This window comes from Methylocapsa acidiphila B2 (genome assembly GCF_000427445.1).
Lineage (GTDB): Bacteria > Pseudomonadota > Alphaproteobacteria > Rhizobiales > Beijerinckiaceae > Methylocapsa > Methylocapsa acidiphila.
In genome coordinates, this window is record NZ_KE386496.1 from 856,823 (window position 1) to 912,365 (window position 55,543).

General features: G+C 61.5%; 55 protein-coding genes and 1 tRNA gene (1 of these 56 only partly in view). 34 read left to right on the top strand and 22 right to left on the bottom strand.

Annotated elements, in window-relative coordinates; translation table 11 throughout:
* Positions 1 to 238 precede the first annotated feature (238 nt).
* Positions 239 to 1,066: a universal stress protein gene (locus METAC_RS0105560; RefSeq protein ID WP_026606255.1), complete on the top strand. Its 828-nt coding sequence runs from the start codon at positions 239 to 241 to the stop codon at positions 1,064 to 1,066.
* Positions 1,067 to 1,099: 33 nt separating this feature from the next.
* Entirely contained in the window at positions 1,100 to 2,098 is a 999-nt protein-coding gene (locus tag METAC_RS0105565) for a zinc-dependent alcohol dehydrogenase family protein (RefSeq protein ID WP_026606256.1), read from the top strand.
* Here the strand turns inward: METAC_RS0105565 and METAC_RS0105570 are convergent.
* Complete coding sequence (locus METAC_RS0105570) at positions 2,093 to 3,643, bottom strand: bifunctional aminoglycoside phosphotransferase/ATP-binding protein (protein ID WP_026606257.1); 1,551 nt, start codon at positions 3,641 to 3,643, stop codon at positions 2,093 to 2,095. The genes METAC_RS0105565 and METAC_RS0105570 overlap by 6 nt on opposite strands.
* A gap of 184 nt (positions 3,644 to 3,827) precedes the next feature.
* Here METAC_RS0105570 and METAC_RS0105575 point away from each other — a divergent pair, with 184 nt between their 5' ends.
* Positions 3,828 to 4,190 (top strand): response regulator, encoded by a 363-nt coding sequence (locus METAC_RS0105575; RefSeq protein WP_051335406.1) that lies wholly within the window; start codon positions 3,828 to 3,830, stop codon positions 4,188 to 4,190.
* Between the two features lie 23 nt (positions 4,191 to 4,213).
* Here the strand turns inward: METAC_RS0105575 and METAC_RS22510 are convergent, their stop codons facing one another.
* A complete protein-coding gene (locus METAC_RS22510; protein WP_084143466.1) occupies positions 4,214 to 6,115 on the bottom strand; it encodes a PHA/PHB synthase family protein in 1,902 nt (633 codons plus the stop codon).
* A 405-nt stretch (positions 6,116 to 6,520) separates the two neighbouring features.
* On the opposite strand from METAC_RS22510, the gene ribH reads away from it, so the two are divergent.
* The 5 genes from ribH (at position 6,521) to METAC_RS0105610 (ending at position 11,331) form a co-directional block, all read left to right on the top strand.
* Positions 6,521 to 7,012, top strand: coding sequence for a 6,7-dimethyl-8-ribityllumazine synthase (gene ribH / locus METAC_RS0105590; RefSeq protein WP_036256044.1), 492 nt, complete (start codon positions 6,521 to 6,523; stop codon positions 7,010 to 7,012).
* Positions 7,012 to 7,476, top strand: a complete 465-nt coding sequence (gene nusB / locus METAC_RS0105595) for a transcription antitermination factor NusB (protein ID WP_026606260.1) — start codon at positions 7,012 to 7,014, stop codon at positions 7,474 to 7,476. Before ribH ends, nusB begins: the two co-directional genes overlap by 1 nt.
* 31 nt (positions 7,477 to 7,507) lie before the next feature.
* The gene (locus METAC_RS0105600) at positions 7,508 to 7,939 is read left to right on the top strand and encodes a GFA family protein (protein ID WP_026606261.1); all 432 of its coding nucleotides are present in this window, start codon (positions 7,508 to 7,510) and stop codon (positions 7,937 to 7,939) included.
* Positions 7,940 to 8,030: 91 nt separating this feature from the next.
* Positions 8,031 to 9,026 (top strand): thiamine-phosphate kinase, encoded by a 996-nt coding sequence (gene thiL, locus METAC_RS0105605; protein WP_026606262.1) that lies wholly within the window; start codon positions 8,031 to 8,033, stop codon positions 9,024 to 9,026.
* A gap of 166 nt (positions 9,027 to 9,192) precedes the next feature.
* Complete coding sequence (locus METAC_RS0105610; protein ID WP_026606263.1) at positions 9,193 to 11,331, top strand: sodium-translocating pyrophosphatase; 2,139 nt, start codon at positions 9,193 to 9,195, stop codon at positions 11,329 to 11,331.
* Between the two features lie 126 nt (positions 11,332 to 11,457).
* Here the strand turns inward: METAC_RS0105610 and METAC_RS0105615 are convergent, their stop codons facing one another.
* Positions 11,458 to 11,901 (bottom strand): outer membrane protein assembly factor BamE domain-containing protein, encoded by a 444-nt coding sequence (locus METAC_RS0105615; RefSeq protein WP_036256046.1) that lies wholly within the window; start codon positions 11,899 to 11,901, stop codon positions 11,458 to 11,460.
* 452 nt (positions 11,902 to 12,353) lie between these two features.
* On the opposite strand from METAC_RS0105615, the gene METAC_RS0105625 reads away from it, so the two are divergent.
* The 9 genes from METAC_RS0105625 to METAC_RS0105675 all read left to right on the top strand — a co-directional run bounded on the left by METAC_RS0105625 (position 12,354) and on the right by METAC_RS0105675 (position 18,949).
* Positions 12,354 to 12,842, top strand: a complete 489-nt coding sequence (locus tag METAC_RS0105625) for a ubiquinol-cytochrome C chaperone family protein (protein WP_245257424.1) — start codon at positions 12,354 to 12,356, stop codon at positions 12,840 to 12,842.
* A gap of 337 nt (positions 12,843 to 13,179) precedes the next feature.
* Positions 13,180 to 13,638 (top strand): YceD family protein, encoded by a 459-nt coding sequence (locus METAC_RS25120; protein WP_198017172.1) that lies wholly within the window; start codon positions 13,180 to 13,182, stop codon positions 13,636 to 13,638.
* A gap of 673 nt (positions 13,639 to 14,311) precedes the next feature.
* Entirely contained in the window at positions 14,312 to 15,406 is a 1,095-nt protein-coding gene (gene plsX, locus METAC_RS0105645) for a phosphate acyltransferase PlsX (protein ID WP_026606268.1), read from the top strand.
* 29 nt (positions 15,407 to 15,435) lie between these two features.
* Positions 15,436 to 16,428, top strand: a complete 993-nt coding sequence (locus METAC_RS0105650) for a beta-ketoacyl-ACP synthase III (protein WP_026606269.1) — start codon at positions 15,436 to 15,438, stop codon at positions 16,426 to 16,428.
* 380 nt (positions 16,429 to 16,808) lie between these two features.
* The gene (locus METAC_RS0105655; RefSeq protein WP_026606270.1) at positions 16,809 to 17,123 is read left to right on the top strand and encodes an integration host factor subunit alpha; all 315 of its coding nucleotides are present in this window, start codon (positions 16,809 to 16,811) and stop codon (positions 17,121 to 17,123) included.
* 112 nt (positions 17,124 to 17,235) lie between these two features.
* Positions 17,236 to 17,829, top strand: a complete 594-nt coding sequence (locus METAC_RS0105660) for a MerR family transcriptional regulator (RefSeq protein ID WP_026606271.1) — start codon at positions 17,236 to 17,238, stop codon at positions 17,827 to 17,829.
* Between the two features lie 86 nt (positions 17,830 to 17,915).
* A tRNA-Pro gene (locus tag METAC_RS0105665) sits at positions 17,916 to 17,993 on the top strand.
* A gap of 165 nt (positions 17,994 to 18,158) precedes the next feature.
* The gene (locus METAC_RS0105670) at positions 18,159 to 18,458 is read left to right on the top strand and encodes a DUF6525 family protein (protein ID WP_026606272.1); all 300 of its coding nucleotides are present in this window, start codon (positions 18,159 to 18,161) and stop codon (positions 18,456 to 18,458) included.
* A 254-nt stretch (positions 18,459 to 18,712) separates the two neighbouring features.
* A complete protein-coding gene (locus METAC_RS0105675; RefSeq protein WP_026606273.1) occupies positions 18,713 to 18,949 on the top strand; it encodes a hypothetical protein in 237 nt (78 codons plus the stop codon).
* A 356-nt stretch (positions 18,950 to 19,305) separates the two neighbouring features.
* On the opposite strand, the gene METAC_RS0105685 is transcribed toward METAC_RS0105675, so the two are convergent.
* From METAC_RS0105685 to erpA, 3 genes are all read right to left on the bottom strand, one after another.
* Positions 19,306 to 19,536, bottom strand: coding sequence for a hypothetical protein (locus METAC_RS0105685; RefSeq protein ID WP_026606274.1), 231 nt, complete (start codon positions 19,534 to 19,536; stop codon positions 19,306 to 19,308).
* Between the two features lie 141 nt (positions 19,537 to 19,677).
* The gene (locus METAC_RS0105690; protein ID WP_026606275.1) at positions 19,678 to 21,627 is read right to left on the bottom strand and encodes a hypothetical protein; all 1,950 of its coding nucleotides are present in this window, start codon (positions 21,625 to 21,627) and stop codon (positions 19,678 to 19,680) included.
* A 268-nt stretch (positions 21,628 to 21,895) separates the two neighbouring features.
* A complete protein-coding gene (gene erpA / locus METAC_RS0105695) occupies positions 21,896 to 22,240 on the bottom strand; it encodes an iron-sulfur cluster insertion protein ErpA (RefSeq protein WP_026606276.1) in 345 nt (114 codons plus the stop codon).
* Between the two features lie 142 nt (positions 22,241 to 22,382).
* Between erpA and METAC_RS0105700 the strand changes: the two genes are divergently transcribed.
* The 5 genes from METAC_RS0105700 to scpB all read left to right on the top strand — a co-directional run bounded on the left by METAC_RS0105700 (position 22,383) and on the right by scpB (position 28,955).
* Positions 22,383 to 23,600: a deoxyguanosinetriphosphate triphosphohydrolase gene (locus METAC_RS0105700; RefSeq protein ID WP_026606277.1), complete on the top strand. Its 1,218-nt coding sequence runs from the start codon at positions 22,383 to 22,385 to the stop codon at positions 23,598 to 23,600.
* Positions 23,601 to 23,714: 114 nt separating this feature from the next.
* Positions 23,715 to 25,487, top strand: coding sequence for an arginine--tRNA ligase (argS, locus tag METAC_RS0105705; RefSeq protein WP_026606278.1), 1,773 nt, complete (start codon positions 23,715 to 23,717; stop codon positions 25,485 to 25,487).
* 233 nt (positions 25,488 to 25,720) lie between these two features.
* Positions 25,721 to 27,196: an SPOR domain-containing protein gene (locus tag METAC_RS0105715; protein ID WP_084143468.1), complete on the top strand. Its 1,476-nt coding sequence runs from the start codon at positions 25,721 to 25,723 to the stop codon at positions 27,194 to 27,196.
* 148 nt (positions 27,197 to 27,344) lie between these two features.
* Complete coding sequence (locus tag METAC_RS0105720; protein ID WP_026606280.1) at positions 27,345 to 28,148, top strand: segregation and condensation protein A; 804 nt, start codon at positions 27,345 to 27,347, stop codon at positions 28,146 to 28,148.
* Between the two features lie 12 nt (positions 28,149 to 28,160).
* The gene (gene scpB / locus METAC_RS22520; protein WP_051335408.1) at positions 28,161 to 28,955 is read left to right on the top strand and encodes an SMC-Scp complex subunit ScpB; all 795 of its coding nucleotides are present in this window, start codon (positions 28,161 to 28,163) and stop codon (positions 28,953 to 28,955) included.
* A gap of 11 nt (positions 28,956 to 28,966) precedes the next feature.
* Here the strand turns inward: scpB and METAC_RS0105730 are convergent, their stop codons facing one another.
* From METAC_RS0105730 to METAC_RS0105760, 7 genes are all read right to left on the bottom strand, one after another.
* Entirely contained in the window at positions 28,967 to 29,998 is a 1,032-nt protein-coding gene (locus METAC_RS0105730) for a cysteine synthase A (RefSeq protein WP_026606281.1), read from the bottom strand.
* 210 nt (positions 29,999 to 30,208) lie between these two features.
* Positions 30,209 to 30,910, bottom strand: coding sequence for an aquaporin Z (gene aqpZ / locus METAC_RS0105735; protein ID WP_026606282.1), 702 nt, complete (start codon positions 30,908 to 30,910; stop codon positions 30,209 to 30,211).
* 270 nt (positions 30,911 to 31,180) lie between these two features.
* Entirely contained in the window at positions 31,181 to 32,404 is a 1,224-nt protein-coding gene (locus METAC_RS0105740; protein ID WP_026606283.1) for a molybdopterin molybdotransferase MoeA, read from the bottom strand.
* On the bottom strand, positions 32,401 to 32,892 hold the full coding sequence (moaC, locus tag METAC_RS0105745; protein WP_026606284.1) for a cyclic pyranopterin monophosphate synthase MoaC: 492 nt from the start codon (positions 32,890 to 32,892) through the stop codon (positions 32,401 to 32,403). Before moaC ends, METAC_RS0105740 begins: the two co-directional genes overlap by 4 nt.
* 44 nt (positions 32,893 to 32,936) lie before the next feature.
* A complete protein-coding gene (trpC, locus tag METAC_RS0105750) occupies positions 32,937 to 33,779 on the bottom strand; it encodes an indole-3-glycerol phosphate synthase TrpC (protein WP_026606285.1) in 843 nt (280 codons plus the stop codon).
* A complete protein-coding gene (trpD, locus tag METAC_RS22525; RefSeq protein WP_051335409.1) occupies positions 33,776 to 34,846 on the bottom strand; it encodes an anthranilate phosphoribosyltransferase in 1,071 nt (356 codons plus the stop codon). The genes trpC and trpD overlap by 4 nt, the downstream gene beginning before the upstream one ends.
* Positions 34,847 to 34,855: 9 nt before the next feature.
* Positions 34,856 to 35,461, bottom strand: a complete 606-nt coding sequence (locus METAC_RS0105760; protein WP_026606286.1) for an anthranilate synthase component II — start codon at positions 35,459 to 35,461, stop codon at positions 34,856 to 34,858.
* A 312-nt stretch (positions 35,462 to 35,773) separates the two neighbouring features.
* Here METAC_RS0105760 and METAC_RS26735 point away from each other — a divergent pair, with 312 nt between their 5' ends.
* Positions 35,774 to 36,373, top strand: coding sequence for a hypothetical protein (locus tag METAC_RS26735; RefSeq protein ID WP_198017173.1), 600 nt, complete (start codon positions 35,774 to 35,776; stop codon positions 36,371 to 36,373).
* 109 nt (positions 36,374 to 36,482) lie between these two features.
* On the opposite strand, the gene METAC_RS22530 is transcribed toward METAC_RS26735, so the two are convergent.
* The 3 genes from METAC_RS22530 to METAC_RS27295 form a co-directional block, all read right to left on the bottom strand.
* A complete protein-coding gene (locus tag METAC_RS22530; RefSeq protein ID WP_051335410.1) occupies positions 36,483 to 37,385 on the bottom strand; it encodes a hypothetical protein in 903 nt (300 codons plus the stop codon).
* Positions 37,386 to 37,481: 96 nt separating this feature from the next.
* Positions 37,482 to 38,999, bottom strand: coding sequence for an anthranilate synthase component I (trpE, locus tag METAC_RS0105775; protein ID WP_026606287.1), 1,518 nt, complete (start codon positions 38,997 to 38,999; stop codon positions 37,482 to 37,484).
* A gap of 14 nt (positions 39,000 to 39,013) precedes the next feature.
* Entirely contained in the window at positions 39,014 to 40,942 is a 1,929-nt protein-coding gene (locus METAC_RS27295) for a peptidylprolyl isomerase (RefSeq protein ID WP_026606288.1), read from the bottom strand.
* A gap of 153 nt (positions 40,943 to 41,095) precedes the next feature.
* On the opposite strand from METAC_RS27295, the gene tpiA reads away from it, so the two are divergent.
* Positions 41,096 to 41,869 (top strand): triose-phosphate isomerase, encoded by a 774-nt coding sequence (gene tpiA, locus METAC_RS0105785; protein WP_026606289.1) that lies wholly within the window; start codon positions 41,096 to 41,098, stop codon positions 41,867 to 41,869.
* 24 nt (positions 41,870 to 41,893) lie between these two features.
* Here the strand turns inward: tpiA and METAC_RS26335 are convergent, their stop codons facing one another.
* The 3 genes from METAC_RS26335 to METAC_RS0105805 are packed head-to-tail and all read right to left on the bottom strand — an operon-like array spanning position 41,894 to position 44,038.
* The gene (locus tag METAC_RS26335; RefSeq protein ID WP_156898123.1) at positions 41,894 to 42,355 is read right to left on the bottom strand and encodes a hypothetical protein; all 462 of its coding nucleotides are present in this window, start codon (positions 42,353 to 42,355) and stop codon (positions 41,894 to 41,896) included.
* Positions 42,345 to 43,235 (bottom strand): ParA family protein, encoded by an 891-nt coding sequence (locus METAC_RS0105800; protein ID WP_026606291.1) that lies wholly within the window; start codon positions 43,233 to 43,235, stop codon positions 42,345 to 42,347. The genes METAC_RS26335 and METAC_RS0105800 overlap by 11 nt, the downstream gene beginning before the upstream one ends.
* Positions 43,235 to 44,038 (bottom strand): hypothetical protein, encoded by an 804-nt coding sequence (locus tag METAC_RS0105805; protein WP_026606292.1) that lies wholly within the window; start codon positions 44,036 to 44,038, stop codon positions 43,235 to 43,237. Before METAC_RS0105805 ends, METAC_RS0105800 begins: the two co-directional genes overlap by 1 nt.
* Positions 44,039 to 44,226: 188 nt before the next feature.
* Here METAC_RS0105805 and secG point away from each other — a divergent pair, with 188 nt between their 5' ends.
* The 3 genes from secG (at position 44,227) to METAC_RS0105820 (ending at position 47,008) form a co-directional block, all read left to right on the top strand.
* Positions 44,227 to 44,604 (top strand): preprotein translocase subunit SecG, encoded by a 378-nt coding sequence (gene secG / locus METAC_RS0105810; protein WP_026606293.1) that lies wholly within the window; start codon positions 44,227 to 44,229, stop codon positions 44,602 to 44,604.
* 110 nt (positions 44,605 to 44,714) lie between these two features.
* The gene (locus METAC_RS0105815; RefSeq protein ID WP_026606294.1) at positions 44,715 to 46,343 is read left to right on the top strand and encodes a CTP synthase; all 1,629 of its coding nucleotides are present in this window, start codon (positions 44,715 to 44,717) and stop codon (positions 46,341 to 46,343) included.
* Positions 46,344 to 46,516: 173 nt separating this feature from the next.
* On the top strand, positions 46,517 to 47,008 hold the full coding sequence (locus tag METAC_RS0105820; RefSeq protein ID WP_026606295.1) for a YciE/YciF ferroxidase family protein: 492 nt from the start codon (positions 46,517 to 46,519) through the stop codon (positions 47,006 to 47,008).
* 97 nt (positions 47,009 to 47,105) lie between these two features.
* Here METAC_RS0105820 and METAC_RS0105825 read toward each other — a convergent pair whose 3' ends face one another.
* Entirely contained in the window at positions 47,106 to 47,297 is a 192-nt protein-coding gene (locus tag METAC_RS0105825; RefSeq protein ID WP_036255320.1) for a hypothetical protein, read from the bottom strand.
* 159 nt (positions 47,298 to 47,456) lie between these two features.
* Here METAC_RS0105825 and METAC_RS0105830 point away from each other — a divergent pair, with 159 nt between their 5' ends.
* Positions 47,457 to 48,500: an aldo/keto reductase gene (locus METAC_RS0105830; RefSeq protein ID WP_026606297.1), complete on the top strand. Its 1,044-nt coding sequence runs from the start codon at positions 47,457 to 47,459 to the stop codon at positions 48,498 to 48,500.
* Positions 48,501 to 48,507: 7 nt separating this feature from the next.
* On the opposite strand, the gene queF is transcribed toward METAC_RS0105830, so the two are convergent.
* Both queF and METAC_RS0105840 read right to left on the bottom strand, forming a co-directional pair.
* Positions 48,508 to 48,969, bottom strand: coding sequence for a preQ(1) synthase (gene queF / locus METAC_RS0105835; protein WP_026606298.1), 462 nt, complete (start codon positions 48,967 to 48,969; stop codon positions 48,508 to 48,510).
* 93 nt (positions 48,970 to 49,062) lie between these two features.
* Positions 49,063 to 49,800 (bottom strand): lytic transglycosylase domain-containing protein, encoded by a 738-nt coding sequence (locus METAC_RS0105840; protein ID WP_036255322.1) that lies wholly within the window; start codon positions 49,798 to 49,800, stop codon positions 49,063 to 49,065.
* 190 nt (positions 49,801 to 49,990) lie between these two features.
* Here METAC_RS0105840 and eno point away from each other — a divergent pair, with 190 nt between their 5' ends.
* From eno to METAC_RS0105870, 6 genes are all read left to right on the top strand, one after another.
* Positions 49,991 to 51,274, top strand: a complete 1,284-nt coding sequence (gene eno, locus METAC_RS0105845) for a phosphopyruvate hydratase (protein WP_026606300.1) — start codon at positions 49,991 to 49,993, stop codon at positions 51,272 to 51,274.
* Between the two features lie 104 nt (positions 51,275 to 51,378).
* Positions 51,379 to 52,611, top strand: a complete 1,233-nt coding sequence (locus tag METAC_RS22535) for an MFS transporter (protein ID WP_036255325.1) — start codon at positions 51,379 to 51,381, stop codon at positions 52,609 to 52,611.
* A complete protein-coding gene (locus tag METAC_RS0105855) occupies positions 52,608 to 53,843 on the top strand; it encodes an anion transporter (RefSeq protein WP_026606301.1) in 1,236 nt (411 codons plus the stop codon). Before METAC_RS22535 ends, METAC_RS0105855 begins: the two co-directional genes overlap by 4 nt.
* Positions 53,844 to 53,889: 46 nt before the next feature.
* Entirely contained in the window at positions 53,890 to 54,240 is a 351-nt protein-coding gene (locus tag METAC_RS0105860) for an FtsB family cell division protein (protein ID WP_342446939.1), read from the top strand.
* A 139-nt stretch (positions 54,241 to 54,379) separates the two neighbouring features.
* Positions 54,380 to 55,414 (top strand): pyruvate dehydrogenase (acetyl-transferring) E1 component subunit alpha, encoded by a 1,035-nt coding sequence (gene pdhA / locus METAC_RS0105865; RefSeq protein WP_026606303.1) that lies wholly within the window; start codon positions 54,380 to 54,382, stop codon positions 55,412 to 55,414.
* 27 nt (positions 55,415 to 55,441) lie between these two features.
* On the top strand, positions 55,442 to 55,543 hold the 5' portion of the coding sequence (locus METAC_RS0105870) for a pyruvate dehydrogenase complex E1 component subunit beta (RefSeq protein ID WP_026606304.1). Its footprint extends 1,296 nt past the window's final position; 102 of the gene's 1,398 nt are visible here — the first part of the coding sequence; it begins with the start codon at positions 55,442 to 55,444; its stop codon lies beyond the right edge, outside the window.

Here is a 55,543-nt window from a genome sequence, read left to right on the forward strand (position 1 = left end):
TGCGCCGACGTTTGGAAGGCAGATTGCCGAAGCATCCCGAGCCAGCTTGTAGGGGCGCGAGATCAGGCGTTTGATCCGGGTCAACGCGTCAATCCTGCGAGTCCAATAGGAATAGACGGGCGCCGCCGGGGACGCGGCGAAGGCGCTTCCTTGATCGGCCGTTGATCGCGTTCATGATTCTGGATCATTTTCGTCCGAGATTAGCGCGATCGGAACAATATCCCTTTTGGAGTCGTCCATGTCCTACGCCAGCCTGATGGTTCATCTCGATCTCGACTATCGCAATGATGCGAGGCTCAAGATCGCAGCGGAACTCGCCGAGCGATTCAAGGCGCGCGTGATCGGCGTCGCGGCGCAGGCCGAGGTGACGCCGATCTATTACGCCGACGGCTATAGTTCGGCCTTCATCGCCGAACGCGATCTCGCCGACATCAAACAGCGGATGCAGCAAGCCGAGGAGCGGTTTCGCACGGCGCTTGCGGGACGCGTCGCGGACATCGAATGGCGCACGGCGATCGAGCGCCCGGGGCCCTTCATCGCGGAGCAGTCCCGCGCAGCCGATCTCATTATCGTCGGCAAGACCGCGAGCGACGAAGCCCTCGATCTGAACAGCCAATTCGACTCGAGCGATTTGATCGGCCGCGCCGGCCGTCCGCTCCTCTTTGTGCCGCATGAGATCGATTCGTTGTCCGCCGAACGAGTCCTCATCGCCTGGAAAGATGTGAGCGAGGCGCGACGCGCGGTCTTCGATTCTTTGCCGATCCTACAGCTGGCGCAACAGGTCATTGTCGCGGCGATCGACGAGGACGCCGATTCGCTCGCTGCGAATCGAAGCGTCGAAGATGTGGCGTCTTGGCTGAGCCATCACGGCGTGAAGGCCGTCAGCAGAGTAGAGCCCTTGCATGGACGCCCGGCCGAGCAGCTCGACGCGCTCGCGGCGAAGGAGGGCGCGGATCTGCTCGTCGCCGGCGCCTATGGACATAGCAAGCTGCGCGAATGGATTCTGGGCGGCGTGACGCAGGATCTCCTCAAGCAGACGTCCCGGTGCCATTTACTTTCGCATTGATCTCAATCGCGAAGCGGTTCGGAGCAAGCGGCGATGTTCGCCATGGTCCTGCATGAGATCGGATCTCCCCTCGCTTACGAGGAATTGCCGGATCCGACGCCAGGTCCGGGCGAGCTTCGCGTTCGGGTCGAGGCTTGCGGGGTTTGCCGCACCGATCTTCATGTCGTCGACGGCGAGCTACCGAACCCGATGTTGCCGATCGTCCCCGGCCATGAAATCGTCGGTCGAATCGACGCGTTGGGCGCCGGCGTTGAAGCTCTTTCGATTGGCCTGAGGGTCGGCATTCCCTGGCTCGGCCATGCCTGCGGGACTTGCGCCTATTGTGAGGACGGCCGCGAAAATCTTTGCGATCGGCCTCTGTTCACCGGCTATACGCGAAACGGCGGCTATGCGACCCATGCGGTCGCCGACGCGCGCTTCGCCTTTCCGCTGGACGATGAGGGTCCTGCAGCGCCGATCGCGCCCTTGCTTTGCGCCGGCCTGATCGGCTGGCGCTCCCTTGGCTTCGCCGGAGACGCAAAGATCCTCGGGCTCTATGGTTTCGGAGCGGCGGCCCATATCGTCGCGCAGGCGGCGAGAAAGCAGGGCCGCACGGTCTTCGCCTTCACGCGGCCCGGCGACGCTGAAGCGCAAGCTTTCGCGCTGCGGCTCGGCGCGGCCTGGGCTGGCGGCTCGGATGAGAAGCCGCCCGAACCGCTCGACGCGGCGATCATCTACGCGCCGATCGGGCCGCTCGTCCCCGCCGCGCTCGCCAATATCCGCAAAGGCGGAGTCGTCGTCTGCGCCGGCATTCACATGAGCGACATTCCGAGCTTTCCCTATAGCTTGCTTTGGGAGGAGCGACGCATCGTTTCGGTCGCCAATCTAACCCGTCAGGACGGCCTCGATTTTCTTGGCTTCGCCGCCCATGCGGGCTTGGAGACCTCGATCACGACCTATCCGCTCGAGCGTGCGAATGAGGCCTTGGCGGATCTGCGCGCAGGCCGCCTTCAAGGCGCGGCCGTGCTCATTCCTCCTGATGTCCGATCATAGAGACGCCGTGGCTCCGCCGTGAATTTCGGCGACAGCCTCGGTTGCGATTGCTTCGAGCGGACGCGTGGCGTCGAGCCGCCGCCAATCTATGTCTCCGGCAAGCATCTTCGCTTGCGCGGCGACGACCTCGGGCGTGGCGTCCGAGGCGTCGCGTCGCCGCGCCGCGACCCGATCGGCGAGCAGGCCAGTCGACGCTTCGAGCCAAATGCCGGAGAATCGCGCGCCCGCCTTGCGCGCGAGCTCGGCAGCGGCATCGCGCTCCGCCGCGTTGAGATGCGCGGCGTCGAGCACCACGCTCTGGCCGGCGGCGAGGGCGAGAGCCGCGAGATCGTGCAAGCGCGCATAGGTCTGAATTGAATGCTCTTTGCGATAAGCCGACTCCGGCAGGCGGTCATATTCGCCAAAGCCGAAGAGACGCTTGCGCTCGACGTCGCTGCGTAGATGCAGCGCGCCGGGCGCGCGCCCAATCAACGCGGCGATCGCACGCGCCAAGGTGCTCTTACCAGTTCCCGACCGCCCGCCGATCGCGACCAGATCGAGCGGGAACGGTCGGAGGAACGCGCCGGCCGCGACGAAATTCTTGTGCGCGAGCGCCAAGACGGACTCGGTCTTTGCGGGCTCGAGCTTCGTCACCTTGGCGCGAATCGCCGCCCGCAGAGAAAGAAACAGCGGCAACGCGGCAAGGCCTTCGATCTCTCGTTCAACGTCGTCGCAGGCCGAGACATAGCGATTCAAAAGCAGGTTGGCGTGATGGAGAAGGCCGCGGGTCCATAGATCCATCAGCAGAAAAGCGAGGTCGTACAAAATGTCGCAGGTCGCGATCGCGTCGTCGAATTCAATGGCGTCGAATAAGACTGGGATAGACTCGATCATGACGATGTTGCGCAAATGCAGATCGCCGTGGCATCGCCGCGCCTTGCCTTGCGCCTCGCGGGCCAAGAGAAGCGGCGTCGCGCGCGCGAAGGCGCCCGTCATTGCCGCACGCAGCGCCAACGCCTCGGACGGCGGGAAAATTTCGGGCGAAGCGTCCAGCGAGTCGAGCGTCTCTTCTATCTGTCGCTCGAGCGACAGTGTCGATCCGACTTCGACAGCGCGAGGCGCGCGGCGATGGGCGGCGACGATTTCGTCGGCGAGCTTCGCGACGATGTCCTGATCGAGCTCGCCACGCTCGGCCAAGCGATCGAGCGTGCGACTCTCGTCGAAGCGCCGCAGATGCACCGCCCATTCAACGATCGCGCCGGCGCCTTTGAGATTGAGGCCGTCCTTATCCCGCGAGATCGGAACGACGCCGAGATAAAGATCCCGCGCATTGGCTTTGTTAACGGCGAGCTCGTTCTCGCATGCGCGCCGTCGCAGCTCGAGAGTCGAAAAATCCATGAAGGGAAAATGTACCGCGCGTTTCACCTTATAGGCGTCGCGTCCTGCGAGAAATACCGCGGCGCCATGCGTGTCGATGCGCGTCACCGGCTCTGCGATCTTATGCACAGCGGGGTCGCTGAGAAAGGCGAAGACATCGGATTGGTCTTGCACGGCCTGCGCATCCATAACAGGTCCCCTCTTTTCCTCGGCGAACGGAATGCAGCCGCTACGAGAATGACGGCGGGCTGACATATATCAGCGCGCGCCTTCTCCGCTCCCGGCATGGTCTTCTTCCTATGGCGTCAATCCCGCGCCATCACGCGAAAGTAGATCGCCGATGCAGGTCCGCCTGTCGTCTCACGCCCGACCTATGGCGAAAATAGTTCTTGTCGACGACGATCTGCCCGTTCTGGGCTCGTTGCAGTTCATGCTTGAGGCGGAAGGATTTGACGTCGACGTGTTCGAAAGCGGAGCGACGCTTCTTTTGCAGCCCGTTCTTCCAGACAAGGGCTGCTTCGTCATAGACTATCATTTGCCCGAGATGGATGGCTTGGAGCTTCTAGCGCGGTTGCGCGACCGCCGCTGCGTTCTCCCAGCCATTCTTATTACAGGCGATCCGGACCAAACGATCGAGCACAAAGCGGCCGGCGCCGGCGTTTTGCTGGTCTTGCGCAAGCCGCATCTCGGCGATGGCCTGATCGAGGGAATACGCAAGGCGCTTCGCGATCATTAGCGCTGCGCCGGCGCGGGCCTCAATCAAGTCTGAAACACATAGGTCCCCGGCGCGTCGGGGAGCGCGCTTTGGCTGTCGAGGTGGGGCGGATCTTGCTCGCGGGTCGATCGTGCGGAGAGCCAGTGAGCCCATTCCGGCCACCAGGATCCTTCATGCTGCTCGGCCTGCTGAAACCAGCTGTCCGGGTCTAGATAGCGATCGTGCTCGTTCTTGTGGTGCAGCCGGTAATGCCGTCTCTTATGGCCCGGCTCCGATACGACGCCGACATTATGGCCGCCGGAGGTCAGCAGGAACGTCACGTCCGTGTCCGTCAGCAGATGAATTTTAAAGGCCGAGCGCCAAGGCGCGACATGATCTGTCTCGGTTCCGACCGCGAAAATCGGCGCGCGAATGTCGGTCAGCGCGACTGGGCGGCCATCGGTCTCGAAACGGCCCTCCGCGAGATCATTGTCGAGGAAGAGGCGGCGCAAATATTCCGAATGCATGCGATAGGGCAGGCGCGTGGCGTCGGCGTTCCACGCCATCAGATCCGTCAAAGGCTGGCGTTCCCCCATCAAATAGTCATGGACGATCTTCGACCAGATCAGATCCTTGGAGCGCAGCAGCTGGAAGGCGCCGGCCATTTGCCCGCCAGGCAGAAAACCCTCGCTGCGCATCAGATCTTCGAGAAAGCTGACCTGGCTTTCATTGATGAAGAGCGTCAACTCGCCGGCTTCGGTAAAGTCGAGCTGTGCGGCGAAAAGAGACAGGCTTTTCAACGTCTCGTCGCCTTCGCGCGCCATGGTCGCCGCTGCGATGGAGAGAAGCGTGCCGCCCAGACAATAGCCAACGCCTTGAATCTTTCGGCCGGGAAGAATGGCCTTGACCTGCTCGATCGCCGACATGACGCCCAAGCGCCGATAATCCTCCATCGACAGATCGCGATCGGAGGCGTCCGGATTGCGCCAGGAGATCATGAAGACTGTGAAGCCCTGGGCGACGAGATAGCGCACCAGGGAGTTTTCGGGAGAAAGATCGAGAATGTAATATTTCATGATCCACGCCGGGACGAAGAGGATCGGCTCCGCGTGGACCTTTTCGGTTTGCGGCGCGTATTGGATCAGCTCGATCAGCCGGTTGCGATAGACGACCTTGCCCGACGTCACAGCCACGTTGCGACCTGGAACGAAGGCCTCGGCGCCGGCGGGCTCGGCATGGGCCTCGCGCCTCGCCCAATCCTCCAAGAAATTGGCGAATCCATTGATGAGATTCGCGCCGCCGGATTCAGCCGTGCGGCGCAAGACGACCGGATTGGTGAGGATGAAATTGGACGGCGACAGCATGTCGAGAAGCTGACGAATGGTGAAGGCGACGACCTCTTCATGCTGCTTCTTGACGCCCGCAATTCCTGTCGTCGCATTGTGCCACCATTGCTGCTGCAGCAGGAATCCTTGCGACAGCAGATTATAGGGCCAAACGTTCCAATCCTCGGCCGCAAACCGCCGATCCTGGGGCAAGGGATCGATGCCGAGAGAGGAGCAGCGAGTCGGGAATGAAGTCGAGGCGACGAGTCCGAACCTTACCGATTTACGTATCGCCTTGCCGACGAGTTGCATCTGCTTGCCGGGTGAAAGCGCGAGATGCACGCCCCAATCGGAAAAGGCTTTGCCGAGAGCCATGGGCGAAAGCCCATTCGTGACCCTGGCCATCAAGCCGTGAACCGCATGATCGATGAGGCTCGCGGCCGCGTCCAGCGGATCGACGTCGTCCGTCCCCGCGTCTCGGCTTGCTGATGTCAGCGGCGTTTGCGCCAAAGAGGAGGCGTCCTTGGCCACGGAGGGCGTGCGGAGGACGACGAGCGCCGGCTCCGCCGCGCCTGATCGAGCCTCTGTCTGGCGATCATGATCGGGCGACGCAAGGGCTTTCGGAGCAAGGTCCTGCGACATAGGGAACTCCTGGTTTTATCGGCGCGCGGCAGCGCGCGCATTATGCGCGTTCAGCCGGAGCGACGGACTTTAGCGCAGCTGCAAAGCCGCGCTTTTGCGATTGCGCAAGCTTCGCCCAATGGCGGATCGATTTCGCGTCGAGCCACAGCGTCCTGCGCGACGACCGGCCACGCCCCCTCGCGCAGCGTTCGAGGCGGGATCATTCATTGATTTGAATAGATTATGCTGAAGTTACGGCAGTTGCACCAGTGTCGTCCGGGCGAAGGGGCGGAGGACGGCCATAACCCGCGTGACGCTTCCGCTTCGCGCTTTCAGCTTGCGACCCTTCGCTGAGCTTGTTACTCGAAGCGCATTCCCGCTTGGGAATGCTCCCCTACATCTTCTCCGTTGGAGCGAAAATCGAAAATGGCTTTGTCGCGGCGACCTTCCGCCTCCGCCGTGCCGCGCGCCGACGGCGCGCGTTTTCTCATTGTCGAGGCGCGCTTCTATGATGCAATCGGAACCATGCTCCTAGATGGCGCGCAGCAGGCCTTGGCCGCCGCCGGTGCCGCGCATGAGCTCGTCAGCGTTCCTGGCGCGCTCGAAATTCCGATCGCCATAACGATTGCGCTCGATGAGGCGGAAGAACGAAATCAGCCATACGCTGGCGTGATTGCGCTCGGTTGCGTCATACGCGGCGAGACCTATCATTTCGAGATCGTAGCGAATGAAAGTTCCCGCGCCCTCATGCAGCTCGGCGTCGCGCGCAAGCTGGCGCTCGGCAATGGAATTCTCACCGTCGAGAACGAAGCGCAAGCGCTGGAGCGCGCAAACCCGCAAAGCGGCGACAAAGGCGGCGACGCCGCTCGCGCCGCGCTCGCGCTTTATGGTCTGAAGCTTGAGATCGGAGCGCTCTGATGGCGGGCGCAGACGGACGCTCCGCCGCGCGATTGGCGGCAGTTCAGGCCCTCTATCAGATGGAGGTCGCGGAAAAGGGCTTGAATGAAATTTTCGCTGAATTCGAATCCTTCTGGATCGGCAAAGAGATCGAGGGCGAGCATTACAAGACCGCCGAGATCGCCTTTTTCCGCGACATCCTAACCGGGATCCTCGCCGACCAGGGCCCGATCGACAGGCTCATCGACAAGACATTGGCCGAAGGCTGGCCCCTGGCGCGGGTCGACGCGGTGATGCGGGCCATTCTGCGCGCCGGCGCCTATGAGCTGAAAAAGCGCTCTGACGTGCCGGCCCGCGTGGCGATCAAGGAATATGTCGACGTCGCCGGCGCCTTCTTCGGCCGCGAGGAGGCGGGAATGATCAACGCTGTGCTGGACACCCTCGCGCGCCGGCTGCGGGCGGTGGAGTTCGAGGCGCGCCCATAAACGAAGCGCGTCGCTGGCATCGGAGGGCCTGATGGATCTCGACGTCAAGGAATGCGATGGCAAGTGCCATTGTGGAGCGGTCCGCTTTCACGTTCAGCTGACGGATGGTTTTCATACGGCGCGCCGCTGCAATTGCTCTTATTGCAGAATGCGCGGCGCCATAGCCGTATCAGCCAAGCTCGACGGCTTCAGCTTGCTCGCCGGATGCGATGCGCTTTCCACTTACCAATTCAATACAATGTCGGCGAGACATTATTTCTGTTCCAATTGTGGCATCTACACGCATCATCAGCGCCGATCCAACCCCCAAGAATACGGCGTGAACGTCGCATGCTTGAGCGGGATCAGCCCATTTGACTTTAACGAGGTGCCCGTGCTCGATGGAGTCCATCATCCCTCGGACAATGAGAACGCCGGCGCGGCGCGGATCGCCGGCGTTCTGAGATACGTTCCCTACGATTAGGACCTTTGGGCGCGGCGTTGGGGTCCACCAATCTGCGGAAAAGGCGCATGGCGGTCCGTCGACGTGAAATAAACCCGCTCGGCAAGGCGTCATGTCACGTCCTTCGGAAGATGAGCTCATCGCCGAATTTTTCGCGCCGCTCGCCGGGCTGGGCGCGTTCGGACTGCGCGACGACGCCGCGAGCCTCGCGCCGCCGCCTGGCTGCGATCTCGTCCTGACCAAGGACATGCTCGTCGCCGGCGAGCATTTCTTTCCCGACGATCCGCCGGAAAGCATCGCCCGCAAGGCCTTGCGCGTGAATCTCTCGGATCTCGCCGCCAAGGCCGCCGAGCCACAGGGCTTTCTTCTCGGCCTCGCCTTGCCGGTAGATTGGACAGAAGATTGGCTCGCGGCCTTCGCGCGGGGGCTCGGTGGGGACGCTGAGGCTTATGGCTGCCCGCTGCTCGGCGGCGACACCGTCAAGACGCCGGGGCCGCTCACGCTTTCTGTGACGGCCTTCGGGGCCGCGCCGCGCGGGCGCATGATCCCGCGCGGCGGCGCGGCGGCCGGCGATCTCATCTATGCGACCGGGACAATCGGCGACGCCGCGCTCGGCCTTCAGCTTCGTCTCGATGCGGCGGAAGACAGGCATTGGACCCGCGCGGCTAGCCGGCACGCAAAGGCCTATCTCGCCGATCGCTACCTTTTGCCGCAGCCTCGTCTCGCGCTGCGCGAGCCGCTTCGCGCCCATGCCCATGCCGCCATGGATATTTCTGACGGGCTCGCCGGCGATCTCGCCAAAATGCTGCGGCTTGCGGGATTAACCGCCGAGATCGAGGCCTCGGCGCTTCCCTTGTCCGACGCTGCGCGGGAGGTTCTCATGCGCGCGCCTGACGTTCTTCCGATCATTCTCGGCGGTGGCGACGATTACGAAATCCTCTGCGCAATTCCCCCAGAGCGAAGGGCGGCTTTCGAGGCGGCGGCGGCGGCGGCTGGATGCGCGGTCTGTGCGATCGGGGAGGCCGCGCCGGGGCTGGCGCCGCCTGCGTTCAAGGACCAAGAGGGGAAAACGATAGCCCTCGCCAAGGCGTCCTATCAGCATTTCTAGGCGTTGATTGCAGACGCGCCGCCGCAATTGCCTAGAGAGGCTCTTTCTGCAAAGCTCGCCCCCGCTTGAATAAAAACACAGCAATAAAATATCGCCGACGCTTCGATAGCGCTCGCGGACGCGGAAGCCGGTGAATCCAAAAACAACAATTCAGGGCAGGAAACCAATGCTTTCGATTTGGCTGATCATTCTGGCGGGGCTCTTATCAATCGTCTATGGCGTCGTGACGTCGGCAAAGCTGATCGCCGCCAGTCCCGGCTCGCCTAGAATGCAGGAGATCGCCGGCGCGATTGCGGAAGGCGCGCAAGCCTATTTAAAGCGCCAGTATTTGACGATCGCCGCCGTCGGAATCGTGATCTTTCTGGCCTTCGGCTACTTTTTGTCCTGGACGATCGCGGTCGGTTTCTTGATCGGGGCCGTGCTCTCGGGCGCCGCCGGCTTCATCGGAATGAATGTGTCGGTGCGCGCCAATGTGCGAACAGCGCAAGCGGCGTCGGAATCGCTTGCCGCCGGCCTCGATATTTCCTTCAAGGCGGGCGCGGTCACAGGCTTGCTCGTGGCGGGCCTCGCGCTGCTCGGCGTCTCGGTCTATTTTTATGTGCTCACCGATCCGCTCAAGCACGCGGCGAACAGCCGCGAGACGATCGACGCGCTCGTCGCTCTCGGCTTCGGCGCTTCCTTGATCTCGATCTTCGCCCGCCTCGGCGGCGGCATCTTCACGAAGGGCGCCGATGTTGGCGCCGATCTCGTCGGCAAGGTCGAGGTGGGCATCCCGGAGGACGATCCGCGCAATCCGGCGACGATCGCCGATAATGTCGGCGACAATGTTGGCGACTGCGCCGGCATGGCGGCCGATCTCTTCGAGACCTATGCGGTGACGGTCGTCGCCACCATGGTGCTGGCGTCGATCTTCTTCACCGGCCAAGAGGTTCTCGTGCCGGCCATGCTCTATCCGCTGGCGATCTGCGCGACCTGTATCGTCACCTCGATAGCAGGCACCTATTTCGTCAAGCTCGGGCCGAACAACTCGATCATGGGCGCGCTCTACAAGGGACTTGTCGCAGCCGGACTCCTGTCAATCCTGGGCCTCGCCGTCGCGACCCAGTTCACCGTCGGCTGGGGCGAGATCGGCTTGGCCAATGGCGTCGCAATCAAGGGATCGCACCTCTTTTTCAGCGGGCTCATCGGGCTGCTCGTCACCGGCCTCATCGTGGTGATCACCGAATATTACACTGGCTCCGGCAAGCGTCCGGTCGTCTCTATCGCCCAGGCCTCGGTGACGGGGCACGGCACCAATGTCATCCAGGGCCTCGCAGTGTCGCTCGAATCGACAGCGCTGCCGGCCCTCGTCATCATCGGCGGCATCATCGCGACGAGTCAGCTCGCGGGGCTTTTCGGCACGGCGATCGCGGTGACGACCATGCTCGGCCTCGCCGGGATGATCGTCGCGCTCGACGCCTTCGGTCCGGTAACCGATAACGCCGGCGGCATCGCGGAAATGGCGGGATTGCCCAAGGAGGTCCGGCGCGTGACCGATGCGCTCGACGCGGTCGGCAATACGACGAAAGCGGTCACAAAGGGCTATGCGATCGGTTCAGCCGGCCTTGGCGCGCTCGTGCTCTTCAACGCCTATAGCCATGATCTCGAGCATTTCATCGCCAACGCCGATCAGTTTCCTTACTTCAAAGGGATCGGAATCGTCTCGTTCGACATCTCCAACCCCTATGTCGTGGCGGGCCTGATTTTCGGCGGCATGATTCCCTATCTGTTCGGCGGCATCGCCATGACGGCCGTCGGGCGCGCGGCGGGCGCCGTCGTCGAGGAGGTCCGGCGCCAGTTCGCTGAAAAGCCCGGCATCATGCAGGGGACGGAGCGGCCCGACTATGGCCGCGCGGTCGATATGCTGACCAAAGCGGCGATCAAGGAAATGATCGTGCCCTCCCTGCTGCCGGTTCTTGCCCCGCTGATCGTCTATTTCGGCGTGCTCTTCATCTCCGGCTCTAAGGCTTCGGCCTTCGCCGCGCTCGGCGCGTCGCTGCTCGGCGTCATCGTCAACGGGCTTTTTGTGGCGATCGCGATGACCTCTGGCGGCGGCGCTTGGGACAACGCCAAGAAGAGCTTCGAGGACGGCTTTATCGACAAGGACGGGGTCCAGCATTTCAAGGGCGGCGACGCGCATAAGGCGTCGGTGACCGGCGACACGGTCGGCGATCCTTACAAGGATACGGCCGGTCCTGCGGTGAACCCCGCGATTAAGATCACCAATATTGTCGCGCTGTTGCTGCTCGCCGTCCTCGCGCATTGAGCCGAGCGCCTGCTCGCGCGAAGGATAGTTCGATGGAACGACGTCGCGATGTTTTGGAGCAATATCCAAATGTCGCGACGCTTCAAAAAACGCCGCCATTGATCCGATAATTTTCGGCGGGCGGCGTCAGCTGAACTTGAGCAAGTTGAGGAACATGCCTTTCAGGAAGGTCGACTCGGCTCCGGCCGTCGGCGTCGTGCGCGAGACGAAATCGAACAATTTGCCGTCCTGCATGCCGTAATTCGCGATTCGATCGACCTTTTTCGCCTTGGTGAAATAGACCGCGAAGACGCGCTGATCGACCACCGTCGGTTTCATGAACTGGAATCCGCGATCGGTTTTCTGCGTGATATAATACCAAGCGTCGCCGCCGACCGTCGATGTGGTCGTCGGCGTGCCCAGCAAGACCAGGATCTGCTCGGCCGAGGCGCCGGGTTTAACCTGATCCACGGCTTTTGAATCGAGCTGATACCCGTGGACGACTTCTCCATTGTATCCGAGGCAACCGCCGAGTCCCGACGCGAGAGCCGCTACGAGGGCGAGTTTGGCGCCCGCTGATCCCAGTCGCAAAGCGCGAGTCCTAAAACAGGCGGCCGACGCATCATCGAACCACATTCTTCGAGCCTCCGGCCTGGCGCGCAATCGCCTGCTGATTGCGGCGCGCGCTTGTCTTCTCATCGGTGCGCCGCAATGCTAGCGGGGCAATCCTAACGTTTCGTATTCGACTAAAAAGCGAAACCTCAAGACCGGGCGCGCCGCCGTTTTCGTTCCCGCGCGAGGACAAGACCTTGCGCGAGGGCGAGAAGCTTCGACCAAATCTGCGCTTACGGGTGATATTGCGGTTGCGCCAACGCCAGCCGATGCCTAACTCCATGCCATATCAAATGCAAGCACGGCGGCCAAACCAGACTCCGGGACAAGATTTTGGACCGAGTCGCACCAAATCTGGCGTCCGATCTTTAGGATCAAGAAACTCAAGCAGCATGCTTTTTCCGTTCGTCCGCCGCGCCGCTAACCGAAAAATGATTGATCGCCTCCATGGCGAGATCGTTGCCGCCGCCCGTAACCCGATTTTGTTTACGGATTATGCGATCGAAGACAATTTCGAGGGGCGCTTCGAGGCGGTCACGCTCCACGCGGCGCTCGTCCTTCGGCGCCTCAATGCGATGCCGCGCCCGGGACCGGAATTGGCGCAGGACCTGATTGACGCCGTCTTTCGTCATTTCGATATCGCCTTGCGCGAGACGGGGATCGGCGACATCGCGGTGCCGAAACGAATGAAAACCTTGGCCGAAGCCTTTCTCGGCCGCGGCGCCGCCTATGACCGCGCTCTCACCAGCGGCGAAGAAGTCCTCGCCGCGACGCTCGCCCGTAATGTCTATGCGGATCGCACAAACGCGATCCGTCTTTCACGCTATGTCAAAGCGACGGATCGCGCGCTTGAAACGGCTCAGCTCGAGGTCTTTTCCATCGGGCCTGTCCCGTTTCCGGAACCGTCGGCGATCGCTTGAGCCAATCTCGTCGCCTACCTTTGGCCAATTCAGCCCCCAGCCCACCGATTCTGTGCGCGCGACATAAAATCAAGCGGGACATTTGAGTGTTCGTTATCTATTTGCAACGGCGAGGGGCGGCGGGATCGCGCGATCAAGCGCTTTCGCCGCCAGCGCGATTGAGGCGACTGCGATGAAGTCGAAAGGCGATCTTGGTTCAAGATCTCAACGGACTGACGCCGGCAAAGCGCCGCCGCTTCCGCGCGGAGAAAATTTTTCGCGGCTGCTGTCTGTCGACGACGTGCCGGACGAGGGGCTTAAGATTTCCTTCCGCGCAGACGAAGGCGAATGCGGGGCAATGGCGCGGCGCGCTGGACTGATCGGGATCTCTGATCTCGAAGCAGACCTGACGGTGAAGAAGCTGCCCGGCATGCTGTTCAATGTCGGCGGCGTCTTGCGCGCGCGCGTGACGCAGGCTTGCGTCATCAGCCTCGATCAATTCGAGACCGAGCTCTCCGCCGAAATTGACGTTGATTTCGCGCCGGCCGCAACTGCGAAATCTCTCCGCGCTTCTAGCGCAGATGACGAGATCGCAAGCGGCGCAGTGGAGTCCTCTGGCCAGGTTCGCGACCCGCCTGATCCGATCGTCGATAGCCGCATCGATCTCGGCGCCTTGGCCGAGGAATTTCTGATACTCAGCCTCGATCCTTATCCGAAAAAGCCCGGCGTGAGCTTTGACGAGGCCGAAATATCGGGCGACGCCGTCGAGAAGGAGTCGCCTTTCGCGGTCTTGAAAAAGCTTACGGATGAAACCTGAAGAAGCGGCGTCAAAAGATCAGATTTCCGCGATCTGGGCCCGTAAATGCTCCGGGTCGACGCGCTGGTCTTGAGCTTCGGGAGAAAAAAGAGCTTGAACAAAAGGGATTTCCCAGTGTTTACCCATGATTGAAGCGGCCAAGGGACGCCGCACCTCCAAAGCGCCATCGTGGCGCGCGTCCACAGCTACGCGTCAGAAGGTGCGCATCGAACCGAATGATTAAAGGAAAAATCGCTTGGCCAAATCCCCCACGGCTCGAGTTGAAAAGACCTGCGCGACGCTCCGACTGTTTCGGCTGCGCAGCCGCGCATAGACGAAAGCCGCCCCGAACGAACCTCGCTGCGAAAGCGAGGGGCCAAAACCAAGATGCGCATGCAGCGAGCGTTGTCGTCAGAACTTTTCTTTCCTCGCGCGGCGCCGGCGGCCAATGGCGGTCGAATCGCGTTGCGCGTTCTCGTCTCGGCGCATTTACGAAGAGGCATGGCCGCGCTCGTAAAAACGACCGATTCCAAGACTTCCTTTTTGGACCTGACGCGGCTTCTCCTCGCCGCCCTGCTGAGATCCCCGGGCCACGAGATCCGCGGATGAGCCAAATTCCGTCAGTCCCATTGGTTTCGCTAGGCGGCGACTGCGAGATCTTCCTCCGTCGCCCGGAGTCCGCGGCAATATGAATATGACGAAGCCAGTTCGCATAGCGCTCGACGCCATGGGCGGAGACCATGGCCCTGAGGTGATCGTTCCGGGCGCCGCGCTCGCGCTCGATCGCCGCCCGGATATGGAATTCATATTCTTCGGCGACGAGGCCCAGATCCGGCCGCATCTCGACGCCCTTCCGAAGCTCGCCGCTGTTTCCACTCTGCATCATACGAGCGTCGCGGTTCGCATGGACGACAAGCCGAGCCAGGCCCTTCGCGCGGGGCGGCGGGAATCGTCCATGTGGCTTTCGATCGATGCGGTGAAGAAAAATCACGCCGACGCCGCGGTTTCCGCCGGCAACACAGGCGCGCTTATGGCGATGGCCAAGACCTGTTTGCGGATGATGCCCAATATCGACCGGCCGGCGATTGCAGGGATCTGGCCGACCATTCGCGGCCGGAGCATCGTGCTCGATGTCGGCGCGTCGATCGGGGCCGATGCGAAGCATCTCGTCCATCTCGCGATCATGGGCGCAGCGATGGCGCGCATTGTCCTCGGGGTCGAGCGCCCGACGGTCGGGCTGTTGAATATCGGCGTCGAGGAGATCAAGGGGATCGAGGAGGTGAAGTCGGCTTCGCGGCTTTTGCGTCAGATCGCGCTTCCAGACCTTGATTATCTCGGCTTCGTCGAAGGCGGCGACATCGGGCGCGGCGTCGCCGACGTGGTCGTCACCGAAGGCTTCGCCGGCAATATCGCTCTGAAGACGGCGGAGGGAACCGCCAATCAGATGGCAAAATATCTGCGCGACGAGCTCGGGCGCGATTTCATGTCCAAGATCGGCTATTTTTTCGCCCGGCGCGCCTTCGCGGCGCTCAAAGCGAAAATGGACCCGCGCAACGTCAACGGCGGGGTGTTGCTCGGGCTCGAAGGCGTGGTGATCAAAAGTCACGGCGGCGCGGACGTCGTCGGAACCGCTGTCGCCATTGAAATCGGCTATACGATCGCCCGGCATCAGCTTCTCGGCAGGATCCGGGCGGCGCTCGCTCGGTCTCATGATGGGCAAGCCTGGCCGCCGAAGATTTCAACGGCCGATGAGGAAAAGCCTGCGCAAGCAGCGCAGTCGGGAATATAAGAGGCTTTGGTTTTTATGGATCAACTATTGTGACCGATGCGGCGCAAGGCAGGCTTCGTTCCGTCGTCGTTGGGCTTGGCTCCTATCTTCCCAAGCGCATCGTCAGCAACGCCGATCTCGAAAAGGTGCTGGAGACAACCGACGAATGGATCGTGCAGAGGACCGGCATCAGGCAGCGTCACGTCGCCGCCGAGGACGAGCCGACCTCTCAGCTCGGCCTTCACGCGGCCAGGGCCGCGCTTGCCGACGCAGGTTTGACGGCTGAGGATCTCGATCTCGTCATTGTGGCGACATCCACGCCGGACTTCACTTTTCCGTCGGTCGCCACCCAGATCCAAGCCGCGCTCGGGATGAACCATGGCGCGGCCTTCGATGTGCAGGCGGTATGCTCGGGGTTCGTCTACGCTTTGGCGACCGCGGACAAATTTCTTCTCTCAGGTTCGCATCGCCGGGCCCTGGTCGTCGGCGCCGAGACTTTCTCGCGCCTCGTCGATTGGAGCGATCGCTCGACTTGCGTGCTTTTCGGCGACGGCGCGGGCGCGGTGGTCCTCGAGTCCCGGCCGGGGGATGGGACAGCGCGAGATCGCGGCGTCCTTACCTCTCACCTTCGCTCGGACGGACGCCATCGCGACAAGCTTTATGTGGACGGCGGGCCTTCTACTACGAAAACCGTCGGCCATTTGCGGATGGCGGGCCGCGAGGTCTTTCGCCATGCAGTCGGAATGGTCGCGGACGTCGTGACGGAAGCATTCGAAGCGACAGGCACGACTGCCGCGGAGCTCGATTGGTTCGTGCCGCATCAAGCCAACAGGCGCATTATCGAAGCTTCGGCCGAGAAGCTCGGGATTGCGTCGAGCAAGGTCGTCGTTACGGTCGATCTGCACGGCAACACATCAGCAGCTTCAATTCCTCTGGCTCTCGCCGTAGCGCGCGACGATGGTCGGATCAAAGCGGGCGACCTCGTGATGATTGAAGCAATGGGCGGTGGATTTACATGGGCTTCCGCACTGATCCGCTGGTGAGGCCGACAAGGAATCGCCGAGACTCCGAGACGCCTTGATTTGACATGAAATTTGTACCAAACTTCGAAAATCGCGCATTTGTGGTAAAAATGATCCAATAATTATTGCGCGCAAAAGTCATATTCCTGTCGCAAGTTCCGAAAGACCTTAACGGCTCATGGATTTGCACTGACGACGAGAGATTGCCCAGCCTCATCCGCCAATTGGCGGCTGTTGGTTGGGGTCGCGTCATCGGATTTGTTGCGCTGCGCGCAAGCCGTTCAGCTGGGTGTGGACGGACCGATTTTCGAGAATGAAGAATGACAAAAATTGCAGCCATGTCCGCTGCCGGGGAGCATGAGGCGCAGCCCGCCAAACCGGCAAAGGATTCTTTGGCGCCCATGGGCTCGCGCACGATCACGCGCGTCGATTTGGCGGAAGCCGTTTACCGCAGCGTGGGATTGTCGCGCAAGGAATCGGCCGTCTTGGTTCAAATGGTGCTCTCCGAGCTCGCCGACGCCTTGGCCGTCGGTGAGACAGTCAAACTTTCCTCTTTCGGCTCCTTCGTGGTAAGGGCCAAATCGGAACGCATCGGACGCAATCCGAAAACCGGAATTGAAGTGCCGATAACGCAACGCCGCGTCATGGTGTTCAAGCCTTCGAGCGTGCTCAAGGCCCGGATCAACGGACATGCGGCGCCGGACGAGGCGGATTAGATTCTGATCTTTGGTAAGACGTCGCGCCCGGTCGCTTTTCCGTGAATCATGACGCAGAGTGGCGAGCGCCGTCGTACCGGCCTCGCCATACGTTCGCCGGAGCGCCTGCAAGATGGAGAAAAGCGCCGAAGCCTTTCGGACCATCAGCGAGGTCGCCGAAGATCTCGGCCTGCCGCAACATGTCCTTCGGTTCTGGGAAACGCGCTTTTCCCAGATAAAGCCCTTGAAGCGGGCCGGCGGTCGCCGTTTTTACCGCCCGCACGACATTGAGATTTTGCGTGCGATCAAGCGTCTGCTTTATGCCGAAGGCTACACGATCAAGGGCGTGCAGCGGCTGTTTCGGGAGCAGGGCGCCCGCGCCGTCGCCGCCGCCGGCCAACCGCCGGAGGACGGCGGCCCGGGATTAGCCGTGGCCGGAGCGACGAAGACGTCGACGGCACTAAGCGAGGCGAATCGCGGGGCGGGCGCGGCCTGGCGCGATGATGAAGCGCAGGACCCGAACGACGAGATCGAGCCGTTGGCCTCGGACGATAGACGGCCGGCGTACAGCAATCTTGCAAGCGCCGCGGGAGCAAGTGACGGGGACGCCCGTCCAGAGATGGCTTGGCCGAGTTCCCTGCTCATCAAGGATGTCGCCATCCTCCGGGCCGCCGTCGCCGAATTGGAGGAATGCGAGCGCGTCCTAGCGATGGTTCGCCGGCCATAAGCGACGCGTCGGGCTTTCGTCGCCCTTGCGCGAAATCACGGCGAAACGTTGCGCGCCCGTCCAGCTTTCTCTATAACCGCCGCAGTCGGAGTGTAGCGCAGCCCGGTTAGCGCACTAGTCTGGGGGACTAGGGGTCGTGGGTTCGAATCCCGCCACTCCGACCATCTTTATTCCGGCTCGATCCCGGAGCGCGCCGTTTCGCGCTGAACCGATCCGTTCCACTCACAAAATTTCTCTCGGGCGAGAGCTGCGGCCTTGGTTTTGCTTGCAAGACGGGGCCGCTGCGCCGACTGGCCGCGCGGTCGAATCCGTTCCGGCCGAGTTTGCTCATGAGGAATTTGAAAAAGCAGCTCGATTGCTTCGACCGCTTGCCCGCGTCGCTTAGAGCCACGCTCGCTAACGCCGCATTCGACTGGGATGCGACCTTGGTCGCCTCAGCCCTCGAAGTCGGGGCGGCCGCCGAAGGCGTCATTGCGCGCATCCTCGATGACGAGCAGCGGAGGCTTCCGATCGACGCTTATGTGATGTATGGGCCGGATCATCCGGGCGCCGCGCGCAGTGTCCAAGCGAATTGGCTAAGATACTACCACTATCCGGCGCGGTCCGGCGGCTATTGGTGGAATCGTTGAGGCGCGGAGCTTGCGGGGAGACGCAATTTGCGCTTTGGGCGTTGCAGAGGCGGCGCCGTTCTTGCTCTCTGCTTAATGCCAAATAGATGTCTCGGATTATGAGCGCCGTCTCGCGCAGCGCAATCGGGACATCCCGGATATAGATAGGATCGGAACGGTTAGAATATTCAAATCATCGGACTACCGGTCGTAAGAACAGCTCATGCGGCCTTTAAAGATTGGGCCTCCAAAGGCGCGAATACGGGAAATATAAAATGTTCGAAGGATGGCTGATACAGGTGACCTCGGGAAATCCCGCCGAAGGGGAGCAGGAAGTGGAGCTCTATGCTTCCTGGGTGCCCAAGGAGGACGACGCGGTCTTGAACGTGATTAAGACGTTCAATCTGAACGATGATCATATCGTTTCAATGGTCATTGATCTTCCCAAAGAGACCTTTGAGAAGCTCGGCCTGAAGCCCGGCGAGGCGGGGCCCTACCGCGAAGTCGACTGATTACCGGCCTTCTGATGGCTTGACTGCCGCGCGCCTTGACCGCCTGACGCGCGCGGCCTGGATCATGGCCTTGGACGCGTTCTAACGAATGAACGCATTCGGGCCAGTTGCCGAAACGTCAGAACTTAAGCATATGAAGCTTTCCAGAGGCGTCCGGGGACGCGGCTCAACCGCAACACCCTCGGCCCTGGACTCCGTTGCCAATGTTCACGCCGGCAAATAGGCGCAGTCGAGAAGGGCGCTATTTACGAGAGCGTCCAATGGAGCCGAGCAGGCTTTCTCGCTTGGCGCGCGGGGGCTGGCCAAATCGATGAAAGCCTGTTTCACGGATAGCGATGGATTAAACCCCGTAGCCGTCAGCCATTGGTTGCCTTGAAATCAGAAACGACAAATTCAAAGAATTTTGCGATGTCATATGTCGCACCCTTTTCTTTGAATTTCTGATTCTGGACTGTATAGCTGCCCAATCCCTTCTGTGTCGATTTGTCGATGAACATTACCTCATAGCTACCATTGCTGAGATCATCAAGAGTAAAAGCTTCGATGTCTTTTCCAGCAACCTGAAATTCTAACCGTGGTAAAGCCATGTCTTGCCTCCTGGCTTAGAGATTGAAAGCAAAGGCGACATACACCAGGTTGACGACTTAAGCCAGACCAGAGCAGGTCTTCCAAATGAAAAAGTCGAACGGTCTTACGGCGCGTCGGAGAATGCTTGCAGTAACCCGCGTCTATTCATTGGCGGTCGCTTCGACCTGGAGCTTGGTCAAAAGCGCACCTGGCGCCTGGATCGCAGTCAGGTCCGCGAGGCTCAGGCCCTCGGGGGCCGCCACGACCATGTGAAATGTCTTTGGATTCGCGATAAACTGGGCCAGCGCAGCGCTGATCGTTTGCGCCGCTGGTCCATTTTCAAGCAGCATCGGCAGGTAGACGCCCGCCGCTCTTGCATAGGTCCGGCGCATATCGGCGATGGATTTATGTTGCCGCTCAGCTTGCGAGACTAGAAGTCTGTCGAAAAAACCTGTGTTTTCAATAGATAAGTCGATCTTTTTCACCGTCGCCGCCAAGGCGGCGACGATCGCCGTCGTCCGCTCGGTTGTGAAGAGATCCCGCGACACATTGCTCAAAAGCCCGGAGAGCCGCAGGCTTCCCATATCGGCGCCTTGAAATGTGATCGTTTCGACGGCGAGGTCGCGGCTCTTCTCATCCCACGCCATCGCGATGTGACTCGAGAGGTCGAGTTCCGAATAGCCCATAGAGGCGAGAGCCTTTGGCGCGGCGTCGCCGCCTTGATCGAGCCTATAGGTTAAATGCTCGAGCAAAGCGTCGATCCGCGCAGGAGCCCCATCCGCGTGATAGGCGCCGCGAAATTCCAGCCGGCTAGCAGCGAACTCGCAGCGAGATCCTTCACGCCCCGGCCTCGCATCCGCCACGGCCGCGTGGAGGCCGTTCAAAGCCAGCACCTCAAAAGGGGGGGCCGAATCAGGACCGACTGCGCCCACCGCGGTCTCTAGGCTCTTTCCCTGCATTGGGCCGAGCGCATTCTGCAATCGCGCGACGCCGATCCCTTGAAAAGCCAGCTTTTCGACGCCGATCTTGGCCGCATGCGACGCGAAATCCAAATTCTCGATTTCCAGCGCTTCGATCCGGCGGTCTCGGAAACCTTTGATCGCAATTTCGCCGATCGAGACACGCGCCGGTCGATCGCCGTCCGCGTTGAATTTCAGATCGCTGATTTTCAGCTGGTCGATTGCGACCGAATCGAAAAGATCGGCATAAAAAGAAGGGAATGACCTCTCTGCCTCTTGCACCGCATCAGCAGCCGCTCCGGCGCGGTCCGCGCGCATTGGCCGGCCGCGCACGCCGGCCGCCTTTATCGCACCGGCTCCGATCTCGAAATGAGCGCGCGTGTTTGAAAGATGAAACCCTTCAATCTCGGCTTCATCGTAGAGCAGCGACTTGGCTTCCGCCGGATCGGATATCGAGCCGGCCATGATCCGCGCCGCGAGGACGAGATCGACGGCTTTCGCGATCATGCGTCCATAGGCGCCCTCGGATTCACCGAGTTCCGCGCCGTTGATCGAAAAGCTCGCGCCCTCGACGGTTACGGCGGCCGCCTTGCCTCGGACGACGTCCTTCAGCAAAATGTCGCGATAGGTCGTTGTTTGCTCGATGGAGGCGAACTTCGTCGAGGCGATAAGCTCGGGAATCGCGACAGTCGCCGCCGAGAGGCCGGCGAGCCTATCGGCGAACGGCGTCGAGCTTTGAGGATCAAAAATCAGCGCCAATTCACCGGCGGAGTTGGACGCGCCGGCGAGATCGATGCGGCGGATCTTGAAGCTCTCGAACGCCGTGTCGATCGCGACATTCTCGAGGCTCAGAGACCCAGAGGCATCGAGCGCCCAGGCCGAGCCACCCAAAAACGAATTCTTGGCGTCAGGACTGAGCCGAACAGATCCGATGCGAACCGACGCGCCGGCCATCGTCCATTTGAGGCCGCGCAGGAGCAGAGCGCCAGACTCGACGCTGACCTGATCTGCCGTGGGTGACTTGCCGAGCGCCCCGACGCGGTCGAATGCGGCGCGGACCACCCGGTCGGCAAGAATATCGACCGAACCGATCGCTCCGGCGGCCGCAACGCAAAGACAGGCTCCGACGCGGGCGACGGTCTTCCAGCGCATCGAACCTCTCGCGGGCCGAAGGAGGCGACGGAATGTCGCTAGATTAGCATTGATAACATATCATAGCACAAAGCGGCGCTGGTCTCGCTCCGTCCCGCGCTGTGTGGAATGAGTTCTCATCAGCGCCACCGTCACGTCAGCTTTGCGACGTGGAACTCACGAGCCGCAATATCCATCATGCGGGCTCTCAGCCTGCGACTGGCGTGGACCTAGGAAAAGAGCTAGCGACCGAGTCCCGCCGCTAGCAAAGCTGGGCGTTGGGAAGGGCCTAGACTGCGAAGCTCGAGCCGCAGCCGCAGGAGGCGGTGGCGGCAGGATTGCTGATCTTGAACATCCGGCCCATCAGATCGTCGATGAAGTCGATCCGGCAACCACGCAGATATTCAAGCGAAATCTGATCGACCAGGACAGTTGCGCCCTCCCGCTCCAGTACGAGATCGTCCTCGGCGCGTTCGGTCGTGACGTTATACGTATAAGTAAAGCCGGAGCAGCCTCCGCCATCGACCCCGACACGCAGACACGAGCCTTCTGGCTCTGTTTTCAAGATCTCGGCCACCCGGCGGGCGGCGGCGACGGTCAGTTCGACAGGGGCTTCGAGGGCGACTTCAGTCATATTGAAAACCTCTGCTGGATATTTGCCCAGATTAGCAAGCAAAACTCATGCTAAAGATGGGGGCGCTTGCCTGGATATTGAATAGGGAACATATGACGCGGGCCCGGCGACCACAATAAGCCGGAAAAAGGAATCGGAATTCATGCCGGCTTTTGAGTTTTTGCCTAAGCGCGCGCCCTATGCCGCGGACGCCACGCAAACGCGCGGCCGGCAGATCGTCGAGCCGAGTTCGCCGACCCGAACGGAATTCCAGCGCGATCGCGACCGAATCATCCATTCAACCGCCTTCCGCAGGCTCGCCCACAAGACGCAGGTTTTCGTCCCGCATGGAGGCGATCACTTTCGCACGCGGCTCACCCATTCGATCGAGGTTGGCCAGATCGCCCGCGCCCTCGCCCGCGCCCTCGGCCTCGACGACGATCTGGCCGAGGCGCTGGCTCTCGCGCATGATCTCGGCCATACGCCCTTCGGACACACTGGCGAGGACGTTCTCGACGAGCTGATGGGTCCTTATGGAGGATTCGATCACAATGCGCAGGCGCTGCGGATCGTGACAAAGCTGGAAAGGCGCTATGCGACTTTCGACGGGCTCAATTTGACCTGGGAAACCTTGGAGGGGCTCGTCAAGCATAATGGGCCGCTCTTAGGGCCAAATGGCGATCCGCTCGGACGCTACGCCAAGCGCGGGCTTCCCGTGGCGATCCTCGAATTCGACGCCGTTCAGCCGCTCGATCTTTCGCATCATTCAAGCGCCGAGGCGCAGGCGGCGGGCCTCGCCGACGACATTGCCTATAATGCGCATGACATTGACGATGGCCTGCGCGCCGGATTGATCGATTTTTCGCAAATCGCCGAGGTCGATTTCCTTCGTGATATCGGAAGTGAAATCGAATCGCTTCATCCAGGATTGGAGCCCGCCCGCGTCGTTCACGAGATCGTCCGCCGCCTCATCACCCATTTCATCGAGGATGCGATCGAAGAGAGCCGGCGGCGCATCGCGGCGACCGGCGTCGCCGGCGCATCGGACGTCCGCGCCCAAAGTCTGCCCGTGATCGGATTTTCGCAGGCGACGACAAGCGTCGATCGGATGATCAAAAGCTTCCTCTACAAAAACATGTATCGGCACCATCGCCTGACCCGCATTCGCGATCAGGCGGCGGAAGTTATCAGAAACCTGTTTCCGAGATTTTTCGAGACGCCGCATTTGATGCCCGAGGAATGGGCCGAGGCGGCGGCGAGGATCGGCCCTGAGGAGGCACGACGCGCGCGTCTCGTCTGCGATTATATTGCAGGCATGACCGATCGTTATGCCGTCGCCGAACATCGCAGGCTTTTTGACCAGGCGCCCGATTTGCGTTAGAGCGCGCCAGCAACGCCGGAGCTTGAAATTTCAATTCAAAGATACGCTATAACACTTTGATCAAGATATTTTTTTATCTTAGCTAAAGCTGCTCGTCATGCAGAGTTGGACCAAATGAACCTGTTCGCCGAGTTTCACGACCGCATCGCGGAAATCTTGCAAAGGATCGTCGCCAGCGGCCGTTTGCCGAAGGATCTCGATCTAAGCCGCTTCGTGGTCGAGCCGCCGCGCGACCCCTCGCATGGCGATCTCGCTTCCAACGCGGCAATGGTCTATGCGAAGGAGGCCAAAGCCTTTTTCTTCAATCCGCGCCAACTCGCCGTTGAGGTCGCCGTCGCACTCGCGGAGGATCCCGATGTCGCGGAAGCGGAAGTGGCCGGGCCCGGCTTCATCAATATTCGGGTCAGGCCTCATGTCTTCACGCGCGTCTTGCAGGCCGCGCTAGATCAGGGCCCGCGTTTCGGCAAGCCGGCCGGCGGCGGCGCCCTGAAAGTCAATGTCGAATATGTCTCGGCGAACCCGACTGGCCCCATGCATGTTGGCCATGGCCGCGGCGCGGTCTTTGGCGACGCGCTCGCCAATTTGCTCGAATTCGCCGGCAACTGCGTGACGCGCGAATATTATATCAATGACGCCGGCGCCCAGGTCGACGTGCTCGCCCGCTCCGCTCATTTGCGTTATCGCGAGGCGTTGGGCCAGACGATTGGAGCGATCCCTGAAGGCCTCTATCCCGGTGACTATCTGAAGAGCGTCGGCGCGGCTCTCGCGGAAAAATATGGCGACCGGCTCGCCGCCTCTCCCGAAAGCAAATGGCTGGAGGACGTCCGCGCGACGGCGATCGACGCCATGATGGGGATGATCCAAGACGATCTCGCGGCGCTCAACATCGCGCATGAAGTATTTTTTTCGGAGCGCTCGCTGACCCGAGGTCCGGACGGCGACCAAGTCGCTGCCGCAATCGCCGAACTGCGGCGGCGCGGTCTCGTCTATGAGGGACGCCTCGCGCCGCCCAAGGGGCAGGCGATCGAGGATTGGGAGGATCGCGAGCAGGTCTTGTTCAGGTCGACTTCTTTCGGCGACGACGTCGATCGGCCGCTTCTGAAATCGGACGGCGCCTATACCTATTTTGCATCCGACATCGCCTATCACAAAGCCAAAATCGATCGCGGTTACGCCGTCCTCATCGATATTTGGGGCGCCGATCATGGCGGCTATGTGAAACGCATGCATGCCGCGGTCGACGCCTTGTCAGATGGGGGCGTCAGTCTCGACGTGAAACTTTGTCAGCTCGTCAAATTAATGCGTCGCGGCGAGCCGGTGAAAATGTCCAAACGCTCGGGCGATTTCGTCACTTTGCGCGAGGTCGTCGACGAAGTCGGCGTCGACGCCGTGCGCTTCATCATGCTTTTTCGCAAGAACGATGCGCCGTTGGAATTCGATCTTGCAAAAGTCATCGAGCAGTCAAAGGACAATCCGGTCTTCTATGTCCAATATGCCCATGCGCGAGCGAAATCGGCTTTGCGCCAGGGACTTGCGATAATTCCCGGACTCGATCTGTCAGCCGGCGCGCTCGGCAGGGCGGATCTCGGCCTTTTGATCGATCCGGGCGAACAAGAATTGATCCGGCTCATCGCGCAATTTCCGCGCGTTATCGAGGCGGCTGCTCATGCGCATGAGCCGCATAGAATCGCCTTCTATCTGCATGATCTGGCGTCAAGCTTGCATTCGCACTGGACTCGCGGCAAAGATCGACCACAATTACGATTTCTTAATGAAGAACAGCCAGATCTTACGGTTGCAAGGCTAGCTTTAGTAAGTGCTTTGGCGACGGTCCTTGAGTCTGGGCTTGGCGTTTTGGGAGTCGGCGCCCCAGACGAAATGCGATAGTTTAGATCGTTTCACGTTTTTGATTGGACTGTTCTTGATTGGTGCGCGCCGAGAGCTGAACTCGCGGCGCGGAGAGGCCAGAGGCTTGCCGGCGCTGGAGTTCGCCGGCGAGGAGTAGCGTCCGCAATGCGCGTCGACCCTATGGGCGAAGCCGACAGCGGGCTCCACAATCGCGGCGACGTCGAGAGCGGCGAACCGGCCCGAGACGCCAAAGCGGCAGGAGGTAGAAGAACATGCGCGAGCCTGTTGCGAAACGGCGTCCCTTGATCGATTTAGAGGAATTTGAACGACGCTTGCGCCAACCGAAGGCGGTTGAGCGGCATGGCGATGATCCGCTTGTCGAGCTCGCGCGCCTTTCCGGCGGGCGGGAAGACCCATTCAAATCCGTGTTCGAGCCGCCGCCACATCAGGGGGAGAAGCTCTGGGACCAGGGTGAATTCCCGGACCTTCATTCTCGAGAGGCTCATCTGCAGGACGCCCATTTTCACGACCAGCATTTTCAGGACGCCGACCCGCAGGACTCGCATCTGAGGGGGCATTTCGACCTGCATGATGCGCAGGCGAGCGATGATTTCGCGGCGATAGAAGCGGGCTTGCTCGGGGCGCGCCGCCAGGATCCTCAGTCGATTTTCTCGGAGCGCGACACGCTCGACGCCTTCAGCCAGAAGGATTTCAATGAGACGCATTGGGCGGACGAGGGCCGCCAAGGCGCGCATGGGCGCGACGGCGGCGACGACGAAATCCGCTCCAAAAAGCCGCTTTATCTCATGGCGGGCATTATCGTCGTCGGCATCGTCGGCATCGGCGCCAGTTTCGCGTTCAAAGGCAGCGTCTCCGGTCCACGGGAAATCGCGACCATCCGAGCGGCGGACGGGCCGGTGAAGATTCAGCCTGAGGCCAACGCGACCGCTGACGCCCCGGCTCAGGATGCGTCCATCCTGAACAGAAATTCGCAACCGATGCCGGTTTCTCTCGCGAATAACGTCGAGCAGCCGGTTGATCTTTCGAAGGCCGATAAGGATCCATATGGCGCGAATGCGGGCGGGCGGGGGCGCTCCGACGACGGAGCGATGGTTGGGGCGGCCAGCGTGCCGGTTCCGCCGCCGCCGGAGCCGACTCAACCGCGGGCTCAGGCGCAACGTGAGCCGCTCAGCATAACCAGCTTGATCGAGCCCAAAAAGGTTAGAACCGTCTCCGTCCGGCCCGACCTAACGATTTTGCCAAATGACAAGCCGCCGCCATCTGCGGTAGCGCGCGCGCCGCAGGCAGACCAACGCGCCGCAGGGGACGCAAGCCGAGTCGCAACGCCCAAGTCCACCGCCCGCGTCGCCACGACGCCCAAACCTGCTGCGGCCGCCGAATCGGGCCAGCGAGCGTCGAGCGCCGGGGCGAATGCAGCACCGGTCCAAGTGGCCGAGGCCACCCCAGGAGCCGCGCCGTCCAAGGCGGCTCAGACGGCGGCCGCTGGAGCCTTTGCGGTGCAATTGGCGGCGCCCGAATCAGAGCAAGAAGCGCGCGATATCCAGACTCGTCTGATGAAGAAGCTCGGCAGTCAATTGGCGGGATTCCATCCGGCGATTCGCAAGGCGGCTGTCGGGGCCAAGACCGTCTATCGCGTCCGCGTCCCGAACTTGTCGCATGAAGAAGCCGTGGCGCTCTGCCAAAAGATCCAGGGTGGTGGCGGCGCCTGCTTCGTCGCCAAGAATTGAAGCGATCGCCGGAGCGCACGGCCGCGTGGCTTCGACTTAGCGACAAGCTTGTGGAAAGGCGGGTGGAGCGCGCGAGCCGTGTTGCGACGCCCGCGTGAACCCGTCAAAGTCTCGACGCCGGGAGTTTTTCCGGCGGGGAGCACGTCCGTTGGACTCAGAGTTCGAGCAAAATATCGATCAAGGGAGGGCCGACGCCTCCTTTGTAGTCGATGTCGAAGGCTTCGAAGGGCCTTTGGACCTTCTGCTCGATCTCGCGCGGCGACAGAAGGTCGATCTTCAGAAAATTTCGGTTCTGGCCCTAGCCGAGCAATATCTCGAATTCGTCGAGGCCGCCCGCAGCCTTCGGCTCGAACTCGCCGCCGATTATCTCGTCATGGCGGCTTGGCTGGCTTATCTGAAATCTCGCCTGCTTTTACCGCGCGTTGAAAAAGGTTCGGAGCCTCCGGCGGAAGAGCTCGCCGAAGCCTTGCAGATGCGGCTGCGTCGGCTCGAAGCGATCCGCGCCGCCGCCGATGCGCTGATGAACCGGCCTCGCCTCGGGCGCGACGTCTTCGCGCGCGGGCGGCCGGAATCGATTGATGAACCAGCCGCGCCGCTATGGCGGGCGAGCATTTTCGATCTTCTGACGGCCTATGCGCAGCGGCGCCAGAAACATGCTTTGACGCGTGTGACAGTCAGGCAACGCTTCGTTTGGTCGCTCGCTCAGGCGCGTGGCGAAATGGAGAAACTGGCCGGCATGGCCCTGGATTGGACCGCGCTCGATCAATTTCTTTTGGACTATTGCGCGACGCCCGAGATTCGCAGGACGGTGCGGGCGTCCACTCTGTCGGCTTCACTCGAAATGGCGCGCGAGGGCGTCATTCTGATCCGTCAAGACGAGGCCTTCGCGCCGCTTTGGGTCAAACGTAAAGGGCCGGCTTCAGAACAGTATCCGGCCGCTGTCGGCGACTAAAAGAGGGGAACCATGGTGGCGGAAATCGCCAGACTTTTTCCAAGCGGCCAAGGCGAGGCCCTTGCTCTCGTCGCGCCTAAAGAGCGCGACGCGGCTTTGGCTGAAGCTATTCGGATTGCCGAGGCGCTTTTGTTCGCAGCTTCGGAGCCGCTCTCGGAGGGAGACATCGAGAAGCGCATGCCACGCGGCGTGTCCGTGTCAGCCGCTCTTGTGGAACTGCAAGCGGATTACAGCGCTCGCGGCGTGAACCTCGCGCGCGTCGGCGGCAAATGGATGTTTCGCACGGCGGCGGATCTCGCTTGGCTCCTAGCGGCAGGCGAGGGCGAGCCGAAGAAACTCTCTCGGGCCGCGCTCGAGACGCTGGCGATCGTCGCCTATCATCAGCCGGTGACGCGGGCCGAGATCGAGGATATTCGCGGCGTCGCCATTTCAAAAGGGACGCTCGACGTTCTGCTCGAGACTGGTTGGGTTCGTCTGCGCGGCAGACGGCGCGCGCCGGGCAGACCAATCACCTATGGCACGACCCAGGGCTTTCTCGTCCAATTCGGGCTCGACGCCATCACCGATCTTCCGGGGCTCGAGGAACTGAAAGGGGCGGGGCTTTTCGACGGTCGTCTGCCGACGGATTTGCGCATTCCTCAACCATCGGATGCTGAGGAGCTCGCGGCGGACGAGGATCCGCTGACCGACGAGCCGGCCGATGCTCCAGCCGCTGCGCTTTCGACGACGTTGGAGGCCTCCGAGGCGGCCGCGCCAGCTGACGATGCTGCGCTTTCGTCAGACGAGGATCAGCCCTCGGATGGGTGACGATCCCGCAATCAGATGAAATCCGGCTTGATCGAAGGCTTGCGCTCCATCCAACCAGGGACGGGGAGGCCTTTCGAGCGCAGAAATTCGGGATTGAAGAGTTTCGATTGATAGCGCGCGCCGGAATCGCAGAGCATAGTCACGATCGTATGTCCTGGTCCGAGGTCCTTGGCGAGGCGGATCGCGCCGGCGACATTAACCCCGGACGAGCCGCCCAGTAGAAGCCCTTCGTGCTCGGAGAGATCGAAGACGATCGGCAGCGCCTCCTCGTCTGTGATCTGGTAGGCGACGTCGATCGGCGCATCCTCGAGATTGGCGGTGATCCGACCTTGGCCTATGCCTTCGGTGATCGAGGAGCCGGATGATTTAAATTCGCCTGTCGTGTAATAGGAAAAGAGCGCCGCGCCCAAAGGATCGGAAATGGCGATCTTGACGTTGGCGTTCTTGGCCTTGAGCGCCATGGCGACGCCGGCGAGCGTCCCGCCCGTGCCAACGGCGCAGGTGAAGCCGTCGACCTTGCCTTCCGTTTGGGCCCAGATCTCCGGACCGGTGGTGTCCAGATGACCTTGGCGATTGGCGACATTGTCGAATTGATTAGCCCAGATCGCGCCTGAAGGCTCTTCCTTGGAAAGCCTTTCAGCGAGCCGGCCGGATAGCTTCACGTAATTATTGGGATTGGAATAGGGAACGGCGGGCACTTCGATCAGTTCGGCCCCTTGTAGGCGTAGCAGGTCCTTTTTTTCTTGGCTCTGCGTGTCCGGAATGACGATCACGGTCCTATAGCCGAGCGCATTTGCGACAAGCGCGAGACCGATTCCGGTATTTCCGGCGGTGCCTTCGACGATCAGCCCGCCCGGCTTCAAGGCGCCGCGCTTGACCGCATCCTGAATAATGGCGAGAGCGGCGCGATCCTTCACCGACCCGCCCGGATTCATGAATTCAGCCTTGCCTAGTATGTTGCAGCCGGTGGCCTCGGAGGCATGCCTCAGCTTGACGAGAGGCGTATTGCCGATCGCGTCGATCACATTTGCCGCATAGCTCATGAAAGGAAGTCCTGTAATTTTATCGAAATACTGTAAAGCGGACCTGTGCGCCCTGTCGAGCTATCAAGCCCCATGCCAAGCAAGCGGCGCAAGGGTAGAAAGCTTGACGAAAACGCAAAATCCGGAGTGCTTATGCTCCGGATCCGCTTGGCCGCTTATTCCCGCGGAATCGCTAAATCATAACAAGCGCGGGCGCGTGCGCTTGGCTTTTTATAGGCTGCGTGGCTCCCGATAGAGCAGGCGGCCGACGAGGCCTGCGATCACCGCCCCGCCAATGGGGGCGGCCCAGAAAAACCAAAGCTGCTTGATATAGGCTGCGCCTGCGAAGAGTGCGGGCCCGGTGCTGCGCGCGGGATTGACCGACGTGTTGGTGACCGGGATCGAGATGAGATGGATGAGGGTGAGGGCGAGGCCGATGGCGATCCCGGCGAATCCGGCTGGCGCATTCGGCGACGTCGCGCCCAAAATGACGATCAAGAAGAAGAAGGTCAAAATCGGTTCGATGACGGCGGCGGACAGGAGCGTGTAATGTCCGGGGCTCAACTCGCCATAGCCATTCGAGGCGAACCCGCCGAGGACGAAACCAGGATGGCCTTGCGCGATGATCTTGAGAACCGCCGCCGCTGCGACCGCGCCGATGACTTGGACTACGACATAAGGCAAGACCTCCAAGGTCGAGAAGCGCCCGGCGGTCCAAAGCCCAACGGTGACAGCCGGATTGAAATGTCCCCCTGAAATATGGCCGACGGCATAGATCCCCGTCAGCACTGTGAGGCCGAAAGCGAAGGCGACGCCCATGAAGCCAATGCCTAATTCTGGGTAGGCGGCCGAGAGGACCGCGGCGCCGCAGCCGCCGAAAGTAAGCCAGAAGGTACCGAGAAATTCCGCGCTCGTGCGCCTCAAAAGACCCATTGCCGCCGCCTCCCCAAAAGCCATAATGAAATTCTTGGCGATCCCACCCAGCGATCGCCTCTCTACAGCCCGCCGAAATGCGGCCCGCAGAATTCCGCTTGTCAGTCTAATGACGGCTGAAAACGAAGCAGCCCGACATCGCCGCGCGAAGCTTAGAAAATGATGTGCATCCTCAATTCTGACGCCAGGCCTAAGGTTCCCACATTTCGGATTTAATTGGCCTTTCGAGCCGCGCTCGAAGCTCGGACCGAGGCCATCGGAAAATGTTGCTCAGGGCAGGCGAATGATGCGGCAGCGCTCGCCGGCCTCGGCCGCCGGCGCGTGTGGCGCGCGAATGAGGAGGCATTGCGCCCGCGCGAGAACTCCAAGAAGCGAAGAATCCTGCGCCTTGAACGGCGTCGCAGTCGGCAATCCATCGGGGGATGCGCTCAGAGCCGCCCGGAGATAATCCTCACGGCCGTCGTTCTCACCAATGGCTTCGCCCAGCGCCGCGGGTTCACTTGGATCATCCGCCGCGGTCGGATCGCCAGATAAGGCACGCACAAGCGGCGAAAGGAAAAGCAACCCGGCCACAATGGTCGAGACGGGATTGCCCGGTAAGCCAAGAATCGCCATGCCGCCGAGCCGGCCGTGGATCAAAGGCTTTCCCGGCCGCATGGCGATGCGCCAGAAACCGAACTCCATGCCCTCCTTGGCGAGAGCCGGCCTGACAAGATCATGATCGCCGACCGATGCGCCGCCCAGGGTCACAAGAACGTCCGCGCCGGCGTCGCGCGCGGCCTGGATTTTGGCCTCGAGCGCGGCGAGCGCATCCGCCGCGATCCCGAGGTCAATTGGCTCGCCGCCAGCTGCTTCCACGAGGGCCGCGACCGCAAAAGAATTTGAGGCGACAATCTGATCCGGACCGATGGCCCCACCCGGAGCGACGAGTTCGTCTCCGGTCGCGAGAATGCCGACCCGGGGGCGGCGAGCGACCTTGATTTCGGCATGGTTCATCGCGGCGGCTAGCGCCATTTCCGACGGTCCGAGGCGCGTTCCGCGCCGAAGCAGGGTTTCTCCGGCGGTAAAGTCGAGGCCTTTCGCACGAATGAAGCGGCCGGCGCCGACGTTGCGCAACGGCTCGATCACGCCGTCCTCCGCCTTTGCGTCCTCTTGCATGAGGATCGCGTCGGCCCCGTCCGGCAAAGGCGCGCCAGTGAAGATCCGCACCGTCTCGCCCGCCCCGAGTCGGCCCGAAAAACCATGGCCGGCCGCGCTTTCCCCGATCTGGCGCAGCTTGGTCGGCAATACTGCAAGATCGACGGCGCGCACGGCGTAGCCGTCCATGGCGGACACCGCTTTGGACGGCTGAGTGCGCGTCGCGGCCAGATCTTCCGCCAAGGTGCGGCCATAAGCGCGCGCCAACGGAACGAGCTCGGTCGGGCGATCCGGAGAGACGCCGGCCAGGATGCGCGCGCGCGCCTCGGCCACCGAGATCGCCGCCGAGACGTTCATTGCGGCGAAACCTCCGCGCGGACCCAATCTCCCGACTTTCCTCCCGACTTTTGCGTGAGCCCAATCGCCTCGATCCGCATGCCGCGGTCGGCGGCCTTCAACATGTCATAGATGGTCAGGCAAGCGATCGAGACGGCGGTCAGAGCCTCCATCTCTACGCCGGTCGGACCCGAGACCTTGGCGAGGGCGCGAACATGAAAGCCGGGCAGTGAGGCGTCGGGCGTGAAATCGACCGCCACTTTCGTCAAAGCGAGCGGGTGGCAGAGCGGGATGAGCTCATGGGTCTTCTTTGCCGCCATGATTCCGGCAATCCGCGCGGTGGCCAAGACGTCGCCTTTTTTGGCGTCGCCGGAGAGGGCGAGCTCGAGCGTCTCCGCCCGCATGACGATCCGACCTTCGGCGATGGCGACGCGTTCGGTCGCGGGCTTGCCAGAAACATCGACCATATTGGCTTCGCCCTCGGGCGAAAGATGCGTGAGCCTAGTCATGGGATGCTTATCGCCGCAATTGCATCGCGCGAAGACGCGCGCCGTCAGGTCCGGCCATGTTCACGCCTGTCCGCCGCATGCTCGGCCTGCGGCAAAGGCCCGATCAGGAGATCGCGGGTCGCCGCCGTCACATCCTTTTGACGCATCAAGGCCTCACCGACAAGAAATGTCGATATTCCATGAGCTTGCAAGCGTATGCAATCCTGATGCGTGAAGATACCGCTTTCGCCGACGATGATCCGGTCAGACGGAATTTTTTCCGCGAGCCTCTCGCAAACCTCGATCGACGTCTTGAACGTATGCAGATCGCGATTATTGACGCCGACGAGTTTTGTCTCCAGCCGCAACGCGCGGGCGAGCTCGACCTCTTCATGGATCTCGACAAGAATATCCATGGCAAGATCATGCGCGGCGCGGGTGAGTGCGCTCGCTTGCTCGTCGCTGACGCAGGCCATGATGATCAAGATGCAGTCCGCGCCGTTGGCGCGCGCTTCATAAACTTGATAAGGATCGAACAGGAAATCCTTACGCAGGCAAGGTAAATGCGTGGCGCGACGCGCCGTTTCAAGATCCCCCAGATCGCCCTGAAACGAGGGCCCGTCGGTCAGCACCGAAAGACAAGCCGCGCCGCCGGCCTCATAGGCGCGGGCGAGCCCGGGGGGATCGAAATCGGCGCGAATCAATCCTTTCGAGGGGCTGGCTTTCTTGATCTCGGCGATCAGCGCCAGATGCCCCGTCTCGTGCTTGGTCTCGATGGCCTTGAGGAAGCCGCGCGGCGGATCATGATCATGCGCCTTGCGCTCCAAGGTCTCAAAGGGCATCCGCACTTTCGCCGCAGCGATTTCACGGCGCTTATAGGCCTCGATCGTTTTCAAGATGTCGGTCATGAGCTCACCTTGTCGCGCTGGCCTGAGGAAACGAATGCGTCGGGACGCGTTGCGGAGCGGTTGGAGACTTTCACGAGCTTGGCGAGCGTGTCGGCGGCGGCGCCTCGATCGATGGCTTCGGACGCCAGGGCCGCGCCCTCTCGGAGGTCGACGGCTTTTTCGGCGACCACCAGCGCGGCCGCCGCGTTTAGGACCGCAATGTCCCGATAGGGCGTCCTTGCTCCGTCCAGCACCGACTTGAGCGCCGCTGCATTGGTCGCGGGATCGCCGCCGATGAGATCGGACAATGACGCGCGCGGCAGCCCGGCCGCTTCGGGCGTGATCTCGAAAGAGCGGATCGCGCCGCCCTCGAGAGCGGTGACGAAGCTCGGACCGGTGGTGGTCGCCTCATCGAGCCCGTCGGTCCCATGGATGAGCCAAACCCTCTCCGACCCAAGGCGACGCAGGACCTGCGCCAGCGGCTCGAGCCAGCGCGCCGCAAAAACGCCGAGGAGTTGCCGCTTGACGCCGGCCGGATTGGCGAGCGGACCGAGCAGGTTGAAAATCGTCCGCGCGCCGAGTTCGGCTCGCGCCGGCGCGACATGGCGCATGGCGGCGTGATGCGTCTGCGCCATCATGAAGCCGATGCCAGCCTCGGCGACGCAGGCGGCAACCTCTTCAGGCGGAAGTCCGGTTCGGACGCCCAGCGCCGAGAGCACGTCGCTCGCGCCCGAGCGCGAGGAAGCGGCCCGATTGCCGTGCTTCGCCACTGGCACGCCGCATGCTGCGACGATCAGGGAAGCCAAGGTCGAGACATTGTAAGTGCCGTGGCCGTCGCCGCCGGTCCCGACAATGTCGATCGCGCCAGTCGGCGCCTCGACCGCCAGCATTTTCGCGCGCATCGCCATGACCGCGCCGGAGATTTCCTCGACGGTTTCGCCGCGCACGCGCAAGGCCAGAAGAAAGCCGCCGAGCTGCGCCGGGGTGACCTCGCCCGAAAAAATATGATGAAACGCCGCCTCCGCCTCGCTCTCGGTCAGGCTCGAGCCTGTCGCGACCTTGGCGATCAGCGGCTTGAACGCGTCCATATCAAAGCCTCAATGTCCGGCCCGCCTTTGGGTCTTGTTCCATTGCGCCGCCAAATCGAGAAAATTCTGAAAGATCCGCAACCCGTGCTCGGAAGCAATGCTTTCGGGATGAAATTGCACGCCATGGGCGGGATAGCGCCGATGCGACAGGCCCATCACCAAGCCGTCGGTCTCCGCCGTGACGCCCAAGTCATCCGGCAAGGTCTCCGCTTTCACAACCAATGAATGATATCGCACGGCTTGGAAAGGGCCGTTGATGCCACGAAAAACCGCTTCGCCCTGATGGGAGATCGACGCCATCTTGCCATGGACGGGAGTCGGCGCTCGGACAACTTCGCCGCCATAGGCTTCCCCTAGGGCCTGATGACCGAGGCAGACGCCGAATATTGGAATCGTCGCGCCGGCCGCCTTGATGAGATCGAGACAGATCCCGGCGTCGCTCGGCCGACACGGACCTGGAGAAAGGACGATGGCGTCGGGTGAGTCCGCAAGGATCTCGGCGACGGTCGTCTTGTCATTGCGATGCACAGCGACTTCCGCGCCGAGCGACCCGAGGCCATGCACGAGATTCCAGGTGAAACTGTCGTAATTATCGATGAGCGTGATCGCGGTCATGGATGAACTGTCCCCGGGACGGCTGTTTTGGGCCGCTCCGGCACTGAGGTCAAGGCGGGTGCCCGGCAGATGCTGGGACTAAGCGGTTTGTGCTTGTTTCAGCAAAACGAAACGAGCAAATCTAAATGCAGCTGCTTTCGGTGATTCCGACATTGAAGGATCGAGGATTATGGCGATCCAATCGCCTGCGTCGATGTCCTACCCGAGGTCGTTTAGGGAACGATACTCAAAGATAGGTAACCGCAGATGGGGGTTCTCGCAGGCCTATTGGGATGCCTTTTCGGTGTCCTCGGAATTCTGACTTGGGGACTAGTGTTTATTCCGCTGGCGGCGATATGCGCCGTCATAGGTCTCGCCCTAGGTATCATCGGGAAGAATGCGGCGGGCATCGGAACATCCCTATTGGCTGGAGTGCTCAGCGCGATAGGAGTCGTCACCTCTCCGGCTCTATTAATTGTAATCGGCGGCGTACTGGTTGCACTCAGTGGCGCGCTAGATTCTTCTCATTCCAATCAATCGACGACCCGCGCAGACACGGCGATGCAAGTAACATCCACTCCCGCTGGAGAGCTTTTAATTCCTGTCCCATCCCGACACGGGAAAGAATCCGAAAATAGAAGCAATTTGCCCAGTCGACCAGCACTCAAAAATACGGACGCAAAAGACAGCGGCAAGCCATTAGTCGAAGGTCATATTGTGCAGCATAGCAAGGTCATTGAGCCCGTAATCGCGCCTTGGAAAATCGAAGGCTATACATCCGTAGCAGAATGCCACGAAGCTTTCGATCGCGCGTTGGCAACCTTCTACACCTGCACAAAAGAAGAAGTTCGGGCTTGGAGCAAAGAACATCCGGGGGCATGTTTACGCTTGTGGTTCCGCGATGGCAGCACAATTGGAGCCTTATGTCCTTAATTGAATTGATTTTTTTAAGCTCTCTATCGCGTTTGTGGAGAAACTCTTCGGACTTGAATAGAAGTTTCTTAGTAACCACAGCCTGTGCGCCGCGGCGCTAGAATTCCGCTTATTGCGCGCGCTTGCTCGCTGTCGCGGAACGCACTGCCCCTCGCGCTTCCAAAACCCGCTCCGCCGCTGCAACATATCCCTCGCGCCTTTCCGCGATCGCGTGGACAGGAGAGGGGCGATGGTCATTCGGCGGACGCGAGCGGCCGTAGACGATCCCGTCGTCCTGTCTGTAGCTCGCAATTATGTTGATCAGGCTTCGCCGGACGCCGGCGCGGTTCGGCGGCGCGATCGAGCCCATGTCGGCAATCAAGGCATGCGCCAAATCCGGCGCCGCATGCAGCGTATTCTCGCTGAAGCGGATGATGGCGCCGCCCGGCGCCGCGACAATTCCAAGATCCGCGAATTTACGTTGGAAATCCGTGGGCGACGCAGCTCTTTGCGCGCGGTTGATGCGCTTGCCCAAGACCTCCGGCGCGTAGAATTCGGTGCCCAGGGCTTCCGGATCTCCGTCTTCGCCGGAGTCGATGGCGGTCGCGACATAAATCACCATCTTCCCTTCCGTCGCATGGCGATGAATGCGATCGAACAGAAGATGCTGTCCATGTTCATAGCTCATGCGAAAGAACTGGAGGCTCACCTGGCATTGCCATGCGGCGGACGTGCCGGCATGGCTGTAGAGATCGTCGAGGATGAGTTTTGTCGTCGGCAAAAGCCAAGCGATATTGCTCGGAACGCAGACGACGTCGCTCTCCTGCGCCTTGATTTCGAAGGCCCCGATATCGCAATCGTCGCCGATCGTAAAATCCGACAAATTGGGCACAAAACCGACAATCTCTGGAAAGTCTCGGTCCCTGTCCAAGAAATCCCGCGCGGACAGGCTCGGCGCTCCGTCGGTCGCGGAGAAAATGTCCGGATAGACGACCAAGCCATCCTTTGAGAGCGTGGAATAGTCGAGCTTCATTGGCGACGGCCTTAGGCCGCGCCGCTCCGCCAGGACCGACGTCGGCTCAGAAAAAATGATCCGAGCCGCTTAGCAAGAATTTGGCCTCTACTTCCTTCATTGTCCCCGTTTCGACCGCGTCGCGAAGCGCACCGCCTCTTCGGCTGCCCGAAACAAGGCTTGGGCCTTGTTGACGCATTCGCGCTGCTCATAGGCCGGGTCTGAATCATAGACGACGCCGGCGCCCGCCTGGACATGCATGACGCCGTCCTTGACGACGGAGGTGCGCAGAATAATGCAGGTGTCCATTTCGCCGGACGCGCCGAAATAGCCGATGCAGCCGCCATAGACGCCGCGCTTGTCCGTCTCCAGCTCGTCAATGATCTCCATCGCGCGGACTTTCGGCGCCCCGGACACCGTGCCAGCCGGAAAGCCGGCGCAAAGCGCGTCGATCACGTCATGCGCGGGATCGAGCGCGCCCTCGACGTTCGAGACGATGTGCATGACATGGCTATAGCGCTCGACCACGAATTGGTCGGTCACCTCGACGCTGCCGATCTTGGCGACGCGGCCGACGTCATTGCGGCCAAGATCGAGCAGCATCAAATGCTCGGCGCGCTCTTTTTCGTCGGCGAGTAGATCCGCGGCCAGGCGCTCGTCTTCCTCTTTCGTCTTGCCGCGCCAGCGCGTGCCGGCGATAGGGCGGATGGTCACCTTGCCGTCGCGCGCGCGGACGAGAATTTCCGGGCTCGAGCAAACGATCTGGAACGGCCCGAAGTCGAGATAGCAGAGGAAGGGCGAGGGATTGACCCGCCGCAGCGCTCGGTAGAGCGAAAAGGCGGGCAGGGCGAAAGGCGCCGAGAAGCGCTGGGAGAGAACAACCTGAAAAATATCGCCGGCGCGGATATAGTCTTTCGCGCGCTCGACCATCTCATGGAAGCGCTTTTCGTCGGTGTTCGAGCGCGGCTCGCCGGCGGCGAGATAGGGGTCGGCGCAAACGGCATCGTGCGCAAGCGGCCCTTCGAGCGTGGCGACCACGGCGTCGATCCGCTCGAGCGCCCGGTCATAGGCTGCGCGAAACGGAGCGCCGGCCTCCGGCCGCAGGGGCGTGACGACGAAAATTTCTTCCTTCACCGCGTCGAAGACGACCATGACCGTCGGGCGGATCAGCATCGCGTCCGGCGTCCCAATTGGGTCCGGCTTGGCGGGGCCGAGCCGCTCCATCTGGCGGACCATATCATAGCCGAGATAGCCGAAGACGCCGGCGGCCATTGGCGGCAAGTCCTCGGGCTCTTCGATGCGGGATTCGGCGATGAGGGCGCGCAGCGAGATGAGGGGAGGTTCCCCGCAAGACTCGAAAGCATGCGGTTCGACGAGGGCGCGGCGATTGATCTCCGCCTTGCCGCCGAAGACACGCCAGACGAGATCGGGATCGAGGCCGATCATGGAATAGCGGCCGCGCATCGCGCCGCCTTCGACCGATTCGAGCAAAAAGGCGCGACCGGGTCGGCTCGCCGAAAGCTTCAAAAAGGCGGAAACGGGGGTCTCGAGATCGGCGATGAGGCGCGCGAAGACAAGGCGCGGACGGCCGGATTCATAGCTCTTGGCGCAGGCCTCGATGGAAGGTTCGAACATCTGATCGCGCGCGCTCAATAGTCGCTTGGCGATGCGCCGGCCGCCGCGGCGAAGGCGCGCATGTTGATCTTCACGCCAAGCTGATTTTGAAGTTTCGCCAGATATTGGGCGATGACGTCGTCAATGAATCCGCTCTTGATCTCGCCGGCGATTGCGACAAGGCCCGACGCATTGGCGTCGAAAGCAGGAACTTCGGCCGCCGCGACCTGAAACAGGATCCGGCCGCCGTCGTCCATCCGCGCGGAGCCTCCGCGATGCAGGCCGACATTGAAGATCTGGACGATGATGGGAGGCGTGAAGCCCTTGGCGAGCAGTTCCGGATCCCCGCTTCGCTTGACCCCGTCGGCGCGCTTGACCGTGAGCTTTCCCTCCGCCGCTGCGATCGCCGCCAAGGATTCGCCTGCGTCGATTCGCTTCGTCAACTCGTCGGCTTTAGCGGCCAGCAGCTTCGTCGCCTCGTCGTCGCGCCAAGCTTTTTCGACTTCATCTTTGACCTCGTCGAAGCTCTTCTGGCGCGCTTTGTCCACCTTCGTGATCTCGAACCATTGATAACCTCCGTCGCCAATCCGCAAGGTGTCGTTGTCGACGCCGATGTCGGACGCGAAGGCGGCCTTCAGCAGCGGCTGGAGATTAGGTAGATCGGCGACGGAGACGCCTTGCGGGTCGCTTCCCGCCATGTCGATGGCCGGAACTGCGCGCGCTTCGAGGCCCGCGCTTTTCGCCGCTTCCGCCAAGGTCTTGCCCGAGGCGCGCTGGTCCTCGATCGCGTCATGAAGCCGTGCGATCTCCTCCTTGGCGCGTTGTTGGGCGATCTCACGCTTGAGATCGTCTTTGACCTCCGAAAACGGCTTGACGCTTGATGGGATCACCTTGGCGACGCGCAAGAGGACCGTGCCGAATTGCGCCTTGACCGGCGCGCTGACCTGACCTTCGGGAAGGGCGAAGGCGGCCTCGGCCACCGCCTTGTCGATCAAGGCGTCCCGCGTCACGACGCCGAGATCGACGTCTTTTTGCGTCAGATTCCTGTCCTTGAGTATGTCGTCGAAGTTTGCGCCGGCCGTAAGCTTGGCGCGAGCGGCGGCGGCTTGCGCCTCATCAGGAAAAAGGACCTGCTCGACAGCCCTTTTCTCCGGCGCGCCGAAACGGGCCGATTTGACCTCTTCATAGCGCTTCTGCGCGTCGGCGTCGGAAACCGTCCCGGGCTTCGCTATATCCGCCGGGGCGACGGTCAAGACCACGAGGCCCCGATATTCATGAGTGCTGTAGCTTTGCGCCCGATCGTCAAAATATCTTTGCAGCGCCTCGGGGGAAGGCGCGGGAACGACGCCTCCCGCCGTCGCCGGTAGGACGACATAATCAACGCTTCTGCTTTCAGATTGAAAGCGATGAATGGCTTCGAGCATGGCTTTCGGCAATTGCAGGCCATGCGTCAAAGCGTCGGTGATCTCCTGACGCAGATAGACGGCGCGCTGTTCGCGAACGAAGCCTTTCTCGCTGAGGCCGTTGTTGCGGAGGATCTCGTCGAAGCGCGCGCGGTCGAAATGACCGGTCGGCCCTTTCAGCGCTGGATCGTTCATGATCGCCTTGGCGATCTCTTGGTCGCTGATCGCGAGGTCAAGCGCGCGCGCCTGCTGATCCAGGGCCGCCTCGCTGACGAGTCGGGAGAGGATCTGGCGATCGAGGCCGAACTGGCGCGCTTCTTCATTCGTGATGTTGCGCCGCAATTGTTGCTGTAGGCGCTGCAGCTGGTTTTGGTAGGCGCTGCGAAAGGCCTCGACGGTAATTTCCTCGCCGCCGACTTTGGCCAGCTTGTCGGCGCCGAAGCCGCGAAAAATATCGCCTATGCCCCAGATCGCGAAGCTCAAGATAATCAACCCCATGACCACGCCCATGATGGCGCGGCCGATTAGGCCTTGGGTCGCAGCGCGCATTTTCTCGAGCATGTCGTCGCGGTCTCTTTGTCAGGGGAGGGCTTTTGTGCGGGGAAGGCGTCGTACCGGAGAAGCTTGGCGGCTTTCACAAATGCGGACGGGACTATAAGAAGGTGGTCCCGCGCATGCAACGCGGCTCCGACCTCCGCAATCGGAAACATATTCATGCGAGATAGACAAGTTTCGCCCCGGCTGCGACCGCTCGTCGCCGGCAATTGGAAGATGAACGGATTGCGGAAGAATCTCCCGGAGATCGCCAAAATTTGCGCGGCGGCGGCCGAGGGCGGCGCGGGCGAGGCCGAACTCGTCATTTGCCCGCCCGCCACCATGATCATGGCCGCCGCGTCGATTTGCGAGGGCGCTCCAGTCGCGCTCGGCGGCCAACATTGCCATGCCGAGCCCTCCGGGCCTTTCACCGGCGATATTTCGGCGGAGATGCTGAAGGACGCCGGCGCCAAATATGTGATTCTCGGTCATTCCGAGCGGAGATCCGGCCATAACGAAGGAAACGAAGCCGTCCGGGAAAAGGCCGTCGCCGCCTTTCGCGCCGGCTTGACTGCAATCGTCTGCGTCGGCGAGACCAAGGCGGAGCGGGAGGCGGGTGAGGCGCTGCCTGTCGTCGGCGCCCAGCTCGCCGGCTCGATCCCACTGAACTCGAGCTCAGAAACCCTCGTCATCGCCTATGAGCCAGTCTGGGCGATCGGCACGGGCTTGACGCCAACGACCCATGACATCGCCGAGATGCATCGGTTCATTCGCGGCCAGATTCACGAGCATTTGCCGGGCCGAGGCGACGCAATCCGCATTCTTTACGGCGGCTCGGTGAAGCCCGGCAACGCCGGCGAACTGATGCGCGTCGAGAACGTCGACGGCGCGCTCGTCGGCGGGGCCAGCCTGACATCCGACGATTTCATGGCGATAGCGGGGGTCTATCGGTAACGCTTTGGGTTGTGACAAGAATCGCTATTCGTCGCGGTTTTTACCATCCCACTTGGCCGCCATCGCTTTGCTGCCCAAGGCCCGCTCAACTTTTGGCTTCGACGGTTTTGCTGACTTCGCAGCTTTTTGCTTGGGTTCTGCTTTGGCTTTCGCGGCCGGCTCGACGGAGCCTTGTGCGAGTTCGCTAATTCTCCGACGACGCCATTCCGCGGAGGCCGTCGCTATGTCGGGGTGGTTCTTGTCGAGCTTCTTTATGAGCGAAGCGGCGGCCGGATCGGCTAAGCCATCGAGAACATGCGCAAACGCGTCACCGCCAATCGCATCATAAACCGCGCGCACTCGAGCAAGATTGATCGTCTTCGCCTTGAGTTGGCCTACGACGAGCGCGCGCGCGGCTTTATTGATCTCTGCCGCAATATCAGAAAAAATTTGTGGGTTTTCGGCGATTATGCGCAGCACGCCGAAGCCGTCTACGTCAATTGACACGGAGCACTCCCTTCAGCTCTTGAACGAGTTGGTCGAGCACAGAGATGACCTCCCCGTACTTTTGTTTGAATGTCGGCGCACCGTCATTCGCCAAGGCTCCGGCGAGCGCCGCTGCTTGCTGCACCCTAGTATTGAGCAAGCAAATCCCCGGATCCTTGGCTTTGGCCTCGACTTTAAGCTGTGCGAGAATATCTTGGTGTTGTTTAACATTCTTCTGCCATCGGGTGACGAGAACATGCGGCAAAAGCCTCGGCTTCGGTAAAACGCCCGGCGGCTCCTTCCAGATGATCTGACAGAAGGCATCCAACCCGAGTATCGAGACGCGGTCGGGAATGGTGGGCACAATGACGAGATCGCTTGCTCTAATAGCAATCTCGGTTAAGGGAGAGATGCCTGGCGGACAATCAAAAATAACATAAGTATAGGCCTCCTTGAGGGGCAGAAATTCTTGCTCGAAGAGCTTCCAGGTTTGCCCCTCAATAGCCCTCATGCTGTATTCTCGTTCAGTAAGATTATAGATAATTTCGCGCTCCACGAGCCGGAGATGTGGCCCGCACGGCAAGAAAGAGATTTTTAGCGGGTCTCCTTTATGCGTCGTTCGGCTAACTGCATGACGAATTCTTGGCGCGAGCCGTGCTGGCTCCCGTGTAATCAGGCGAAGCGCGAGAAAAGCGTCTATCGTTCGACCTTCCTCGATCATCGTCGCCAAAAGACCGTCGCCCGCCAAGCACGCCGAGGCGCTGGCCTGGGGGTCGAGATCAACGACCAGAATCGAGGCCGTGGGATCGTCCGCCGCCAAGGCTTCGGCGAGGCTGACCACCGTCGTCGTCTTGCCGACGCCGCCTTTCATATTGGCGATCGCGATCATTTTTCCGGCCATTAGCGCTGTCCTTGCGTGGCGCGGATGAGAACGCTTTTCTGCGCCTCTGTGAGACGCGTCTCCAAAAACCCCTCGATCGTCGTCGTCAGCGTGGATTTGCGGACCGGATCGACCAGAATTTCGCAGCCGTCTCCAGCTGAAGGATCGCGCATCCGGATCAAGCCGATTCCATGCTCGGCGCAATGATTTTCGATCTCGGCGAGCTTGGCTTCGGATTTCGTGCCTTCGGGCAAATGCCAAACCAAATGGCCGAAATGCGTGTAACGCGTCTGCGCGAGCGCTTCATGGACCGAAAGAACCGAACAGCCGGTCTCGGTCTTCAACTCGAAACTATGGACGTCGACCTGCGCGCCGGGCAGGTACTTGAACCGCATCGCGCTGACCAGAATGAAGTCCGGCCGCGCCCAAAGGCCTCTCGCCGGGCCTTTCGCGGAGGTGTCTTGCACAATGGCGACGGAATCTGGCGGAAGGTCCAGCCCCTGCCGAAATCCGCCTTCGAGATAGGCCTGGAGCGGCTGCATCAGCTTGACTTCGGGCCAGGGCGCGGCGGTCTCGGCGGCGGCGGCAGGCTGCTGAGATCCATTCGTCGCGGCCAGGAAAATCTGGCCGTTTTGGCCGCGCAGTCGCCCAATCTTGCCTTTCTTGAGCAGAATATCGCGGGCCGCGAAATAAATCTCCGGGCCGATTTGATGCTCCAGTTGACGCGACAGCATCACCCGCATGACGCGGTTGAGGACCGGCGTCCCGTCGCGCGGCAACAAGGGCAGGATGTGGCTCGCCAAGGCCTCTGGCGTGAACTCCATGTGCCGCCTTGACTAAAATCGAATGAATAAAATGAATTGCGTTCAAACACGTATATAACAAACGTAGGCGGTGCAATAGAGAAAATCCTTGCGCCTGGAGGCGTCAACGTCCTCGGCGCCGACGCTTGCCGCGGCCGCTGCTTGCCGATAAAGAGCAGTTCCGAGGCATAGCGAGGCTATTTTTTTCCATGCAGTCGATCTTGATCGTCATTCACCTTATGATTGTGGTCGCCTTGGTGGTGACCGTGCTCCTGCAACGATCGGAGGGCGGCGCTCTGGGCGTCGGCGGCAGCGGATTCATGACCGGGCGCGGCCAGGCCAATGTTCTGACGCGGGCGACGGCGATTCTCGCTGGCTTGTTTTTCGCCACCAGCCTCGGCTTGACCGTTCTCGCGAAGCTGAATCAGGCGCCCCCCGTGATCATCCCGAGCGCTGCGACGAGCCCGGCCAATGAAGCGCCGGCTCAAGGCAATTTGCTGGATCAATTGAAACGGTTGGACAATCGCACCCCGGCGACGCCGCCTGACGGCCAGCCGAGCGCGCCGGAAACGCCGGCTCAAAAGTAATCGCGGCCATTCGCCGACTTCGGTCCGCCGACGACAATTATGTGGATGAAAAGGGGACAGCCATAAAGCGGCTCCCCAAACCGGCGGAAACAGGATAAGCCTTGGGGCCCATGGCGCGGTATATTTTCATCACCGGCGGCGTGGTCTCTTCGCTTGGCAAAGGGCTCGCGTCGGCGGCGCTCGGAGCCCTGTTGCAGGCGCGCGGCTATACGGCGCGTCTGCGCAAGCTCGACCCTTATCTCAACATCGATCCGGGGACGATGAGCCCCTATCAGCATGGCGAGGTCTTCGTCACCGACGACGGCGCAGAAACCGATCTCGATCTCGGCCATTATGAGCGCTTCACCGGCCGGCCGGCCGCGCGCCAAGACAATATCACGACCGGGCGGATCTATCAGGAGATCATCGCCAAGGAGCGGCGCGGCGACTATCTCGGCGCGACCGTGCAGGTCATTCCGCATGTCACCAACGCCATCAAGGAATTCATCCTGAATGGCAACGAGGGCGTCGATTTCGTGCTGGTCGAAATCGGCGGCACGGTCGGCGACATAGAGGGCCTGCCTTTTTTCGAAGCCATCCGCCAGCTCGGCAACGACCTGCCGCGCGGCCACGCGATCTATGTCCATCTGACGCTTCTGCCCTATATTCCGAGCGCCGGAGAGCTCAAGACAAAGCCGACCCAGCACTCGGTCAAGGAGCTGCGCTCGATCGGCATCCAGCCGAATATTCTTCTTTGCCGCACCGAGCGCGAGATTCCCCGCGAGGAGCGCCGCAAGCTCGGCCTTTTTTGCAACGTGCGGGAAAGCGCGGTCATCGAGGCGCGGGACGTCGCCTCGATCTATGACGCGCCGCGCGCCTATCACGCCGCCGGCCTCGACCAGGAAGTTCTCGCCGCCTTTGGGATCGAGCCTGCGCCCAAGCCGGACATGAGCCGCTGGAACGCGGTCATGGAGCGCATTCATAATCCCGAGGGCGAGGTCACGATCGCGATCGTCGGGAAATATACCGGGCTCAAGGACGCCTATAAATCCTTGATCGAGGCATTGACCCATGGCGGGATCGCCAATCGGATCACGGTCAAGCTCGACTGGATCGAATCGGAAATTTTTGAGAGCGCCGATCCCGCGCCGCATCTCGACCATGTCCATGGGATTCTCGTGCCCGGCGGTTTCGGCCAGCGCGGGGCCGAGGGGAAGATCATGGCGGCGCGATTCGCGCGCGAGCGCAAAGTGCCTTATTTCGGGATTTGCTTCGGGATGCAGATGGCCGTGATAGAGGCCGCGCGGTCCCTCGCCGGAATCCACGACGCCAATTCAACCGAATTCGGCCCGACGCGTGAGCCAGTCGTCGGTCTCATGACCGAATGGATGCGCGGCAATGAATTGCAGATTCGTTGCGCCGAAGGGGATCTCGGCGGCACCATGCGTCTCGGCGCCTATCGAGCCATACTGGCGCCCGATTCGAAAATCGCGGCCATTTACGACAAGACCGAGATCTCGGAGCGGCACCGGCACCGCTATGAAGTCAATACGGCCTATCGTGAAAGGCTTGCGGAAAAGGGGATGATCTTCGCTGGCCTGTCGCCCGACGGGCTCTTGCCGGAGACTGTCGAACTCGTCGGCCATCCGTGGTTCATCGGCGTTCAATTCCACCCCGAGCTGAAATCCCGCCCCTTCGATCCGCATCCGCTTTTCGCCAGCTTCATCGCGGCGGCGCTGGAGCAATCGCGACTGGTGTGAAACCAGCGCCAGATTCCTCAGCCAACCTCCACGAGCCGAGCCTCGCGCGGTCAGCTCGAGTCGGAACTTCCTTCTATTCGTCGCGTTCGAGCAATCCGACGCCTTGTCTTGTCGGACGGGCGAGACCCGGCGCGCCCGCGTCATGCGCGCGCCTTGGACCACGGAGAATGGTTATGCAGGTCAAGTCGATGAACGACCTGTTCCTCAACACGTTGCGGGACATTTATTACGCCGAGAAGCAGATCTACAAGAACTTGCCAAAGATGGCGAAAGCGGCCGCCTCTCCCGAACTCAAGCAGGCTTTCGAGAAGCATCGCGACGAAACCGAACAGCAGATCGAGCGGCTGGAGCTGGTTTTCGAACAATTCGGGGCCTCTCCGCGGTCGATACGATGCGAGGCGATGGACGGAATTATCGCCGAAGCGAAGGAAAGCATGGGCGAGGTGGAAGACGAGGCCGTCTGTGACGCGGCCCTGATAGCCTCCGCGCAAACGATCGAGCATTACGAGATCGCTCGCTACGGCACGCTGATCGCGTGGGCCGATCGGCTCGGCAAGAAGGAGGCGAGCAAGCTCTTGGGCGAGACGCTGGAGGAGGAGAAGAAGACAGACCGCCTCCTGACCGATCTGGCCGAGAGCAAGGTCAACCAGGACGCCACGGCCTAAATCGCGGCGGGTGCAGCTTGACTTAAACATGGCCCCGAGCCGAATGTCGCGTGAATCTGCTTCAATACAGGTCACGCGGCGTCTCGGTGCGCGCCAGCTAAGGGAGCCGAAGCACGAGTCGGCAGCCGTCGTAGAGCTCCAATATACGTCCGTCGGCGAGCATGCGCGCCGTGGCGACGGCTTCGTCGTCATCGGCGCAGGAAAGCGCCTTCGATTTTTGTATTTTGCCCTGGCCGTCCAGAAAAAAGACTCGGTAGGACGCCGGCTCTGCGGGGCAATCTGAGGTCATTGGCAAAGCTCCGGTTGGACGATCGTTTGCAGCCATGATGCAGATATTGCGCCTGCTCGTACCGTAGATTACGCTTGGGTCTTAGCCGGGGCAGGGTCTAAGCGCGAGTGGTGGAATGTCCGCCGCGACCTGCGCCGCAAAATTTCAAAGGATGAAACTATGGAGCGGCGTCAACTCGGCCGAACGGACTTGCACGTCTCGGCGATCTGCCTTGGGACGATGACCTGGGGGCAGCAGAACACCGAGGCCGAAGGCCACGCCCAAATGGATTACGCGCTCGATCGCGGGATCAATTTCTTCGATACGGCGGAAATGTATTCGATCCCGCCGCGTGCGGAGACCCAAGGCTCGACCGAGCGGATCATCGGCTCCTGGTTCAAGGCGCGCGGCAATCGGGACAAGGTGATTCTCGCCACCAAAGTCGCCGGGCGGGGCCAGATGAGCTGGCTGCGCGGCGAGCCGACCGAGCTCAATCGAAAGCACATCACAGCCGCCGTCGAGGGGTCGCTCCAAAGGCTCCAGACTGATTATATCGACCTATATCAGCTCCATTGGCCGGATCGTGCCCTGCCGCTTTTCAACGACCGCACCACAACTTTTCGTGATCTTCCGAAAGGCTCCGAGAATCCGATCGAGGAGACGGTCGAGATTCTCGGCGAATTGGTGCAGGCCGGCAAAATCCGCCATGTTGGGCTTTCGAACGAGACCTCCTGGGGAACCATGCGCTTTGTCCAGGCGGCGGAAGCGGGCAAGGGGCCGCGCGTCGTCTCGATCCAGAACGCCTATCATCTGCTGAACAGAACCTTCGAGATCGGGCTCGCCGAGGTCGCTCTGCGGGAACAGGTCGGCCTGCTCGCCTATTCGCCGCTGGCGCAGGGCTATCTCACCGGCAAATATCAGCGTGGCGCGCGGCCGCCGGGCGCGCGGACGACCTTGTTCGAGCGCGGCCAGCGCTATGAAAAGCCGGGCGTTGAGGCGGCGATCGACGACTATCTGGCGCTCGCCAAGGAATTCGGCCTCGATCCCGTCCATCTCGCCTTGGCGTTCGTGACGACGCGGCCGTTCGTGACCTCCAATATCATCGGCGCGACGACGCTCGAGCAATTGAAGAGCGACATCGATTCGATTGACGTGAAGATTCCGGCCGATCTCGAAAAGCGGATCGACGCGCTTCATCAATTGAGCGGCAATCTCGCGCCTTGAAACCGGCTCACCCCCGCCCCCGATAGGGCGGCACCGCTTGGTCCGGCAGCCATGTTCCCGCCGGCAATTCGCCCGTAGCCCAAAACACGTCGATGGGGATTCCCCCTCGCGGAAACCAATAGCCGCCGATGCGGAACCATCGCGGCTCGAGCAGGGCGACCAGATCCTTGCCGATCCTCAAGGTGCAATCCTCGTGGAAAGCGCCATGGTTGCGAAAAGACGTGAGATAGAGCTTCAGGGACTTCGATTCGACGAGCCAGGCCCCGGGAAGATAATCGATCACCAGATGCGCGAAATCCGGTTGGCCGGTCACCGGGCAGAGCGAGGTGAATTCCGGCGCCGTGAAGCGAGCAATATAAGTCTCACCGGGATGGGGATTGGGCACGCGCTCGAGCGTCGCTTCATCCGGCCCGCGTGGGGCCTCGACCTGATGCCCGAGAAGACTCGCGCCCGTGTGAAACTTGACCATCTCTCAGCCTTCGCGGACGGCGTCTCACCCCGTTCAGCGTGAGACAAAAATCCACAATTGCAGGCTTGAGTGAGAACGCGTCAAGCGGATGCTTCAGCGCGACGCCATCTTCCGCCATTTGGCCTCGATCCGGGCCGTGATCGCCTTGACCCTCGCGTCATGGGCCGCCCAAAAGGCGCGGCTCACGGCAGCGGTCCTGATGCGTGGACCGCGTCTCGCCGCTTGCGGGCGAGGGCGGGGTTCAGCCCAGTCGAGCGCGATCGGGACCGAAACGCCATTCGCAAAAGAAGAGCCGATCGCCGCCAGATGCGCCCGCGCGCGACCGCAATAGGCGATAGAAAGGGCCGACATTTCCTCCTCGCCATGGCCGGCGCGATATTTCATCAGGGCTCGGCAGAGATCGCCATTGGCGAGCCGCCAGGCTTCGGCGAGATAGGCCACGCCGAAGCGAATATTCACCTCTGGCTTCGCCAACTCGACATCGTCTCCCTTGAATCCCAGCATTGCGGCCGTGGAGGGCATGACCTGCATCAGGCCGATCTCGCCGGCGGTTCCGATAGCGGAAGGGTCATAGCCGCTCTCGATCGCCATGACCGAATCGGCTATGTCGAGCGGCAATCCACGCTTTTCGGCTTCCTTTTTCAGAAGCGCGCGATAGACGTACCGCGCATCTGGATTCCGTGCCTCGGCGGCGTCGACGCTTTCCGCCGCGCCACGGACAGCCTTAAGCGCGTTGGTCGCTTCGCTCGGCCGCGCTGGCGGCTGGGGCGGATCGCCTTCGGCGGCGGCGATCTCCGACAGCGTCATCAAGCCGCCGAAGAGAAGGCCCATAATAGCGAAGTCTATGGCTCTTCCTGGAATCACCCGGCGTCCCCGCGCTCCAGCGTGCGAATTTGATGATGAGATCTCTTTATCAAATCCTTTAACGTGATCTTTCGTCGATGGGACGAAGCCCTTTTTTCTGGCGCGGCTTCGTCGTAAACAGCTTACCCCAACCGACGCCATTGCAAAAGGAACTGCTATGACCGCGATCATCGACATTGCCGCGCGTGAAATCCTGGACAGCCGCGGCAATCCCACTGTCGAAGTCGAGGTCACGCTGGAGGACGGCTCCGCCGGCCGCGCCGCCGTGCCGTCCGGCGCCTCGACCGGCGCGCATGAGGCGGTGGAGCTGCGCGACGGCGACAAGAAGCGCTACGCCGGCAAAGGCGTCCTGAAGGCCGTAGAGGCCGTTAATCGCGACATTTTCGAGGCCTTGAGCGGTCTCGACGCCGAGGATCAAGGCAAGATTGACGAAGTCATGATCGATCTCGACGGAACGCCGAACAAGTCCAAGCTCGGGGCCAACGCCATTCTCGGGGTCTCGCTAGCCGTCGCCAAGGCGGCGGCGGATGTGTCGGGGCTTCCGCTCTATCGCTATATCGGCGGGGTCCAGGCGCGCGTCCTGCCGACGCCGCAAATGAACGTCATCAACGGCGGCGCCCATGCCGACAACCCGATCGACTTCCAGGAATTCATGATCCTGCCTTTAGGCGCGCCTTCCTTCCAGGACGCCGTCCGCTGGGGCGCCGAGGTCTTCCATGTCTTGAAAGGCGCGCTGAAAAAGGCCGGCCACAACACGAATGTCGGCGACGAAGGTGGCTTCGCGCCGAACCTGCCGACCGCCGAATCCGCGCTCGACTTCCTCCTCAAGGCCATCGAGGAAGCCGGCTTCAAGCCCGGCCAAGATATCGCGCTCGGCCTCGATTGCGCCGCGACCGAATTCTTCAAGGACGGCAAATATGTCTACGCTGGAGAAGGCAAGACGCGCTCGGCGGAGGAGCAGGCGCAATATTTGGCCAAGCTGCAATCCGACTATCCGATCGTCTCGATCGAGGACGCCATGGCCGAGGACGACTGGCAAGGCTGGAAGATCCTGACCGATCTCATCGGCGCCAAGTGTCAGCTGGTGGGCGACGATCTCTTCGTCACCAATGTCGCGCGCCTTGCGGACGGCATCAAAAAAGGCGTCGCTAATTCCATTCTGATCAAGGTCAATCAGATCGGCACTTTGACGGAAACGCTCGACGCCGTCGATATGGCGCAGCGGGCGGGCTACACGGCGGTAATCTCGCATCGCTCCGGCGAGACCGAGGATTCGACCATCGCCGATCTCGCCGTCGCGACCAACGCGGGTCAAATCAAGACCGGCTCGCTTTCACGCTCGGAACGGCTCGCAAAATATAATCAGCTGATCCGCATCGAGGAGGAGCTCGGCTCGCAGGCGCGCTACGCTGGCGAGGGCGCGTTCAAGGCGCTGGCCTGATAGGCCCCGACGCCGCCTGTCGTCTAGCCAGGGCGTGAAGGTTGGAACTTTCAAGGCGTCGCGCATTTGACGCGCATTGAGCTTCTGCTCTCGGGCAATCTCCGATGCGCTATGAACAATCGCTCGACGCCCTGAATTTCTTCCTTGCCGACGTCCGCCAAGGCCTCGGACCCTATCTGGCGATCTATCTTTTGACGGAGCGCAGCTGGAGCGAGGACAAGATCGGCCTGGTCATGAGCATCGGCGTCGCGGTCGGCCTGCTCGCGCAGACGCCGGCGGGCGCGATTACCGACGCCAGCCACGCCAAGCGCGCGATCATTATCGCAGCAGCCGTCATCGTGACCGGCGCTTCGGTCATTCTTCCCTTCATGCCTTCATTCATCCCGGTGGCGGGATCGCAAGCCGCAGCCAACGCCGCGGAAGCCTTCTTCGGTCCGACGATCGCCGCAATCACTCTGGGTATTCTGGGGCCGAAGGCCTTCACGCGCCGCATCGGCCGTAACGAGGCCTTCAATCATGCAGGCAATGCATTCGCGGCGACGCTTGCCGGCGTTTTCGCCTGGAGCTACGGCCCGTCCGTCGTCTTCTACGTCATCGCAGGCATGGCTCTGCTTTCGATTGCCAGCGTCATGACCATCAGGCCGGAGGCGATCGACCATGATCGCGCTCGCGGGCTGCATGACGGCGATTCGGAATCGGCCGACAAGCCTTCGACTCTTCGCGTGCTTTTGACCAACCGGAGCCTTTTGATCTTCTGCCTTTGCTGCGTGACGTTTCATCTGGCGAATGCGGCCATGCTGCCCTTGGTGGGCCAGAAATTAGCCTTGCAGAACACGAATGAGGGGACGGCCCTCATGTCTGGCTGCATCGTCGCGGCTCAGATCGTCATGACGCCCATGGCCATGCTTGTAGGCCGAAGGGCGGATGTTTGGGGTCGAAAACCCCTGTTTCTCGTGGGATTCGGCATGCTCGCCTTACGCGGCTACCTTTACACCTTGTCCGACGATCGCTTTTACTTGTTCGCGGTGCAAAGCCTCGATGGAGTCGGCGCCGGACTCTATGGCGCGCTTTTCCCGCTCATCGTCGCAGATCTGACGAGAGGAACCGGCCATTTCAATCTGGCGCAAGGCGCCGTCATAACCGCGCAAGGCTTGGGCGCGGCGTTCAGCGTCGTCCTGGCCGAGACTGTCGTGACCCAGGCGGGCTATTCCGCGGCATTTCTTGTCCTTGCGTCGATCGCCGCCATTGGGTTCCTCACATATTTATTCGGCATGCGCGAAACGCTGCCGCCGGATCAGCGTGGGCCGAAAAAGGCCACGCCAGCGTTTGTCCAATGACGCTGACAGACGTCGACTGGCGCATGGCCGCCGCGGCGGTCGTCTTCGCCGCGACCTATCTCGGCGTCGCGCTCGGCCGCATCCCCGGCTTGCGAATCGATCGCGCAGGCATCGCGTTGCTCGGCGCGTGCCTGATGATCTCGCTGGGCGCGCTGAGTCTAGAAGACGCCTTCAAGGCCATCGATCTCGATACGATCGCCTTGTTGCTCGGCATGATGATCATCGTCGGGCATTTGCGGGTCTCGGGCTTCTTTGAGCTCGCGAGCCGTTTTGCGATCCGGCGCGCGTGGGGGCCGCTCATGCTTTTGGCGGCGATCGTCGCCGTCACCGGCTTTTTCTCGGCCTTTCTCGTCAATGATGCGATTTGCCTGGTGATGACGCCGCTCGCGATCGAGATCGCGCGGGTCTTACGGCGCAACCCCATACCCTATCTGCTCGCGGTCGCAATGGCCTCGAACGCGGGAGGCGTCGCGACGATCACCGGGAATCCGCAGAACATGATCATCGGGATCGCATCGCAGATCCCTTATGCCGATTTCGCCGCCCGGCTCGCGCCCGTGGCGGCCGTTGGCCTGGCGTTGGCCGCAGGACTCATCGGCCTTGCTTACGTCCGCGAATTCCGAACGCCTTTCGGCGTCGCCGGCGGACAGCCGCGGCCGCGACGTCATGTGCGCCAGATTGGCAAAGGTCTTATCGTCAGCATTTGCGTCGTCATCGCCTTTTTTGTCGGCGTTCCGATCGCCGAGGCGGCGATCGTGGGCGGCGCGGTGCTGCTCCTGTCGCGCGCGGTGAATCCGCAGAAAATTTATGCTCAAATCGACGGGAGGCTGCTGTTGATGTTCGCCGGGCTCTTCGTCGTCGTCGCCGCGGCCGAGAAATATCTTTTTTCGGAACCGGTCGTCGCGGCGGTCGCTCGGCTTCACCTCGACAACCCGTGGAGCCTCACCGCTGCGACGGCGGTGCTCTCCAATCTCGTCAGCAATGTCCCCGCCGTTCTGGCCCTAAAGCCCTTTGTCGCGGCCTTGCCCGACCCGCATCGCGCATGGCTCGTCGTCGCCATGGCCTCGACCCTGTCCGGCAATTTGACGTTGATCGGCTCCGTCGCGAATCTCATCGTCGCGGAGCAGGCGAAAGCCGCCGGAATCCGGATTTCATTCCTAGCGCATTTGCGCGTCGGCTTGCCATTGACGGCTTTGAGCCTCGCCTTTGGCGCATGGCATCTCTCGCGCTGACAAAGCGCACGCCAATTTTGATGACCCTTTTAACGACTCGCTAACCTTGAGCGGCGATCATAAAGCCATGGTCACCCGCAGGCGCGTGCGCGCGGTTCTCTATCCTCTTTGCCTCTACTGCGTGTCGGGCGCCGTCGCCGGCTATTTCATCTGGCATGCGGTGAACGGCGAGCGCGGCCTGAAGACCAAGGATCAATATGAGCAGCGCATTGCGCAGCTGCGCGAGGAATTGCGCGGCTTGCAACAAGAGCGCTCGGTCTGGAGCCGCAAGATCGCTCTGATGCGGGGACAGACCATCGACCGCGATATTCTCGAGGACGAGGTTCGGTCTCTTCTCGGCCGCGTGGACCGCAACGATCTCGTCATCATGTTGCCAAGCAGGCCTCAGGCGCACTGAGCTCCGCCCGGCCGTTCCCGACGGTCTCGCAAGCCTCGGTCAACTTCTCGGGAACAGGCTCAAAGGCTCGCTTTTACCAGCGAGCTGCGCTATTTTCCCATTGCTGCTCAGTTGTTTCGCCCGCACCCCGGGATCTCCCATGGCCGCTGCCTCTTCCACCGCCCGCGCCAAGGCTGCGCCGCGGAAATCTTCCGCCTCGGCGCCGAAGATCCCCGCATTCACGAAAGACGAAGAACTCGCCGCCTATCGCGAGATGTTGCTCATTCGCCGTTTCGAGGAAAAGGCGGGTCAGATGTATGGCATGGGGCTCATCGGCGGCTTCTGCCATCTCTACATCGGCCAGGAAGCGATCGCAGTCGGCATGCGGATGGCCGCGAAGGAGGGCGATCAGACGATCTCCAGCTATCGCGACCATGGCCATATGCTCGCCTGCGGCATGGACCCGAAAGCCGTCATGGCGGAACTGACCGGACGGCGCGGCGGCGCCTCCAAGGGCAAGGGCGGCTCCATGCATATGTTCTCGCGCGCGAAGGGATTTTTCGGCGGCCATGGGATCGTCGGGGCGCAAGTTCCTCTCGGCACCGGGCTCGCTTTCGCCGATCGTTATCTCGGCAATGACAATGTCTCCTTCACCTATTTCGGCGACGGCGCAGCCAATCAGGGGCAAGTCTACGAGAGCTTCAACATGGCCGAGCTCTGGAAGCTGCCGGTTATCTATGTCGTCGAGAACAATCTCTATGCCATGGGCACATCGGTCGCGAGATCCTCGGCGCTTACGGACTTTTCCAAGCGCGGCCAGTCGTTCAACATTCCTGGCGAGCAGGTCGACGGCATGGATGTGCGCGCGGTGAAGGCCGCCGGCGATCGCGCGGCGCAATGGTGCAGAGCCGGCAATGGGCCGATCATCCTCGAGATGCAGACCTATCGTTATCGCGGTCATTCCATGTCCGACCCGGCGAAATATCGTCCCAAAGAAGAAGTGCAGAAAATGCGCGAGGAGCACGATCCGATCGAGCAGGTGCGCGCGCGCCTCATCGCCGGCAAGCAGGCGAGCGAGGAGGAGTTGAAGGAGATCGACGCCGAGATTCGCAAGGTCGTGGCGGAGGCCGCCGATTTCGCTTCGCATGATCAAGAGCCAGATCCAGCCGAACTCTGGACGGACGTGCTGCTCTGACGGGCGCGGCCATTTCAAGGACAAGACATGGCGACCAATGTTCTGATGCCCGCGCTTTCGCCGACCATGGAGCAAGGCAAGCTCGCGAAATGGCTGAAGAAGGAAGGCGACGCCGTGCGCTCCGGCGAC

Excerpts from the sequence above, each read along its gene's own strand:
- METAC_RS0105600 (WP_026606261.1), top strand. The coding sequence starts at position 7,508 with ATGGATCTCGACGTCAAGGAATGCGATGGCAAGTGCCATTGTGGAGCG.
- METAC_RS0105685 (WP_026606274.1), bottom strand. The coding sequence starts at position 19,536 with ATGGCTTTACCACGGTTAGAATTTCAGGTTGCTGGAAAAGACATCGAA.
- trpC (WP_026606285.1), bottom strand. The coding sequence starts at position 33,779 with ATGACCGACATCTTGAAAACGATCGAGGCCTATAAGCGCCGTGAAATC.
- METAC_RS0105560 (WP_026606255.1), top strand. The coding sequence starts at position 239 with ATGTCCTACGCCAGCCTGATGGTTCATCTCGATCTCGACTATCGCAAT.
- METAC_RS0105660 (WP_026606271.1), top strand. The coding sequence starts at position 17,236 with ATGGAGAAAAGCGCCGAAGCCTTTCGGACCATCAGCGAGGTCGCCGAA.
- METAC_RS0105565 (WP_026606256.1), top strand. The coding sequence starts at position 1,100 with ATGTTCGCCATGGTCCTGCATGAGATCGGATCTCCCCTCGCTTACGAG.
- METAC_RS0105625 (WP_245257424.1), top strand. The coding sequence starts at position 12,354 with ATGATTGATCGCCTCCATGGCGAGATCGTTGCCGCCGCCCGTAACCCG.
- METAC_RS0105820 (WP_026606295.1), top strand. The coding sequence starts at position 46,517 with ATGCAGGTCAAGTCGATGAACGACCTGTTCCTCAACACGTTGCGGGAC.
- METAC_RS0105830 (WP_026606297.1), top strand. The coding sequence starts at position 47,457 with ATGGAGCGGCGTCAACTCGGCCGAACGGACTTGCACGTCTCGGCGATC.
- METAC_RS0105815 (WP_026606294.1), top strand. The coding sequence starts at position 44,715 with ATGGCGCGGTATATTTTCATCACCGGCGGCGTGGTCTCTTCGCTTGGC.
- METAC_RS0105655 (WP_026606270.1), top strand. The coding sequence starts at position 16,809 with ATGGGCTCGCGCACGATCACGCGCGTCGATTTGGCGGAAGCCGTTTAC.
- METAC_RS0105690 (WP_026606275.1), bottom strand. The coding sequence starts at position 21,627 with ATGCGCTGGAAGACCGTCGCCCGCGTCGGAGCCTGTCTTTGCGTTGCG.
- argS (WP_026606278.1), top strand. The coding sequence starts at position 23,715 with ATGAACCTGTTCGCCGAGTTTCACGACCGCATCGCGGAAATCTTGCAA.
- trpE (WP_026606287.1), bottom strand. The coding sequence starts at position 38,999 with ATGTTCGAACCTTCCATCGAGGCCTGCGCCAAGAGCTATGAATCCGGC.
- METAC_RS22535 (WP_036255325.1), top strand. The coding sequence starts at position 51,379 with ATGCGCTATGAACAATCGCTCGACGCCCTGAATTTCTTCCTTGCCGAC.
- trpD (WP_051335409.1), bottom strand. The coding sequence starts at position 34,846 with ATGGACGCGTTCAAGCCGCTGATCGCCAAGGTCGCGACAGGCTCGAGC.
- eno (WP_026606300.1), top strand. The coding sequence starts at position 49,991 with ATGACCGCGATCATCGACATTGCCGCGCGTGAAATCCTGGACAGCCGC.
- METAC_RS22510 (WP_084143466.1), bottom strand. The coding sequence starts at position 6,115 with ATGTCGCAGGACCTTGCTCCGAAAGCCCTTGCGTCGCCCGATCATGAT.
- METAC_RS0105715 (WP_084143468.1), top strand. The coding sequence starts at position 25,721 with ATGCGCGAGCCTGTTGCGAAACGGCGTCCCTTGATCGATTTAGAGGAA.
- erpA (WP_026606276.1), bottom strand. The coding sequence starts at position 22,240 with ATGACTGAAGTCGCCCTCGAAGCCCCTGTCGAACTGACCGTCGCCGCC.
- ribH (WP_036256044.1), top strand. The coding sequence starts at position 6,521 with ATGGCTTTGTCGCGGCGACCTTCCGCCTCCGCCGTGCCGCGCGCCGAC.
- queF (WP_026606298.1), bottom strand. The coding sequence starts at position 48,969 with ATGGTCAAGTTTCACACGGGCGCGAGTCTTCTCGGGCATCAGGTCGAG.
- METAC_RS0105760 (WP_026606286.1), bottom strand. The coding sequence starts at position 35,461 with ATGACCGCGATCACGCTCATCGATAATTACGACAGTTTCACCTGGAAT.
- METAC_RS25120 (WP_198017172.1), top strand. The coding sequence starts at position 13,180 with ATGGCGCGGCGCGCTGGACTGATCGGGATCTCTGATCTCGAAGCAGAC.
- METAC_RS0105675 (WP_026606273.1), top strand. The coding sequence starts at position 18,713 with ATGTTCGAAGGATGGCTGATACAGGTGACCTCGGGAAATCCCGCCGAA.
- METAC_RS0105575 (WP_051335406.1), top strand. The coding sequence starts at position 3,828 with ATGGCGAAAATAGTTCTTGTCGACGACGATCTGCCCGTTCTGGGCTCG.
- aqpZ (WP_026606282.1), bottom strand. The coding sequence starts at position 30,910 with ATGGGTCTTTTGAGGCGCACGAGCGCGGAATTTCTCGGTACCTTCTGG.
- tpiA (WP_026606289.1), top strand. The coding sequence starts at position 41,096 with ATGCGAGATAGACAAGTTTCGCCCCGGCTGCGACCGCTCGTCGCCGGC.
- METAC_RS0105730 (WP_026606281.1), bottom strand. The coding sequence starts at position 29,998 with ATGAGCTATGCGGCAAATGTGATCGACGCGATCGGCAATACGCCTCTC.
- METAC_RS0105610 (WP_026606263.1), top strand. The coding sequence starts at position 9,193 with ATGCTTTCGATTTGGCTGATCATTCTGGCGGGGCTCTTATCAATCGTC.
- plsX (WP_026606268.1), top strand. The coding sequence starts at position 14,312 with ATGACGAAGCCAGTTCGCATAGCGCTCGACGCCATGGGCGGAGACCAT.
- METAC_RS0105840 (WP_036255322.1), bottom strand. The coding sequence starts at position 49,800 with ATGGGCCTTCTCTTCGGCGGCTTGATGACGCTGTCGGAGATCGCCGCC.
- METAC_RS0105825 (WP_036255320.1), bottom strand. The coding sequence starts at position 47,297 with ATGACCTCAGATTGCCCCGCAGAGCCGGCGTCCTACCGAGTCTTTTTT.
- METAC_RS0105805 (WP_026606292.1), bottom strand. The coding sequence starts at position 44,038 with ATGGAGTTCACGCCAGAGGCCTTGGCGAGCCACATCCTGCCCTTGTTG.
- secG (WP_026606293.1), top strand. The coding sequence starts at position 44,227 with ATGCAGTCGATCTTGATCGTCATTCACCTTATGATTGTGGTCGCCTTG.
- pdhA (WP_026606303.1), top strand. The coding sequence starts at position 54,380 with ATGGCCGCTGCCTCTTCCACCGCCCGCGCCAAGGCTGCGCCGCGGAAA.
- moaC (WP_026606284.1), bottom strand. The coding sequence starts at position 32,892 with ATGACTAGGCTCACGCATCTTTCGCCCGAGGGCGAAGCCAATATGGTC.
- METAC_RS0105740 (WP_026606283.1), bottom strand. The coding sequence starts at position 32,404 with ATGAACGTCTCGGCGGCGATCTCGGTGGCCGAGGCGCGCGCGCGCATC.
- METAC_RS0105855 (WP_026606301.1), top strand. The coding sequence starts at position 52,608 with ATGACGCTGACAGACGTCGACTGGCGCATGGCCGCCGCGGCGGTCGTC.
- METAC_RS0105700 (WP_026606277.1), top strand. The coding sequence starts at position 22,383 with ATGCCGGCTTTTGAGTTTTTGCCTAAGCGCGCGCCCTATGCCGCGGAC.
- scpB (WP_051335408.1), top strand. The coding sequence starts at position 28,161 with ATGGTGGCGGAAATCGCCAGACTTTTTCCAAGCGGCCAAGGCGAGGCC.
- METAC_RS0105570 (WP_026606257.1), bottom strand. The coding sequence starts at position 3,643 with ATGGATGCGCAGGCCGTGCAAGACCAATCCGATGTCTTCGCCTTTCTC.
- nusB (WP_026606260.1), top strand. The coding sequence starts at position 7,012 with ATGGCGGGCGCAGACGGACGCTCCGCCGCGCGATTGGCGGCAGTTCAG.
- METAC_RS0105670 (WP_026606272.1), top strand. The coding sequence starts at position 18,159 with ATGAGGAATTTGAAAAAGCAGCTCGATTGCTTCGACCGCTTGCCCGCG.
- thiL (WP_026606262.1), top strand. The coding sequence starts at position 8,031 with ATGTCACGTCCTTCGGAAGATGAGCTCATCGCCGAATTTTTCGCGCCG.
- METAC_RS0105800 (WP_026606291.1), bottom strand. The coding sequence starts at position 43,235 with ATGGCCGGAAAAATGATCGCGATCGCCAATATGAAAGGCGGCGTCGGC.
- METAC_RS27295 (WP_026606288.1), bottom strand. The coding sequence starts at position 40,942 with ATGCTCGAGAAAATGCGCGCTGCGACCCAAGGCCTAATCGGCCGCGCC.
- METAC_RS22530 (WP_051335410.1), bottom strand. The coding sequence starts at position 37,385 with ATGAAGCTCGACTATTCCACGCTCTCAAAGGATGGCTTGGTCGTCTAT.